This window comes from Marinomonas sp. ABL3_031 (assembly GCF_056161265.1).
Genome location: NZ_JBSWYU010000012.1, coordinates 1 through 57671, shown reverse-complemented (window position 1 = coordinate 57671; position 57671 = coordinate 1). Strand labels below are relative to the sequence as shown.

At 42.0% G+C, this 57671-nt stretch carries 56 protein-coding genes and 6 tRNA genes (1 of these 62 running past the window's edge); 31 read left to right on the top strand and 31 right to left on the bottom strand.

What is annotated here, in order from left to right; genetic code table 11:
• Positions 1-1478, top strand: partial view of a DNA polymerase II gene (locus ACXAH2_RS13415; protein ID WP_475079167.1) — the 3' portion only. The gene continues 853 nt to the left of window position 1, outside the view; only the last 1478 of its 2331 coding nucleotides appear in the window; its start codon lies off the left edge, out of view; its stop codon occupies positions 1476-1478.
• 8 nt (positions 1479-1486) lie between these two features.
• Here the strand turns inward: ACXAH2_RS13415 and ACXAH2_RS13410 are convergent, their stop codons facing one another.
• Positions 1487-2272: a TatD family hydrolase gene (locus ACXAH2_RS13410; RefSeq protein WP_475079166.1), complete on the bottom strand. Its 786-nt coding sequence runs from the start codon at positions 2270-2272 to the stop codon at positions 1487-1489.
• Entirely contained in the window at positions 2269-3456 is a 1188-nt protein-coding gene (locus ACXAH2_RS13405) for an EAL and HDOD domain-containing protein (RefSeq protein ID WP_475079164.1), read from the bottom strand. Before ACXAH2_RS13405 ends, ACXAH2_RS13410 begins: the two co-directional genes overlap by 4 nt.
• Positions 3457-3572: 116 nt before the next feature.
• On the opposite strand from ACXAH2_RS13405, the gene ACXAH2_RS13400 reads away from it, so the two are divergent.
• The 6 genes from ACXAH2_RS13400 (at position 3573) to ACXAH2_RS13375 (ending at position 8198) form a co-directional block, all read left to right on the top strand.
• A complete protein-coding gene (locus tag ACXAH2_RS13400; RefSeq protein ID WP_475079163.1) occupies positions 3573-4508 on the top strand; it encodes a chemotaxis protein CheV in 936 nt (311 codons plus the stop codon).
• An 88-nt stretch (positions 4509-4596) separates the two neighbouring features.
• Complete coding sequence (locus ACXAH2_RS13395) at positions 4597-5418, top strand: hypothetical protein (RefSeq protein ID WP_475079162.1); 822 nt, start codon at positions 4597-4599, stop codon at positions 5416-5418.
• Between the two features lie 102 nt (positions 5419-5520).
• Positions 5521-6510: a ferrochelatase gene (gene hemH / locus ACXAH2_RS13390; RefSeq protein WP_475079161.1), complete on the top strand. Its 990-nt coding sequence runs from the start codon at positions 5521-5523 to the stop codon at positions 6508-6510.
• A gap of 1 nt (position 6511) precedes the next feature.
• Positions 6512-7249 (top strand): HAD family hydrolase, encoded by a 738-nt coding sequence (locus ACXAH2_RS13385; protein ID WP_475079160.1) that lies wholly within the window; start codon positions 6512-6514, stop codon positions 7247-7249.
• A gap of 44 nt (positions 7250-7293) precedes the next feature.
• Complete coding sequence (locus ACXAH2_RS13380; protein WP_475079159.1) at positions 7294-7659, top strand: hypothetical protein; 366 nt, start codon at positions 7294-7296, stop codon at positions 7657-7659.
• A 29-nt stretch (positions 7660-7688) separates the two neighbouring features.
• Positions 7689-8198, top strand: a complete 510-nt coding sequence (locus ACXAH2_RS13375; protein ID WP_475079157.1) for a DNA topoisomerase family protein — start codon at positions 7689-7691, stop codon at positions 8196-8198.
• A gap of 3 nt (positions 8199-8201) precedes the next feature.
• Here ACXAH2_RS13375 and ACXAH2_RS13370 read toward each other — a convergent pair whose 3' ends face one another.
• Complete coding sequence (locus ACXAH2_RS13370; RefSeq protein WP_475079156.1) at positions 8202-9113, bottom strand: TIGR01777 family oxidoreductase; 912 nt, start codon at positions 9111-9113, stop codon at positions 8202-8204.
• A 289-nt stretch (positions 9114-9402) separates the two neighbouring features.
• Here ACXAH2_RS13370 and ACXAH2_RS13365 point away from each other — a divergent pair, with 289 nt between their 5' ends.
• From ACXAH2_RS13365 to ACXAH2_RS13335, 7 genes are read left to right on the top strand one after another with little or no spacing between them, the layout of a single operon-like run.
• Positions 9403-9780 (top strand): sirohydrochlorin chelatase, encoded by a 378-nt coding sequence (locus tag ACXAH2_RS13365; protein ID WP_475079155.1) that lies wholly within the window; start codon positions 9403-9405, stop codon positions 9778-9780.
• A gap of 39 nt (positions 9781-9819) precedes the next feature.
• Positions 9820-11211, top strand: coding sequence for a Wadjet anti-phage system protein JetA family protein (locus tag ACXAH2_RS13360; RefSeq protein WP_475079154.1), 1392 nt, complete (start codon positions 9820-9822; stop codon positions 11209-11211).
• Positions 11211-11858: a DUF4194 domain-containing protein gene (locus ACXAH2_RS13355; protein ID WP_475079153.1), complete on the top strand. Its 648-nt coding sequence runs from the start codon at positions 11211-11213 to the stop codon at positions 11856-11858. The genes ACXAH2_RS13360 and ACXAH2_RS13355 overlap by 1 nt, the downstream gene beginning before the upstream one ends.
• Before the next feature lie 9 nt (positions 11859-11867).
• Complete coding sequence (locus tag ACXAH2_RS13350; protein ID WP_475079152.1) at positions 11868-15284, top strand: SbcC/MukB-like Walker B domain-containing protein; 3417 nt, start codon at positions 11868-11870, stop codon at positions 15282-15284.
• A 10-nt stretch (positions 15285-15294) separates the two neighbouring features.
• The gene (locus ACXAH2_RS13345) at positions 15295-15600 is read left to right on the top strand and encodes a BolA family protein (protein WP_475079151.1); all 306 of its coding nucleotides are present in this window, start codon (positions 15295-15297) and stop codon (positions 15598-15600) included.
• 23 nt (positions 15601-15623) lie between these two features.
• On the top strand, positions 15624-15926 hold the full coding sequence (locus ACXAH2_RS13340) for an STAS domain-containing protein (RefSeq protein WP_475079150.1): 303 nt from the start codon (positions 15624-15626) through the stop codon (positions 15924-15926).
• Positions 15927-15935: 9 nt separating this feature from the next.
• A complete protein-coding gene (locus ACXAH2_RS13335; RefSeq protein ID WP_475079149.1) occupies positions 15936-17075 on the top strand; it encodes a SpoIIE family protein phosphatase in 1140 nt (379 codons plus the stop codon).
• 133 nt (positions 17076-17208) lie between these two features.
• On the opposite strand, the gene ACXAH2_RS13330 is transcribed toward ACXAH2_RS13335, so the two are convergent.
• The gene (locus ACXAH2_RS13330; protein ID WP_475079148.1) at positions 17209-17856 is read right to left on the bottom strand and encodes a UPF0149 family protein; all 648 of its coding nucleotides are present in this window, start codon (positions 17854-17856) and stop codon (positions 17209-17211) included.
• A gap of 94 nt (positions 17857-17950) precedes the next feature.
• Between ACXAH2_RS13330 and ACXAH2_RS13325 the strand changes: the two genes are divergently transcribed.
• The 4 genes from ACXAH2_RS13325 to ACXAH2_RS13310 all read left to right on the top strand — a co-directional run bounded on the left by ACXAH2_RS13325 (position 17951) and on the right by ACXAH2_RS13310 (position 21758).
• Positions 17951-19708, top strand: coding sequence for a RecQ family ATP-dependent DNA helicase (locus tag ACXAH2_RS13325; protein ID WP_475079147.1), 1758 nt, complete (start codon positions 17951-17953; stop codon positions 19706-19708).
• Positions 19705-20214 (top strand): SprT family zinc-dependent metalloprotease, encoded by a 510-nt coding sequence (locus tag ACXAH2_RS13320; protein ID WP_475079146.1) that lies wholly within the window; start codon positions 19705-19707, stop codon positions 20212-20214. The genes ACXAH2_RS13325 and ACXAH2_RS13320 overlap by 4 nt, the downstream gene beginning before the upstream one ends.
• A gap of 121 nt (positions 20215-20335) precedes the next feature.
• Positions 20336-21175, top strand: coding sequence for a tRNA 2-thiocytidine(32) synthetase TtcA (gene ttcA / locus ACXAH2_RS13315; protein WP_475079144.1), 840 nt, complete (start codon positions 20336-20338; stop codon positions 21173-21175).
• A gap of 10 nt (positions 21176-21185) precedes the next feature.
• Entirely contained in the window at positions 21186-21758 is a 573-nt protein-coding gene (locus ACXAH2_RS13310; RefSeq protein ID WP_475079142.1) for a YfaZ family outer membrane protein, read from the top strand.
• A gap of 84 nt (positions 21759-21842) precedes the next feature.
• Here ACXAH2_RS13310 and ACXAH2_RS13305 read toward each other — a convergent pair whose 3' ends face one another.
• The 3 genes from ACXAH2_RS13305 to hemN are packed head-to-tail and all read right to left on the bottom strand — an operon-like array spanning position 21843 to position 24564.
• Positions 21843-22385: an adenine phosphoribosyltransferase gene (locus ACXAH2_RS13305; protein WP_353668446.1), complete on the bottom strand. Its 543-nt coding sequence runs from the start codon at positions 22383-22385 to the stop codon at positions 21843-21845.
• 23 nt (positions 22386-22408) lie between these two features.
• A complete protein-coding gene (fnr, locus tag ACXAH2_RS13300) occupies positions 22409-23170 on the bottom strand; it encodes a fumarate/nitrate reduction transcriptional regulator Fnr (protein WP_475079141.1) in 762 nt (253 codons plus the stop codon).
• Positions 23171-23193: 23 nt separating this feature from the next.
• Positions 23194-24564: an oxygen-independent coproporphyrinogen III oxidase gene (hemN, locus tag ACXAH2_RS13295; protein ID WP_475079139.1), complete on the bottom strand. Its 1371-nt coding sequence runs from the start codon at positions 24562-24564 to the stop codon at positions 23194-23196.
• Between the two features lie 127 nt (positions 24565-24691).
• Here hemN and ACXAH2_RS13290 point away from each other — a divergent pair, with 127 nt between their 5' ends.
• Positions 24692-25276, top strand: coding sequence for an alpha/beta family hydrolase (locus ACXAH2_RS13290; RefSeq protein ID WP_475079137.1), 585 nt, complete (start codon positions 24692-24694; stop codon positions 25274-25276).
• A gap of 23 nt (positions 25277-25299) precedes the next feature.
• Positions 25300-25533 carry a sulfurtransferase TusA gene (gene tusA, locus ACXAH2_RS13285; RefSeq protein ID WP_475079135.1) on the top strand — a complete coding sequence of 78 codons (234 nt, stop codon included), beginning with the start codon at positions 25300-25302 and terminating at the stop codon, positions 25531-25533.
• A gap of 24 nt (positions 25534-25557) precedes the next feature.
• On the opposite strand, the gene ACXAH2_RS13280 is transcribed toward tusA, so the two are convergent.
• Positions 25558-26148, bottom strand: a complete 591-nt coding sequence (locus ACXAH2_RS13280) for a CBS domain-containing protein (protein WP_475079133.1) — start codon at positions 26146-26148, stop codon at positions 25558-25560.
• 36 nt (positions 26149-26184) lie between these two features.
• Positions 26185-26493: a hypothetical protein gene (locus ACXAH2_RS13275; protein ID WP_475079131.1), complete on the bottom strand. Its 309-nt coding sequence runs from the start codon at positions 26491-26493 to the stop codon at positions 26185-26187.
• Between the two features lie 204 nt (positions 26494-26697).
• On the opposite strand from ACXAH2_RS13275, the gene adhP reads away from it, so the two are divergent.
• The 3 genes from adhP to sdhD all read left to right on the top strand — a co-directional run bounded on the left by adhP (position 26698) and on the right by sdhD (position 28720).
• Complete coding sequence (adhP, locus tag ACXAH2_RS13270) at positions 26698-27714, top strand: alcohol dehydrogenase AdhP (RefSeq protein WP_475079265.1); 1017 nt, start codon at positions 26698-26700, stop codon at positions 27712-27714.
• Positions 27715-28004: 290 nt separating this feature from the next.
• On the top strand, positions 28005-28385 hold the full coding sequence (sdhC, locus tag ACXAH2_RS13265; RefSeq protein WP_475079130.1) for a succinate dehydrogenase, cytochrome b556 subunit: 381 nt from the start codon (positions 28005-28007) through the stop codon (positions 28383-28385).
• On the top strand, positions 28376-28720 hold the full coding sequence (sdhD, locus tag ACXAH2_RS13260) for a succinate dehydrogenase, hydrophobic membrane anchor protein (RefSeq protein WP_475079129.1): 345 nt from the start codon (positions 28376-28378) through the stop codon (positions 28718-28720). Before sdhC ends, sdhD begins: the two co-directional genes overlap by 10 nt.
• 86 nt (positions 28721-28806) lie before the next feature.
• Here the strand turns inward: sdhD and ACXAH2_RS13255 are convergent, their stop codons facing one another.
• Positions 28807-29223: a MaoC family dehydratase gene (locus ACXAH2_RS13255; protein WP_475079127.1), complete on the bottom strand. Its 417-nt coding sequence runs from the start codon at positions 29221-29223 to the stop codon at positions 28807-28809.
• 79 nt (positions 29224-29302) lie between these two features.
• On the opposite strand from ACXAH2_RS13255, the gene sppA reads away from it, so the two are divergent.
• The 7 genes from sppA (at position 29303) to ACXAH2_RS13220 (ending at position 38774) form a co-directional block, all read left to right on the top strand.
• Positions 29303-30310, top strand: a complete 1008-nt coding sequence (gene sppA, locus ACXAH2_RS13250; protein ID WP_475079126.1) for a signal peptide peptidase SppA — start codon at positions 29303-29305, stop codon at positions 30308-30310.
• A 187-nt stretch (positions 30311-30497) separates the two neighbouring features.
• A complete protein-coding gene (locus ACXAH2_RS13245; RefSeq protein WP_475079125.1) occupies positions 30498-31268 on the top strand; it encodes a DNA-binding protein in 771 nt (256 codons plus the stop codon).
• Positions 31269-31318: 50 nt separating this feature from the next.
• A complete protein-coding gene (gene prmB / locus ACXAH2_RS13240; protein ID WP_475079124.1) occupies positions 31319-32233 on the top strand; it encodes a 50S ribosomal protein L3 N(5)-glutamine methyltransferase in 915 nt (304 codons plus the stop codon).
• 3 nt (positions 32234-32236) lie between these two features.
• The gene (gene aroC / locus ACXAH2_RS13235) at positions 32237-33334 is read left to right on the top strand and encodes a chorismate synthase (RefSeq protein WP_475079123.1); all 1098 of its coding nucleotides are present in this window, start codon (positions 32237-32239) and stop codon (positions 33332-33334) included.
• A gap of 98 nt (positions 33335-33432) precedes the next feature.
• A complete protein-coding gene (gene yjjX, locus ACXAH2_RS13230) occupies positions 33433-33987 on the top strand; it encodes an inosine/xanthosine triphosphatase (protein ID WP_475079122.1) in 555 nt (184 codons plus the stop codon).
• A 15-nt stretch (positions 33988-34002) separates the two neighbouring features.
• Positions 34003-34689 carry a pyrimidine 5'-nucleotidase gene (gene yjjG, locus ACXAH2_RS13225; RefSeq protein WP_475079121.1) on the top strand — a complete coding sequence of 229 codons (687 nt, stop codon included), beginning with the start codon at positions 34003-34005 and terminating at the stop codon, positions 34687-34689.
• A 755-nt stretch (positions 34690-35444) separates the two neighbouring features.
• On the top strand, positions 35445-38774 hold the full coding sequence (locus tag ACXAH2_RS13220) for a galactose oxidase-like domain-containing protein (protein WP_475079120.1): 3330 nt from the start codon (positions 35445-35447) through the stop codon (positions 38772-38774).
• Positions 38775-38885: 111 nt separating this feature from the next.
• On the opposite strand, the gene ACXAH2_RS13215 is transcribed toward ACXAH2_RS13220, so the two are convergent.
• The 9 genes from ACXAH2_RS13215 to ACXAH2_RS13175 all read right to left on the bottom strand — a co-directional run bounded on the left by ACXAH2_RS13215 (position 38886) and on the right by ACXAH2_RS13175 (position 49593).
• Positions 38886-41435, bottom strand: coding sequence for a heavy metal translocating P-type ATPase (locus tag ACXAH2_RS13215; RefSeq protein WP_475079119.1), 2550 nt, complete (start codon positions 41433-41435; stop codon positions 38886-38888).
• Positions 41419-41871, bottom strand: coding sequence for a MerR family DNA-binding protein (locus ACXAH2_RS13210; RefSeq protein ID WP_475079118.1), 453 nt, complete (start codon positions 41869-41871; stop codon positions 41419-41421). Before ACXAH2_RS13210 ends, ACXAH2_RS13215 begins: the two co-directional genes overlap by 17 nt.
• A 163-nt stretch (positions 41872-42034) precedes the next feature.
• Positions 42035-43324, bottom strand: a complete 1290-nt coding sequence (locus ACXAH2_RS13205; protein ID WP_475079116.1) for an NAD(P)/FAD-dependent oxidoreductase — start codon at positions 43322-43324, stop codon at positions 42035-42037.
• Between the two features lie 83 nt (positions 43325-43407).
• Positions 43408-43860 (bottom strand): YaiI/YqxD family protein, encoded by a 453-nt coding sequence (locus tag ACXAH2_RS13200; RefSeq protein ID WP_475079115.1) that lies wholly within the window; start codon positions 43858-43860, stop codon positions 43408-43410.
• 119 nt (positions 43861-43979) lie between these two features.
• A complete protein-coding gene (locus tag ACXAH2_RS13195) occupies positions 43980-45629 on the bottom strand; it encodes an electron transfer flavoprotein-ubiquinone oxidoreductase (RefSeq protein ID WP_475079113.1) in 1650 nt (549 codons plus the stop codon).
• A 42-nt stretch (positions 45630-45671) separates the two neighbouring features.
• The gene (locus ACXAH2_RS13190) at positions 45672-47441 is read right to left on the bottom strand and encodes an acyl-CoA dehydrogenase (protein ID WP_475079111.1); all 1770 of its coding nucleotides are present in this window, start codon (positions 47439-47441) and stop codon (positions 45672-45674) included.
• Between the two features lie 131 nt (positions 47442-47572).
• Positions 47573-48646 carry an AraC family transcriptional regulator gene (locus ACXAH2_RS13185; protein ID WP_475079109.1) on the bottom strand — a complete coding sequence of 358 codons (1074 nt, stop codon included), beginning with the start codon at positions 48644-48646 and terminating at the stop codon, positions 47573-47575.
• Positions 48647-48754: 108 nt separating this feature from the next.
• On the bottom strand, positions 48755-49102 hold the full coding sequence (locus ACXAH2_RS13180) for a hypothetical protein (protein ID WP_475079108.1): 348 nt from the start codon (positions 49100-49102) through the stop codon (positions 48755-48757).
• A gap of 59 nt (positions 49103-49161) precedes the next feature.
• Positions 49162-49593: a cytochrome b562 gene (locus ACXAH2_RS13175; protein WP_475079107.1), complete on the bottom strand. Its 432-nt coding sequence runs from the start codon at positions 49591-49593 to the stop codon at positions 49162-49164.
• A gap of 245 nt (positions 49594-49838) precedes the next feature.
• On the opposite strand from ACXAH2_RS13175, the gene ACXAH2_RS13170 reads away from it, so the two are divergent.
• Positions 49839-50123, top strand: coding sequence for a hypothetical protein (locus ACXAH2_RS13170; RefSeq protein WP_475079106.1), 285 nt, complete (start codon positions 49839-49841; stop codon positions 50121-50123).
• 4 nt (positions 50124-50127) lie between these two features.
• Here the strand turns inward: ACXAH2_RS13170 and ACXAH2_RS13165 are convergent, their stop codons facing one another.
• The 12 genes from ACXAH2_RS13165 to ACXAH2_RS13110 all read right to left on the bottom strand — a co-directional run bounded on the left by ACXAH2_RS13165 (position 50128) and on the right by ACXAH2_RS13110 (position 57667).
• Entirely contained in the window at positions 50128-52578 is a 2451-nt protein-coding gene (locus ACXAH2_RS13165) for a Lon protease family protein (RefSeq protein WP_475079105.1), read from the bottom strand.
• Between the two features lie 102 nt (positions 52579-52680).
• The gene (locus tag ACXAH2_RS13160; protein WP_475079104.1) at positions 52681-53487 is read right to left on the bottom strand and encodes a TatD family hydrolase; all 807 of its coding nucleotides are present in this window, start codon (positions 53485-53487) and stop codon (positions 52681-52683) included.
• Positions 53488-53494: 7 nt separating this feature from the next.
• Positions 53495-54430 (bottom strand): DNA polymerase III subunit delta', encoded by a 936-nt coding sequence (gene holB, locus ACXAH2_RS13155; protein WP_475079103.1) that lies wholly within the window; start codon positions 54428-54430, stop codon positions 53495-53497.
• Positions 54427-55071 (bottom strand): dTMP kinase, encoded by a 645-nt coding sequence (tmk, locus tag ACXAH2_RS13150; RefSeq protein ID WP_475079102.1) that lies wholly within the window; start codon positions 55069-55071, stop codon positions 54427-54429. Before tmk ends, holB begins: the two co-directional genes overlap by 4 nt.
• An 11-nt stretch (positions 55072-55082) precedes the next feature.
• Positions 55083-56114 (bottom strand): endolytic transglycosylase MltG, encoded by a 1032-nt coding sequence (gene mltG / locus ACXAH2_RS13145; RefSeq protein ID WP_475079101.1) that lies wholly within the window; start codon positions 56112-56114, stop codon positions 55083-55085.
• A complete protein-coding gene (pabC, locus tag ACXAH2_RS13140; RefSeq protein ID WP_475079099.1) occupies positions 56101-56937 on the bottom strand; it encodes an aminodeoxychorismate lyase in 837 nt (278 codons plus the stop codon). The genes mltG and pabC overlap by 14 nt, the downstream gene beginning before the upstream one ends.
• A 49-nt stretch (positions 56938-56986) precedes the next feature.
• Positions 56987-57062, bottom strand: a tRNA-Glu gene (locus ACXAH2_RS13135).
• Positions 57063-57092: 30 nt separating this feature from the next.
• Positions 57093-57167 (bottom strand) — tRNA-Gly (locus ACXAH2_RS13130).
• 34 nt (positions 57168-57201) lie between these two features.
• Positions 57202-57277, bottom strand: a tRNA-Glu gene (locus ACXAH2_RS13125).
• Positions 57278-57341: 64 nt separating this feature from the next.
• Positions 57342-57417: transfer RNA gene (locus ACXAH2_RS13120), tRNA-Glu, on the bottom strand.
• Positions 57418-57445: 28 nt separating this feature from the next.
• A tRNA-Gly gene (locus tag ACXAH2_RS13115) sits at positions 57446-57520 on the bottom strand.
• 71 nt (positions 57521-57591) lie between these two features.
• A tRNA-Glu gene (locus ACXAH2_RS13110) sits at positions 57592-57667 on the bottom strand.
• Positions 57668-57671 lie beyond the last annotated feature (4 nt).

Sequence of the window (57671 nt, the reverse complement as noted above, 5' to 3'; positions counted from 1 at the left end):
CTTATAGTTTAAATAATGTGAGTCAGGAAATACTTGATGATAGCAAATTGTTACATGGCGGCGACCGATGGCAAGAAATTGAGCGCTTACATCAGGAAGATTTAGCCTCTTTTGTGGCGTACAACCTACAAGATTGTGATTTGGTTTGGCGGATTTTCGATAAACTCAAATTGATCGAGCTTCAGCAAACACGAGTTGACCTTACAGGCATTCCTTTAGAGCAAACAGGAGGTTCGGTGGCCGCCTTTGAAAATCTATATCTGCCTCGTCTTCACAAATCGGGATTTGTGGGACCTTCGTGGCGTGATGAAGCTTTTGTTGCCAGTCCTGGTGGGTTTGTAATGAATTCAATTCCAGGCTTGTATAAAAACGTTCTCGTATTTGATTTTAAGAGCCTGTACCCAAGTATTATTCGAACCTTTTACATTGACCCATTAGCCCGTATTAGTGGCCAGCAAAACATTTCTCAAGATCAACATCTGGTACCTGGATATCGAGGCGCTCAGTTCGATGCCAATTTGGCCATTTTACCTGAATTGGTCGGTGAGCTTGCACAAGCTAGGGAGCAAGCCAAAGCGAAGAAAAACGATATACTAAGTTATGCTATAAAAATCATTATGAACTCTTTTTATGGTGTCTTAGGCTCTAATGTGTGTCGTTTTTATCATACCGAATTAGCCAGTTCCATTACCATGCGAGGCCATGAAATACTGCAAAGGACCAAGGATTGGATGGAAGAAACAGGAGCACAGGTGATTTATGGTGATACGGACTCGCTGTTTGTCGTGTTGAACGATGACACACAAGATCCAGAAAGGCTAGGGCACGCTTTATGCCAATCTATTAATAATAAACTTCGCCATTGGTGTCGAGAGTTCGCTCATTTAGATTCCTATTTGGAATTAGAGTTTGAAACCCTTTATCAAGCTTTTTTTATGCCAACCATACGCGGTCAAGAAGAAGGCAGTAAAAAGCGATATGCAGGAAAAACCAAAGATAAGATCGTCTTTAAAGGTCTGGAAGCAGCACGAACAGATTGGACTAAGCTGGCTCGAGAGTTTCAAAAGAATTTATTTGAAATTGTCTTTAATGATGAGCATCCAGCAGATTATATCAAATCGGTTGTCGATGATTTGAGATTAGGCAAGTTTGACTCGTGGCTTATTTACAGCAAGCAGCTTAGCCGTCCTTTGTCTGAATATCACAAAAATAGGCCGCCCCATGTTCGTGCTGCCATGATGATAGATGAAAAACGTGCACAACAAGGTTTACCTTTAGAATATGATAAAGGTCGTAAGCGAGTGTTTTACCTTCATAAAACAACGGGAGTGTATCCATACGAGAGGACAGCGGATTTAACGGATCTCGATTACGAACATTACATAGAAAAACAATTGTTACCCATTGCTGATAGTATTTTACCGGCTTTCAAGACAGATATGGCAAGCTTGTTGTCGCAACAAATTTCCTTACTTTGAGTTAAAAATTAATTTGTATTGGAAACTAATTTAAAGACACGTTGGGTATTGTCCACACTGGCTTTAATAAGAGCGTCCATATCCATATTGCGCAATGCTGCCACCTGTTTTGCAACATAAGGCAAATATTTAGGATGATTTTTTTTCGGTCTTGGACGAATAGTACGAGGTAATAAATAGGGGGCATCCGTTTCCAGCAAAAGCCTATCCAAAGGTATATTCGGGACCGCAGCCTGTAAGTCCGCACCGCGTTGTTCATCACATACCCAGCCTGTGATTCCTATGTGTAAGCCTAGGGACAGATAGTTATCCAGTTCTTTTGTTGAGCCAGTAAAGCAGTGAATAACGGAATGTTTCGCTACATTAGGCCATTGCTGTAAATAGCGAATCATTTCTTGGTGAGCATCGCGTTCATGTAGGTATAAAGGCAACGACCATTCTTCGGCTAATTCAATTTGCTGCTCAAATGCGAACCTTTGCTGCGTTGGGGTAGAGTAATTACGATTAAAATCCAATCCTGTTTCGCCAATTGCCACTGGATTCAGTCGTTCAATCAAGCCTGTTAATATGTGTTTGGAACTGGATTGCCAGGTTTTGGCCTGATGAGGATGGCAGCCTATGGTTTGCCATAGGTTTTGATAGGATTGGCTATATTGTCCCAGTAAACGGCTCTCTTCCAAGTCTGAAGCAATACATATCATGCCAGTGACACCTTCAAGAGACGCTTCATCCAGTGTTTTTTCTAGATGGTTTAAAAACAGTGAGTGATTTAGGTTTACACCAATATCTATCATGCTTGTATCATGTCTTTTGTATTATTGAGGCTGTCTATATAGATGTTTTTCAAGACGTCTTTACTGATTCCTTTGCTGGATAATTGATCAAAAGGGATCTTTTCCCAACGTCCTGATTCATAGGCTTCCACCATTCTTAAAATACCTCCTAAATTGCCTTGGTATTCCAACAATGCCTTTTTAATATTGGCGTCCAGAGGCAGATCTTTTAAAAGATTGTTAAGGTCTTCATCATAAAAACTGGGTAAGTATGAAAATAAGCCTACTAAAAATGCCCCTTCCAATTTAGGGAACAAGGTAGTGCAAAGATTTTGACAGAAATACGCTCTCGAAACTGCCATAGAAAACAAACAATCAGGCTTGCCTGAGACACTATTGAGCATTACCAGTCCTACCCATTTCACCAAATCTCTCACCCCAATAATCTCAACTGCACGTTGTGCATTAGAAACATTAAAATGGCTGTGATATCGCGCTGTATGAGTGAGTTTTATAATACGGTAAGTTAGGATAGGGTCCTGCTCTATGCAATCTGCCAACAACCGCAGAGAGGTTTCGTTGTTGTTAAGATGCTCAAGTAACTCAATCAAAATATCTTTGTAAGCAAATACCCGCTTGCCAGTGATTTTAGTCATTTTACGAATAAATGGTCCACTAAAATTGGCATTTGGTAAAACGGCCTTTAAGACCTCAAAATCATGTGCTTGGTGGATATTATTAATCCACATGTTTTTTGCGGAAATATCGGTTTGCTCAGTAAAACGCAGAATATCATCAAGCCGACATTTCTCTAAATCGTATTCCACATATGAAAAGAGATTGATAAAATTTGATCCATAAGCATTGGAACAGGGATTCATTAATCCCAGTTGATAACCCGAGAAACGTGCATTTGATAAGGCATCATAATACTTGTCTTGATCCAAACCGTGACAATCTATAAACAAAACAATCTGAGTATCCTGTACTTGTGGAAGTGTCGATAATTGTTCTGGGTTGATAACAAAAAAGCCGAGTTTATTCTGAATGATTTCATTCAGGTCCATATCAACAAACAATGCACTTATAAATGTCTTTTCATCTTGGTATAAGTTAGTATCCGGATGTAAAAGCTGATAAGCAATGGTCTGGGACTTTTGATTAACGACAGCTTTTCGGCAGAAAAGTACTTCATCGTGATTCATTTTGTTTCCCTACGTAAAGAAAGACGTCACAAAAAAATACTGTAAGCCTTAGCTTAATGCAATATCATGGTTATGATGGAATAACGCCTTAATTAGAAAATTCTGTGGAGTGATGTATGGCGAGCATGTTAGACGCTGTAGACCAAAGAACTAAACTGGTAGGTGAGAACCGGCTAGAGTTGCTAATGTTCCGACTTGGCGGAATGCAAATGTTTGCAATTAATGTCTTTAAGGTTCAAGAAGTCGTACAGTTACCAAAACTCAACTTGATGCCACATCGTCATCCTTCTGTGGCTGGAGTGACACATTTCCGTAATCGAACCATTCCTGTCATTGATTTGTCTGAATCCATTGGTATGAAACCTATCGAGCGAAATGAATCTTGCAATCTTATTGTTACTGAGTACAACAATACAGTACAAGGTTTTATGGTGGGTGAGGTTGATCGCATTATCAATATGAACTGGAATGAGATTTTGCCACCACCAGATGGAGCAGGTCGTCAGCATTATTTAACTGCTATTACGCGTGTAAACGATCGCATTGTTGAAATCATAGACGTAGAAAAAGTCTTGGCAGAAATTTCACCTTATGACAGTACGGTAAGTGATGAAGTCATTGATGATGATCTTCTTGCTTTGGCTAAAGGCCTAGAAGTCTTAGTAGTCGATGATTCCTCTGTTGGTTTGGCCCAATGTCGTTCAACATTGGATTTTATGGGCATTACTGTGCATACCGCAACAGATGGTAAGCGTGGCCTGGAGAAATTAAAAAAGTGGGCTGACGAAGGTGAGGCTGTCCCAGATAAGCTCTTAATGATGATTACAGACGCTGAGATGCCAGAAATGGATGGTTATCGATTGACCAGGGAAGTTCGTGAAGATGCGCGTCTTAAAGATTTGTACATTGTGCTGCATACCTCCTTAAGCGGTAGCTTCAATAAAGCCATGGTGCAAAAGGTAGGGTGTGATGACTTTTTATCAAAATTCCAACCTGACAAATTGGCGACCTTAATTCAAGACCGTATCCGCAGCGTTGTCTATCGAGAGTAAGATGTCATGATGAGAGGGCTTTTGGCCCTCTCAATCTGTTTAATATGACTTTTACTCTCTTGTCTATCATCTCATTTAGCCTTATTTAATGATCATTAAACTTCTGGTATTGTTTTTTTTGATTGGTGTCATGACGGGCGTTATTAATCGTTACACACCTATCTCACGGTCTATTCTAAGTCTTACTTGTGCTTATTTCTTCTTACCCGCACTCGGCATTAACCTGGCAAGCTTTTATCCCTATTTATTAGCCAGTGTGCTGGTAGCCTGTTTGCCTTTGTGTCTCTATGATTGGTTAAAAACATGGCGCCATGGAGAGCTTCAAACACTGGTTTTTAAATACGCGCCTGGCATTTCCATGGGGGCTGTCGTTGGAGCGCAATTAGTGAGCATATTACCCTACAAGGTACTGATCATGGTTTTGACAGTATTTCTTTTTTCTTTACTCTTGATACGATCCTATATACTAGTTTGTCATCTCAGGGGAAGTGTCAGATTACATTCATCCGTTATGACATGGATTAGGTCAGTAAAACCTCTGCCATTAGGAATGGTATTAGGTACTGGTGCCGTTCTTTCCGCTGATGATTGTCATACTGTCTCGAACAGGGTCCTTGATGAAACTGACTCACATCAGTCAGACAATCAAAATGGACTAAGTGTGTTTATTTGTTTTGCGGCAATGATAGGATTTGTTTTCCCTGCAGTACAACCCATTTTCATTGACGCAAATGTGCCAAAGGATTGGTTTGCAGGCTTAGTGTGTTTGCCTATTTCGATGAGTCTGGCCGTCGGACTTTTTGTTGCAGCTTGTTTACCAGCTTGGACAATTAATAATTTTGAAAAAAAATTCATTTCATTTTGTATCATTCTGTATCTATTTATCTGTTTGATACGTATTTGGTTTTAGCAAGTAGATAAAATTATTTGACTGTAAAATAGCGTGTTTTTACACCTTATAAATTTACTCTTGACCTATAATAAACAAGGATTTTCAAAAGGGTTTGATTCCATGAAAAAAAATAACATTGGCGTTTTAATGATAAACCTTGGTACGCCAGATGCCCCAGAAACAGCGGCGGTAAGGCGCTATTTGAGAGAATTCTTATCTGATCGCCGGGTTGTGGATCTAAGCCCATTACTTTGGAAACCTATCCTAAATCTTGTCATTCTTACCATAAGGCCTCCTAAAGTGTCTAAGGTCTATCAGCAAGTATGGATGGACGATGGGTCGCCTTTATTGGTATTGAGCCAAAGATTAAAAGACAAGCTAAAGATACAGCTAGCAGAAGAATTTCCTATGCCGGTTGCCATTGAATTGGCCATGACTTATGGCAACCCTAGTGTTGAAAAGGCAGCTCAAAACTTGCGTGAACAGGGGGCCAATAAAATTCTAGTACTGCCTATGTATCCACAATTTTCCTCCACGACAACCGCAGCTGCATACGATCGTCTAATGCGTTCATTAAAATCCTGTCCACATTGGCCTGAATTGCATTTGCTGGAAGATTACGCAGATCATCCATTGTATATCACTGCCTTAGCAAATTCGGTGAGAGCGCAATGGGAATTGCAAGGAGAAAGACGTCATCTGGTCTTTTCTTATCATGGAATTCCTAAGCGTTATGTCGGTAAAGGTGACCCTTATCAGCGTCGTTGTGAATTGACCAGTCGTTTAGTTGCTGAAGAATTAGAACTGGACGATCAAGATTGGACCCATGTTTACCAATCACGCTTTGGTCGTGAAGAGTGGTTAAAACCCTATGCTGATGAAACCTTACGAGCCATGCCTGAAATGGACATTAAGAAAATTAATGTTATCAGTCCTGCGTTTTCAATCGATTGCATCGAGACTTTGGAAGAAATCACACTGGAATTGGGAGACGAATTTAAACAGCATGGTGGCATCGCATTTGATTATATTCCAGCGTTGAATGACAGCGCGGATCAAATTGCCTTATATATGAGCTTAATTGAAGAACACATTAAAAATTGGACCTAACATGACTAAAAATCGTCAAGCTTTCAAATTCATAGCTTTTGATGCGGATGACACCTTATGGCGAAATGAAGAAATTTTTATGAATGCGCAAGATGAGTTCATTCATTTGTTGTCACCATATCATGATGAATTTTATGTTCGCGAACACTTGGCTGAAGTACAAGTTAGAAATCTCGAACATTTTGGTTATGGTATTAAAGGCTTTACCTTATCTATGATAGAAACGGCAATAGAGCTGACGGAAGGTCGAATTCTTGGCAGTGAAATCCATGAAATTATTGCCTTAGCCAAATGCATGGTTGCTATGCCGGTTGAAGTGTTACCCAATATTGAAACTGTATTGAAAGCACTAAAGAAAGAGCATAAATTATTTGTCATTACCAAAGGGGATTTATTAGACCAAGAAAGCAAATTAGCACGTTCAGGGATTGTTGAATACTTTGATGCTATAGAAATTGTCAGTGATAAAACGGCTGACACCTATGAATCGATTTTGCTTCGCCATCAGATTAAAAAAGAAGAATTCTTAATGATAGGCAATTCATTAAAATCTGACGTGCTGCCAGTGTTGGATATTGGGTGTCAAGCTATACATATTCCTTATCACAGCACATGGGCTCATGAACAAGTGGATGAAAAAAAGCTTGCTGAATATGACAATTTGATTCAAGTGAAAGATGTTAGAGACATTTTGACTTTTATCAATCAACAAGAATCGATTTCTTTCGCCGCCGTTTAAATGAAATTGGTTGCAGCCTTTTTTCTGTTTACTAGGTAATAATGATGAAAAAAATACTCATAGTCTTATCCTTAATTCTACTTGTAACCTCATCTTTGGCGGCGGCATCCAGTTTTGACCGAACGCAAGAGAGTGCTGCAGAGAAGTGGAATAAAATCCAAAAATCGGCAGAGGAATTCGCGGATGAAGCCTCAAATATCGCGAGTGATATGGGAGATAACATTATTCATCATGGCTCCATGACGCGTGACAAGGCCGCTGATATAGGTTCTAACATTTGGCAGTCCATTAAATTGGTAGGATCAGAGACAGCCGATCTTGCACGTCAAGGAGTGGACAAAGTCCGTAATGTATTTCAAAAGAAAGAAGGGCAGTGCCAGCAAGATTCTGTTCTTTGTTTTAAGGATTAGTTGTTATCAAATTGGTGTAATCGATAAACATGGCTCAAAATAAGGATACAACCCATCCTCCAAATAACCATTGGGAAGAAGAATTTCTGCAGCAAGATGACGCGCACATAACCGCTGCTCAGGTTCGTTACCGTTGTCCGAAGTGTCAAAGCTATCTGCAAAAACGCAATGGATCAAATGGTATATTCTGGGGTTGTGAAGCCTATCCAAGCTGTGATTACACCGCTAATGATGAAGACGGCATACCTGTTAGGGCAAAGCGCTATCTTTGTCCTGCTTGCCAATCCCCGTTACGGCGAAAGCAATTTAAAGACAATGTGTTTTGGGGCTGTTCAAATTACCCAGACTGTAAGGTGACGGTAGAAGATGACAATGGCGTTCCTTCAGTTACTAAAAAGTACCCCTGTCGTGTTTGCGGCCACTATTTGGTTCGTAAAAAAAGTAAGCAGGGGTACTTTTGGGGCTGTATTACCTATCCCAACTGCACCAATACTTTAAACGATGACAAAGGGTTGCCGGTATTACGTAAGAAACGATGAATCTTATTTCACATGAAGCTCTTGCTGGTAGGCATTATGACTTTCCTCAATGTCTTCTAATGCCGGCACTAAATCTGGGTAGGTAAATTCATAGCCTTGTTGCTGTAAGTGAAATGGCAATACCTTTGGGCCTAACGTTAGTAATGTCGACATTTCACCGAAGATCATTTGCAGAACAAATGAAGGAGTCCATAACAGACTGGGTCGATTTAATCCTTTTGCATAATGTCTGGCAAATTCTTCCTGTGTCACATTATTCGGGGCGACCAAGTTATAAACCCCACGGAAGTTTGCGTCTTCTATCGCTTTTAAAATGCACTTTTTCACATCTTCAATATGAACCCAGTTAAACCATTGCTTGCCGCTACCAATCGGTCCCCCTAGACCTAAACGAAATGGCAAACGTAATTTTGCTAATGCTCCACCATCGCCTAGCACCACACCCAGTCTAAGAATAACGAATCGTGTGTCATCATTAGCATGGCTGGTCACTGCTTGCTCCCATAAATCACAAAGTTCATGAGCAAAGCCGGGGTGTGTAGGACTGTTTTCATCTAAGTTCACTTGATTACTTGGCCCGTAATAACCAACAGCAGACATAGATATAATGGTTTTTGGTACATGATGAAGTAAATCAAACACACGATGGGTAAGATTGACACGACTGTTGATTAGAGCTTCTTTACGTTTTCGGGTCCAACGTTTAGCGGCAATGTTTTCCCCTGCCAGATTAATAAAAACATCAAAAGTAAAATCCAATTGAGATAAAGCTGAGAAATCGATCTGCTTTACCTGGTCAGAGAGTTTTTTGGACTTCTTGCGTACTAAAGCATAAATGTTGGCATTCGTTCTAATCAGTTCTTCCAGAAGTGATTGTCCTATGAAACCTGTCGCGCCTGTGATCAGAATATTCATCTTTGCCGCCTTTTCTCTTTGCACATCTTAAAATTTAGTAGAAACGCATCAAAATGGAAACTGGATCATATTAAAACAGAAATGTTTTTGTACCTTTCTAGAGCAAGGCACTTGTTTTACCTCTTTAAACATTCCTTTTCTAATTAAGAAGTTATCTTTTTTTGAGCACAAGTTTAGATGAGCTCATTGCTATCCTTTTTCAGCTTTTTAACGTTTTTTTACGTGGCACCTTCTTTTTCTTGAATAGGATGGCTAAAATGGTCGTTAGTTCGATTTATTAGGTAAGATAATGCAACGCAAAGAATACGATCATATCATTCTTCTTGCACACGGAAGTCCTGACCCTCTTTGGAAAGAACCTTTCGAAACCCTGCATCAACGCGTTACTGCACTGTATGGCGAAGACAATACCAGTTTGGCTTATATGGAATTGACAACGCCGTCTTTAGAAGACGTCGTTCATTCTCTCGCCCCTGAGGTAACATCAGTAGCAGTTCTGCCGTTATTTTTAGCCGTTGGACGTCATTTGCGTTCCGACGTACCTGCACAAATAGACAAGCTTCAATCAGAACAGCGAAATATCGTGTTATTGCCGCCAGTCGGTGACGATGACATAGTAAAACAAGCCATGGAAAGCGTAATAGCTGGATACTTAGGTAAGGAATAAGAATGCAATTGTTTTTAGTGATGACATGGAGCCAATGCCATGCTGTTTAGTCATTTGCCAGATGAAATCTTTCAGGCATTAAGCGGTTCGAATAAGGTTCTTGTCGAGGCGGTACTCACTGATTTAGCGGATGTTTTCTATGATCATGCTGAGGATCCTATTAAAGACAAATCCACTATCATAGAGTCGATAGAAGATACTCTTCATAAATTGGATACTCTGTCATGGCATGAGGATCAAAAAGAGTCCTTTGATTCACCTAAGACAATTCACGACTATGCATTACGCATATACCATCGTTTAGTCAATACCGGCTGGCTAGTAGAAGAGCAAGAACTGTATCGCGTTAGTGTGTTGATGACACCTCAAATCTCCATGCTGTTACGTTCTTTGGTTGAAATCAGCAGTCATGGTAAACGCAATTATGGCGCAACGGTGCTAAGCATCTTAAGCAATCTTGAAGCCGTAGCGAAACATCCTAAAGAACGTGGTGTTACCTTAAGACAATCTGCAGAAGCTGCGCGTGAATTCTCTGCGCACTTGAACCAAATTCTTCTAGGGATACGCAGTTTACAGCGAGAACTGTTTGCTAGCCGAGATCCTAAGGCCATAGTGTCTGGTTTTTTTGAATTATTTGTAGAAGGCATCTTGATTGCCGATTATAAAACCATTAAGACCAGCAACAATCCGTTCCGTTTTCGTCGTCAAATCCTAGAACTTACACAGGACTTCCTCTCTAATCCAACGACGTTGGGGCAAGTAGCCCAATGTTATGTTGATCAACAAGTCATCACTATGGCCGAAGCACAAGTCATGGTTGAGAGAGATTGCCGTGATATTTTGCAAACCTTTAGCAATATTGAACAGCGCCTTGAACGTATTGATGAGTATCGCTATCGACTTGAGAAACGTGCGGCTGATACGGCGCGATATATGGACAGTTCTCGACCTGGTATGGCGACAAAAATCGCGGGGATAATAAGCGATGTGGCTGAATACGATCGTTTGCCTAGCTTAAAACAAGTGATTGGCGCAAAATTTGTTGGCATGTCTTCTGCTGCACAGCCTACCAAGCGTCGAGAGCCACCACCGCCGCGAATAATGACACCCGCTGAAGTGTCAGCGGATGCAATTAAATTCCGCGATCAACAACGTCGTTTTCATGAAGCGCGTCAAGTAACGGTTGCTAAGATGCAAACTTACTTAGAGAAACAAATGGCGTCGGAAAAAGAAAAACATGTTTTGGAATTCACCATTAACTCTGTTGAAGACTTTGTATGCTTTGACCATTTACGCTACATAGGTTCGTTGGGGGTCAACTCAAAGAAACTGGAAGATGTGTTTGAAATTCACTTTACCGATCAATATTTAGATGTTCATGATTTCGTTGAATGCCGAGAGTTCAATGTTGTACGTAGGAGCGAAGCGTAATGCTGAGAGAATTAAAAAAAGTCGTTGAAGAGTCAGGAAAGGATGCGCAAGAATTCCAACAGACTGCTAACTATGTCATTGCTAATCAATTTGCCAGCGCATATAAACATGGACAACGTAAGCATTACTTACTATTGGAGTCTTACCAAGAGTATTTTGATCGTCTATTTGATGCTCTGGGCATGAAACTCTATATCAATGAAAATGAGCGTTTAGCTGGCGTATTACCCATTCAACGAGAAGCCTTTGTACGATTAAAAACAGACGAGACACTGTTTCTACTCGTATTGCGACAAATTTATGAAGAAAAAGTGGAAAACTTTGAAGTTGACAACGGTTTCGTCGCTACCAATACCCACACAATTTTGGATCGCTTTGTTCACCTAGTAAAACGTGAAATTCCCAGTGAAACACGCTTTAAAGATATCTTATCTCTTTTTAGCCGCCATGGTGTGATCATACGCGGAAAGACATACGAAGAAGACAGCAAAAATCAAATTATCAACATCACACCTGTGGTGCGTTTGATTGTAACTGAAGCTTATCTAAGGCAGTTAGAGTCTTTTAATGGAACAGACCCTGATGAGGATGACATGGAAAGCACTGAAAGCGATGTTGAAACCACATCTGAAATCAACCAAGACTAGGGCCTGAAAATGAAAAAGTTAAATCGAATTGTTTTAGTAAATTGGTACCTGCTTGGCGCAGAAGAAATTAGTATTCGTGGTAATACGGCGATTATTGGTCCTACCGGTTCTGGTAAATCTTCCTTGTTAGATGCAATTCAGACCGTGCTAACCGGCGCCAGTAAGCGTCATTTGAACTACAATGCCAGCGCAAATGATGGCAAAGCAAGTGGACGTAGTATTCGTTCCTATATTTTGGGAATGATTGATTCTGGCCAAACCAATGCAAAAATGTTTGGCACAGAACCAAGACAGGATGCAACTTGTTATCTGGCCTTGGTATTTGAGGACAGTGTGACCGGAAAAGAATCTACTGTTGGGTTAACATTAAGTGCTTCATTAGCTTCCCCCGAAGAAGATGTATTGGGCCGTTTTGTATTACCAAACTTCGGCGCGAGAAAAACCGATTTCATTGACCCTATGCAGGGCAAAAGCTATCAAGCCAAACCTTGGATTGAAGTTCGCGAAGCCTTAAAGAAAGTTTGTCTAGACCCATACATAAAATCGGGTAGTGCGTCTGCTACACAATACATTAACCGATATTTAGAAGAGCTTAGCCCAAGTGCGGATCAATTAATTACCATTGATGGTTTCTTGAAAAACTTTAAGAACGCGTTGAAGTTTGTGCCAATTGCCTCGCCAACACGATTTGTGCAGGATTTTGTGTTAGCAGAAGCGCCATTACAAGTTGGTGCATATCAAAAATCTTTGAACGAATATCGCCAGCTTGAAGCAAAAACCCTTGAAGTGTCTAAACGCATTGATGACCTGAAACTGATCCAACAAGATTGTGAGAAAAAACATCAACACGATCAAAATGCCATTAACTATCAATGGATTGCCACAGAAGCGCGTTTTGACGAGCTTGGTAGTAAACAAGATGACATTCAGGATCAGTACGATTTACAAAAAGAGCGTGAAGAAGAAATTGAAGAAGAACTGGCAACCCAGTCCAGTTTGTTAAAACAACTGCAATCTCAGTTGCTTAGACTCGAACAACAATATGAACATTCTGACGTGGGTTTAAAGCTTCAACAACTTGAACAAAATAAAAAGCTGATTGAACTGCAAGGTCAGCAAGATCAAAAATCCATATTACAATTGCGTCAATTAGCCGTTCTGCTAAAAGCCCTAAATAACTTTAGTGAACTGGTATCCAATGACACATTAGAGTTGGCAAAAGAACTCAACCAGTTAGAAGAAATCATCTCGGAAGATGGCCGTATTTCGGGCAGTCTTAAACCTCTAACGCAAAAACTAGCCGCGTTAAACGAAGCGTTAGATAAAGAAAAATCCTTGGTATTTGGACAGCGTTCTGAATTGAACCGTAGTATCCTCAACTTGAAGGACGAGTGCAGGCAATTAGAATCTGATGTGTCATCTTTGAAAGGGGGCATCAGTCCATTATCGCAAAACACCAAGCGTCTAATTGCTTTATTGAAAGAAGCTAATATCACAGCTACACCACTTAGTCACTTAGCAGAGGTAACTGAGCTCAAGTGGCAAGATGCCATTGAAGGGTATTTAGGGGCTCAGCGTGAGGCTCTGATTGTTGAACCCGAAGACGCAGAAGAAGCAATTCGTATTTTTCGAGCCCATCGTCGTCAATTAATGGGCTGTCGTGTTGTGGATACCACTCAGACCCGCCTATGGCTAAACCGAGGTGACCGTAATTCTGCACTAAAATTCATTCGTTGTAATAATGATCATGCTCAAGCCTATTTGAATCGCCGTCTTGGCGGCATTAAGCCGGTAGAAACAGAACGTGAATTGTTACGTGAAGACAGCGCAATGACTGCGGATGGTATGTTAAAGCTTTCTGGTACGATTTCGACCATACGCTCTGTGCCTCATATGATGGTGGGCATCAATACGGAAGGGATGCGCGAGTCCCGTGAACAGCAATTAAGAAGTCTCAGTAATGAATTAGCGGACTTACTTAAGTCAGATCAACGTTTGGAGCAAGCGGACTCTTTGCTAGGTCGAGTCATTGCAAATAACCAATTTGACCTCGATACCTTGGGCAATGCCAGTCACGCGGTTACACGTCTAGGACAAGAACTGGAAAGCGTTAATGCTGAAATCAATCAGTTACAAGAGCATGATGACACTGACTTACAAGAACGCATCGAAGAATTAAAGTCACGTATCACCAATGTCGAGTTAGAACAGAAAAAATTGGATCGTGAACGCCAGCAAATCTCTGAACAATTTGGCGCCTTAAACACCCAAAAAACTCAGTTGAGTACTGCGCTTGCTGCCTTAGATGAAGAACGTACTAAGCTGACATCGAATCCTAAATACGATGCAGAATTTGCCAGTGAACGTTATGCTTTACTCGAAAATAGCATGGTTCATGGTGCGGCAATTTATAAAGAGGCCATCAGTCGTGCTGAAAAGGCCAGTGAAAAAGCACGTAACTTTGATCAAAAAGTGCGTAAAGAAGTGGCTGATCATTATGCCAAATACCATCAAGCAAACTTAGATGATGATAATCAACTCGATTATTTAGAGTCTAAGTTTGAAGAGTTCGAGCACTACGTGTCTTATCAGATTGATGTGTTAAGCGAAACAGAATTGGCTAAGTACGCTAAACGAGCGGAAATTGCACGCCGTGAAGCAGAAGAGACCTTCCGTTCAGATTACGTATCCAAGTTGAAAGACTCGCTGGATCAAGTAGCACACATTATTCGTGAATTAAACCACAGTTTGAAACGCCGCCCGTTTAACCAAGAGATTTACCAGTTCCGTTACTACCCTAACGGTGACATGAAAGACATTCTGGACTTGGTTGAACGCTTTAGCGTACAAGATCAAGCCAATGTTGGAGGCTTATTTGACCCTCAAATGAGCGATGACCCTGAACATGCTCGCGCAATCGAAGCTATTCAAGAGTTGATCTCAGATGAAGAAAAGCAACAAGATTTGGCGGATTACCGTAAATTTTATAACTTTGAAGTCGATATCTTAGATAATGAAGGCAATAAGAAGACGACATTGAGCCAGCGTATCCAAACAGGGTCGGGCGGTGAGCACCAAATCCCGTTTTATTTAGCCATCGCCGCCGCTTTGTCGACTACTTATCGCTTACATGAAACCATGGATGGCGATATTGTAGGGGGCTTCTCATTGGCTATGTTTGATGAAGCTTTCAATAAGATTGATATGGTGAAAACCTCGACTTGTATGGGCTTCATGAAAGACATTGGCTTACAAGTTATTGCCGCAGCACCTGACGACAAACGTGCCGTTATGGCGGCCAATATGGATACCATTATCAGTGTATGGCGTGAAGGGGGTGCGGTGTCAATTGATGTGGCGTATCCTAAAGAAAAGGGCCAAGTTTTGCTTAATGGGCAATCTGAAAATTTATTAACCCTAGCTTAATGAGTAATGCATGAAGATACAGCAACAAATTGAAGGCGTTTTGACTGAGGCGTTTGCTGTTCATCATATGACTTTGCTAAATGAAAGTCATATGCATAATGTGCCGCCGAACAGTGAATCGCATTTTAAGCTAATACTGGTGTCTGATGATTTTGTCGGTAAGAGAGCGGTGCAAAGACATCAAGATATTTACTCGGTGCTGCATGAAGAAATGCAATTAATACACGCTCTCGCACTGCATCCATATACAACAGAAGAATGGCAAAAGCGGAATGAAAATGCGCCGCTATCACCAAAATGTCACGGAGGTGAGTAACGGGCTAGCGTTACTCTAATAAAATGAGTATTAGTGTTATTCAAGACGATAAGACAAAAGTGGTTACCATTAGCCTATTCGGCAGCTTTGATTTTTCATTATTTAATGATTTTCGTGAAGCTTATGCCGACTTGAATGGATCATTTGATCGCTACATAATCGACATGTCTTCGGTCGAGTATTTAGACAGTGCAGCTTTAGGTATGTTGCTCAGTATGCGCAATGCCATCCCTGATCATCAGGAAATTGAATTACAAGGCGCAAACACTTTTATTAAAAACATTTTAATGATTTCTCGCTTTGATAAACGCTTTAAGATCATGTAAAAGGGACGAATGAAACTATTATGCATAGATAGTGAACCTGTTTATCGTGAGGTACTAACTCTCTGCGCGCAGAAAGAGGGCCTCGAGGTAATAACAGTGGGTTCTTATACTGAGGCCATTTCTACCTTCAAAGAATTTTCACCTGATATTGTCACTATGGATGTGATAGTCAAAGGGGGAAATGGTTTGAATTTGGTCAAAGAGCTAAAAAAACTAAGCGGTACACGCTTTGTCCCCATGATTATTTTGGCCTCACACACATCTGAATCGGTTATGGATCAGTGTTTCCATTCTGGCGCTGACGATTTCTTGCCTAAGCCATTTGATGAAATGCTCTTTAGTATACGTCTTAAAACTCATATGCGACATGTTGCATTGGTTAAAGAGATGTATAAGAAAAATAAAGCACTTACTTATTTCCAAGACATGATTGAACGTGAACATGAGATGGCTCATCAAGTTCTCGATCACATTCAAACTCGCAGCGAGAAAAATTCTGACCAAGTTGCCATTACGCGCATTTCGGCCGCCAGCTTCAATGGTGACTTGGCTCTTGTTAAAAAACGATCTGATGGTTCTAGATTGGTCTTCGTCGGTGACTTTACTGGTCATGGTTTACCTGCATCAATAGGGGCATTACCTGTTATGCAAACTTTTTTTGATGCTGTAGATGATCTAACTGAGCTTGGTGAATTAGCCATTCGTATTAATAAAACCCTGCATAGTCTTTTGCCGGATTACATGTTCTGCGCTGGTTATTTATTACTATTAAGTCCTGATGGAAATTTTTGCTATTGGGGAGGTGGTATGCCTCATGCTGTGATACGTCGAAAAAATGGTGAATTGGATTTTATCCAATCTTGTCATATGCCTCTGGGGGTTCAGACGACTTGTGAGTTCGACCCTAGCTTAAAGACCAATCATCTTAATTCAGATGACACCCTAGTGATATTGTCAGATGGGGTTGTGGAATTAAAAAACATCGAAAATCAAATGCTTGGTGATAAGAAAACCAATGAATTAATTAATCTACATTATCAGGACAAGAATCTTGCCGCTGCACAAAATAAGATGGAAAATGATCTAGAAGAATATTTGGGAGAAGCGGTACAACTGGATGATATTACTTTGGTTGCACTGCGACCTTAACAATCGATAGTCCTTTTATAAAACAGAGAGGGCGTTTCTCTGAAAGACCCGAAGGAGCACCTAATGGATGTAAAGCATTAGTGCAACGCAGGAGCAGGTTGCCGTAGTCAGAGGCCTTTTTTTCCTTCCTTAACTATTTTCTCTGATTATTTTTCTTAGAAGATTTGTTTTTATTACCTTTGTGGCGAGCATTTTTTACTACTGACTTTTTCTCTGGTTCAGTACGTAATACCAAAAATAAATCGGTAACCACCTCCGGAATTTGAGCGATACAAGAAATAGTCAGTTTTTCACTAGAGCGTATCTCAATGACTTCATCGTCATCAAAAAGATCGGAGGCAACCATGATGGGAAGTAAAAGCTCAGCGACCACTTCTTCTTTTTCTGATTCAAACCACTGAGTTTCAGTCATGAATACACCTTCCATGAAGCCTGTGGCCCATTCTTGCAATTCACTTAGTTCTTCAGCAGAAGTCCCCATTTCGATAGCACATGGCAACAGAAAGCCTTCTTCTGACTCAAGTTCTTTTTGAATATCAATGAAAAGACGAGATAAATACTGAATAATTTGCTGTTGTTGTTTGTCATTTTCAAATTCTGGAGTTTCTTCAAACACCACTGGCATCCAATTTGATTCGCTTATATTCACGGGGCAAATTGACAATGCTGTCAGAAAGCCGTGTGCCATAACAAAGTTTTGGCATTCTTCATGAACTAGATCAGAATCTAAAAAGTCTTCTAATGTTTCCAGTTCAAGATCATCAAGAGGTTGGTGAGCCATGTGTGAATTCCTAATGTTAATTTAGCTGGGAATTTTAGCGAAATGGCTCTGAAAAATCGATGCAGATTTTTTGCAAATCAGAGATAATGAGCAAATGACTGCAAATAAACAATCTGCCTTGGAGCAACTAGGCTTCTCTGAATATCGTCCCTTGCAAGAAGAAGCAATTGATAGCTTGCTTGATAATAGAGATGTGGTTCTGGCCGCACCTACTGGTGGCGGAAAATCCTTAGTGTATCAAGTGGCTGGTTTGGCAAAAGAAGGGGTTGCTGTTATCGTCAGTCCGTTAATTGCTTTAATGAAACAGCAAGTTGAATTTCTAAATCTTAAAGCAGTACAAGCACGATTTTTAAACTCAACGCTAAACCCTGGAGAGCAAGACGATTTAACTTGGTCTATTCGACATAACCACATTAAATTTCTTTATTTATCACCAGAGAAGCTAATCCAACCATCTGTAATCGGCTTATTGCAAAGCGTTGAGATAGCTCTATTTGCCATAGACGAAGCGCATTGTATCGCTCAATGGGGTGGATATTTTCGTCCAGAATACCGTCAATTAGGGCAAATTAAACGGCTTTTTCCGACCCCTCCTATCATAGCATTGACAGGCAGTGCCGATAAAACCACATTAAATAACATTGATCAATCACTTAATCTGCATAATAGCTTATTGCTAAAAGGCAGTATTGATCGACCAAACATACAGATGCAAGTCGCTCAGAAAAAACAGGCTAAGCAGCAAATTCTATACTTTTTACATCACGAAGTAGCTGGACTTTCAGGCATCATATACTGCCGTTCACGAAATAGCACTGAACAATTATCTCAATGGCTCAACCACCTTGGCTTTAATAGCCTTCATTACCATGCTGCCATGACGGAAGAGGCTAAAAATAAAAGCCATACTATTTTTTCTGAACAACTTGGTACTATCATGGTAGCAACCACTGCCTATGGAATGGGAATTGACCTTCCGCATATCGGTTTTGTGATTCATATGGATTTACCCAGTTCACCCGAATCTTATTATCAAGAAATTGGACGCGCAGGGCGTAACAATCAAATTGCTAAAACTTTATTACTCTATGGCTTGCAGGACATGATAAAAGCCCAGCAATTGATCAACCTAGAGACACAAGAATACCTTACCGAAAGGCAACGGCTACGAGACTTATTTGCCATTATTGAAAGTCGCCACTGTCGCAAACAAAGTTTATTAGCTTATTTTGATGAAGAAATAGAAGAATGCGGCCATTGTGATCGTTGTAAAGCCAAACAAAAAGAACACAATGTGACGATAGCAGCGCAGAAACTACTGTCACTTATTTATCACACTCGTGGAACACAAGCGTTTTCTACTTTGATTCAGGTGTTATTGGGCAAGCGAGTCAAAGTCACAAAAGAAATTCAGGCGGAAAAGCTGTCTTTATTTGGTCAAGGAAAAGAATTGTCTGAAGTCCAATGGAAATCAGTAATTCGCCATCTTTTGGCATTTGAATACATTCAGTTGGAAAATACTCAGGTGTTTTTTGTTCGTCTAACTGAAAAGGCACGACAAGTGCTAAAAGGTGAAGCACAGCTTATTATTGCTAATGATTTCTACTACCCAAGATTAAACGAATTAGAATTGTCTCATGAGCACCTAGCTTGGCATAAGATATCTGCTTGGCGGCATCGCAAATGCGTGCCCTTATCAGATGTGCAATTGCGTAAGATATGCCAACATAAACCTAAAAACGCGGCTTCATTAAGTCGTCTAGTAGGGATTTCTCTTGAGGAGGTTAATCACTTTGCCGAATCACTCTTGGTATTATTACATCAAGACCAGTCGACATCAGTATTGCAATGACTCATCAAAAAAACACAACCTCACTAAATGAACAAGCCTTACTAGAAGCATCGGTTGAACACTGTTTTCAGTGTGCCGATGCTTTTTTTGGCCATACTTTTTTGCGTGCTTCTTGTAACCTAAAGCAAAGAGGCAAGGCTGCCGGCACAGCTCATTTACAAAAAAACGAGATGCGTTTTAACGCCTTTATGTATCGACAGTCACCAGAAAAATTTCTTCGCACAGTTGTGCCACATGAGGTGGCTCATATTATTGTGTATCAAATATACGGTTCTGATGTTCGTCCACATGGTAAAGAGTGGCAAGCTGTAATGAGAAAAGTCTTTGGGCTCTCCCCGGATAGAACACATGACTTTGACGTACCAGCCCCTAAAACACGATTTTTATACGCCTGTCAGTGTCAACAGCATGAATTTACCGCCCGTCGCCATAATAAGGTCGTGCGCGGAACGGAATATCGCTGCAAGGCCTGTCAACAAAGGCTTTTATTTGTTAATCAAATTTAAAGCTATGTTAATTGACTTATAAATCATGAATTTTTATGCACATTTTACTCTGGAGTTGCATTTTTAATGCGATGTTTATGGGCTTATAGTAAAATAAACATGTTTTGTTTTTAGTGTGTGAATGATGGATCTATCAAATCGTCCCAAAGAAAAATTGGAGCTGAATAAGCTTCAAAAACGCCTTAGAAGATTGACCGGCCAAGCCATCGCAGATTTCAATATGATTGAAGAAGGCGATAAGGTCATGGTGTGTTTATCTGGCGGCAAAGACTCTTATACTATGCTTGAGATTTTACGTAATCTTCAAGCCAGTGCACCTATTGATTTTTCAATTGTTGCAGTCAACCTTGATCAAAAACAACCAGGCTTTCCAGAGCATATTTTACCTGCTTATTTGGAAGAAACGGGTGTGGATTTTCATATTTTAGAGCGTGATACCTATAGTATCGTTAAAGAGGTTGTGCCCGAGGGTAAAACAACCTGCGGCTTATGTTCACGCTTACGTCGTGGTTCTTTGTATGGTTTCGCTGAAGAGATAGGTGCGACAAAAATTGCCCTTGGTCATCATCGTGATGACATTTTAGAAACCTTATTTTTGAATATGTTTTTTGGTGGTAAATTAAAATCTATGCCCCCCAAATTGCTAAGTGACGACGGCAAACACCTGGTAATTCGTCCTCTTGCTTATTGTAAAGAAAAAGACATAGAAGCCTTTGCTGAGTTAAAAAAATTCCCTATCATTCCTTGTAATTTGTGTGGTTCACAGGAAAACTTACAAAGACAGGTAGTAAAAGACATGTTACAAAATTGGGAGAGAGAGTACCCCGGTCGTACTGATACCATGTTTACTGCCATGCAAAATGTTGTACCATCCCACTTAGCAGACACAGAATTGTTTAATTTTAAAGAGCTGAAGCAATCTCCCTCAGCTTTTGATCGACTTAATATTATTTCACTATAGGATTTGCGAAATGAATTTAAACCTTAAAGCCCTTTTCCTAACGCTAGGTCTATTAGGCTCATCCATTGCCTCTGCTGCTTCGACAGCTTCCGTTCATTTAACAAATGATACGGTTCAAGGTGATGTGAATTTGGATATGGGTACCTTTGGTATTGGAGCCGGGGTTTCCTATGATAAAGATGAAGATATTACGGCAGGGTACTTGGGGTTCAATGTTCAAGATTCCGAGGGTGGTAATGGTCCTCTGCAAGTGAGTATTGGCACGCGAGTTTACGCCGTTAATGCGGACAGAACGGCTGACGACGACGATATTTATACGGCGGTAGCTCTTGGCGGTTGGTACCGCTATACGTTGCAATCAGCCAATCGCGTTGCTATCTATGGATCCGGTTATTATGCGCCGGAAGTGCTGTCATTTACGAATCTAGATCACATGTATACTTATGAGTTTCGATTAGAATACATGACCATGAGAAATGCGCGCGCTTTTGTACGCTACGGTAATACCGTTATTGTTTTTGAAGACAATAGTCGTGAAGAAGCAAATAAAGGTTTTGCTGTTGGTGCTGAAGTAGAATTTTAATCTAGTATAATCGTTTAAGTATAAAAAAGTGGCTGTTAGCCACTTTTTTATACTGCTCAATTCATCGAAAATAAGACTTAAATCTTATTCACCATCAAAAGCGCACAAGCTGAACACTGGAACTTGTGTATCACGCAATTTCTGACTGCCGCCTAAATCCGGCAAATCTATAATGGCTGCCACTTCTTTAATATTGGCACCTTGAGCTGTTAAAAGCTTGATAGCAGCAAATAGGGTTCCACCAGTCGCTATCAAATCATCAAACAATAGCACTTGATCACCAGAATTAACCGAGCCTTGCTGAATTTCCAATTCAGCTTCACCGTATTCCAATGCGTATTTTTGAGAAATGGTCTTGCCTGGTAATTTGCCTTTTTTACGAACCAGAATAAGAGGCTTTTGTAACTCATAAGCTAACACCGCAGCAATTAAGAAGCCGCGAGCGTCAATGCAAGCTATATGGGTGATATCAGAATCAATGTAGCGATGAATATACGCATCCACAACCATTCTCATGCCTTTAGGATCACTGAAAATAGGGGTGATATCACGAAAACTAATACCTTCCTTTGGCCAGTCTTCTACGGTTCGAATGAGAGATTTAACGTAAAAATCATCGTAAAGCATCTCGAAAATTGCCTCTGTATTATTCAAAAGTGTGCAATTTTATCACAATCAGGCGCTACGCCAATGAGTTTTTGCATCGCTTCGAAATTAACGATCTGAATTTCTTTACCATCAACATGGATCAATTCATTTTTCTGGAAGCGTGTCATGACACGGCTTACTGTCTCAACCGCTAGACCAAGATAATTGCCCATCTCGCCTCTAGACATTGACAGACGAAATGCAGACGCAGAATAGCCACGCTTTTTAAACCTATTAGACAAATTCAATAAAAAAGAGGCGACTTTTTCATCGGCATTCTTTTTACCTAATAACACCATCATGTGTTGATCATCTGAAATTTTTCGGCTCATCAGGCGAAAAATTTGATGCTTTAATGAAGGAATTTGATTGGATAATTCTTCAAGATGCGCAAACGGAATTTCACATACGGTCGTTGTTTCTAATGCTTTTGCAGACACAGGGTAACTGTTTGAGTCAATACCACTTAACCCCAACAATTCACTGGGGCAGTAAAAACCCGTAATCTGCTCTTCGCCAAAAGAGGTGATTTTGTACGTTTTTAATGTGCCTGAGCGAACGGCAAAGAGTGAGTCAAAGGCATCTCCCTGACGGAATAAAAATTCACCTTTTTTAAGCGGACGCTTACGTTCAATAATTTGATCAAGTCGGTTAATGTCTTCATCAGCTAATGCAATAGGAAGGCATAATGCGTTTAGACTGCAATTCTGACATTGTGAAGTAAGCTTACTGCTGAATCTAGGCTGAGCGTGTGTTATAGCCATTGTTGGTTCTCCCTGATACGAATCTAGATAACTTTTGAATACTGTATTGCACCATTAAGATATTTATCGAACACCATACAAACACAACGTATTAGCAATCTGCCTCGTTCGGTCACTTTTATCCCATTTCTGCCTTGAGATGAAAAGTATTGCACCATATTATCTGCGAGAATGGGTTCTAATCTTGCCAGCTCATCAGAGAAATATTCGACAAATTTAATGTTATGTTTTTTCTCAATTAAGTCAAAATTCAGTTGAAAGTGGGACAGTAAGGTCATGATAACATCATGACGAATACGATCATCCTTATTACTGATATATCCCTTTGCGATGGCCAATTGTCCGTTTTCGATACTTTTTTTATAGGCATTCAATTCCAATTGGTTTTGCATGTAAGTTCCATTGATGCTGCTGATACCAGAAACACCAAAGGCGAGTAAATCTGTACCAGAGTGCGTTGTGTAGCCTTGAAAATTACGATGTAACAATCCGCTATCACGAGCTTTAGCGAGTTCATCTTGTGGTTTGGCAAAATGATCCATGCCTATGTATTCATAACCTGCGTCTACCAAGTAATTGATGCTCATCTTGAGTATAGCCAGTTTTTCTTTGGCGGGAGGCAAATGTGCTTCTGGCAAACGTTTTTGAGAGCGAAAACGATTAGGCAAATGCGCATAGTTAAACAAGGATATTCGATCAGGTGATAATCTAATCACATGATCTAATGTTTTCTGAAAACCAGACACGGACTGAAAAGGTAAACCATAAATAAGATCAAAATTAATGGATTGAATACCCAGTTCACGGGCCTTGTTAACTAATACCTTGACCAAATTATAAGACTGAACCCGATGTATACTCTGTTGTACTTTGGGATCGAAATCTTGCACACCTAGACTAATACGATTAATACCAAGTGATACTAATTCCGTAAGCTTATCGCCATCGATTTCTCTAGGGTCAATTTCAATGCTAAAATCCTGACCCCCATCTTGCTGCACATTAAAATTATCGTGCATGTGAGCAAATAAGGTACGAAAATGTTGAGCGTTCAAAAAGGTAGGGGTTCCGCCACCAAAGTGCAATTGTGTTACTTCACGACGATTATCAAGCATCAGACTTCTCAAGCGCATTTCTTCACCCAACAGCTCAACATAATCAGAGCCTTTATCATATTGCTTGGTGACTATTTTATTACAAGCACAGTAGTAGCAAAGGTTTGCACAAAAAGGGATGTGAAAATATAAACTCAATGGGGCGCAAGAAGGCGCCATCATATTGGTAATTAAAGCGACTTTATCAATGTTTGCGTCAAATTGCGGCGCGGTAGGATAGGAAGTATATCGCGGCCCTGATAGGTCATACTTAGCGATTAGAGCATCATCCCAAATCATTACTTGCTCCTATTAAAATTTCTAATAGCAAGTGTACTCTTAGCTTAAAGTCAGTTAGCTGACCTAGATCAATAGACTTAGACCGAAATGAATTAACCCCTTATAATTGAACCTTTTATGGCATTCTATGATAACCAAACTTGTATTAACCCATGGCGCAGGGGCGGGCCACCAAAGCGATTTTCTCAAACAATTAAGAATGGGGTTAAAGGCGGAATTGACATGCTCCGTGGAGCCTATGACCTTTGACTATATGAAAATCCAGGAAAGCAATGCAATTAAACGACCACCACCAAGATTTCCGACCTTGGTGACTGAATTAGAAGCACATATTAAAAACAGTAGTGATTGCGTGTTGGCAGGTAAGTCCATGGGGAGTAGGGTAGCAACGCAGCTAACTGAATTGCCCAATGTAAAAGGCGTTATTTGTTACGGCTTTCCCTTTTACCCACAAGGTAAACCTGAGAAAAATCGTTTATCCTTTTTAGAGAGACTAACCAAACCTTGCCTAATCATCCAAGGCACACGAGATGGACTTGGTAATTATGCTTGGGTGAATCAACAAACACTCAATAGCATGATACAAATGCATTGGATCGAAGGCGCGGACCATGATTTTAAATTGTTAAAAAAATACCAACGCAGCCAACAAGATGTCATTGCCGAATTGACTAAAGTAACACTGGATTGGTTAACACAAATAGAAAATTAGTAAAAAATGAAAAGAGGTTTTGAATGGAACACCAAGCTCTACTTGATGCGAGTGGACTTCTTTGCCCTGAGCCCGTGATGATGCTACATGGGGAAATGCGTAAAATAGCAGATAAAGAAATACTGAAGGTCATAGCAACTGACCCATCGACCACACGTGACATTCCAAAGTTCTGCCAATTTTTAGGTCACAAATTGGTTCAGCAAGAAGAACACGAGGACATCTATTATTATTGGATAGAAAAAAAGGGGGCTTAACGCCCCTATTTCATGTGCAAACCATTAGGCCACTCTGAGTTTTTGATCACTCTTATTACCTTGTACGGCAATGTTATAGATTTGTTGAAAGTTAGAGAATGACACGTCGATATCCAAGCGCAACTCCCTTGCCACATCGTTTGAAGACACTAAGCCTCGAATGGATTTGCTCGCTTCGTCAATAACCAATAAGTGTTGATACTGATTATTACGCTGACTAAACAACAAGGATTCAATATCTGAGTTCGCCAGTGATTTATATGACAAGGCCAGTAAGTTTTCCTTTGGGCGCATTAGATCGGCAACCAATAATTCCGAGCGCTGGTAACCGTCGGCGACTTGTTTAATGAAAATGTCCTCAGAAAGATCCTCCAAACTGATTACACCAATAAAATGATTGTCAGCGTCAACCACCAATTTCATACGTACATGCTCTTTACGCATTAATTTTACCAGTTCGTCTGCTCTTACATTAGATTCAATAACTCTTGGTCCACCCGTTGTAAAATCCGTAAATACGGTAAGAGCGGGTGAGTACAGATTGGTATTATCCGCCATTACAGGCCAAGTTAGTTCATTTACGTCTTTTGTAGATACATAAGTTAGGGTTTTCATAGCCATGCTCCTCGATACAATTAGAGATAAAAATAATTAGATGAGACTATGGCTAGGCGGTGCTCTGGCTTCGGTTAGAGTTAAGTAAGGATGGGGAGGTAAATCTTGCAGACTATTGTAGAGATTAATCTTTCTTACGTATGTTGATGGCAAGAAATTTTGATTTATGCCTATGTCTTTGTCAGAGCTAATGTCCTGATCAGCGACGTTGGTCTCGGTAAAAGCGTGTTCCATGGTAGGCTCTATCCAACGCAATTGACTCACTTCATTGGCATTAGCACGCTGAGACACCGTCAATAATGACGAGAGCAGAACAGCCAATATAATGAGTAATTGTGTTTTCATCCCACACCTACAAAAGTAACAAGACTTTCAATATATGCCTGTTAATCAAAAAAGCACAGTAATTTGGTAAAGATGCTCAAAATTTGCACTCTGTGCATGATTTGAGCTTGTCAATACTTGATCAAATATTGATCTATGTCGCACTTATTGTCTTTTTAATCGCCTACAATCTTAATGGTCGATATCACTTTTAGGAGAAAGATGATGAAAGCGGCAGTTGCAAATCAATTTGGTGACAATTTAAGCATTGAAACATTAGCCAAACCAGAGATTCAATCACATCAAGTGCTGGTGAAAGTCCATGCCTGTGGGGTATGCCACACAGATCTTCATGCTTGTCATGGAGATTGGCCCGTTAAGCCGACACTGCCTTTGATTCCAGGGCACGAAGGCGTTGGTGAAATTGTTGAACTAGGTGCCAGCGTCACACATCTTAACATAGGTGATCGTGTTGGTATTCCTTGGCTATACAGTGCTTGTGGTCATTGCGAATACTGCTTAGCAGGAGATGAAAACCTATGCTTGTCACAGCAAAATGCAGGCTATTCCGTGGCCGGCAGTTATGCCGAGTACTGTGCTGCTCATGCCGATTACGTTGTGAAGATTCCCGACGGTTTGAGCTATCTTGAAGCTGCGCCATTATTTTGCGCGGGAGTAACCACCTATAAGGCATTAAAACTATCGCAGGCCAAGCCCGGTGACTGGATTGCTATATTCGGTATTGGTGGCTTAGGGCATTTAGCCATTCAATACGCTGTAGCTATGGGATTTAGGGTGGTTGCGGTCGACACGGGAGATGCCAAGCGACAATTAGCAGAAAAGTTGGGAGCAGAAAAATTTTACGACTTCAAAATCGACAATGTCGTTGTTGAAATTAATGAATTAACAGGAGGTGTTCATGGCAGTATTTGTACCGCCGTGAGCAAAGTGGGCTTTAGACAAAGTTACGATGTGGTAAGACGTGGAGGTAAGTGCGTTCTGGTAGGATTGCCACCAGAGGAAATGCCATTACCCATATTCAACACTGTCCTCAATGGCGTCAGCGTGGTTGGCTCTATTGTCGGGACCCGCAAAGACCTTGAAGAATGTCTTGAATTTGCCGCCCGAGGTAAGGTGAAAGCCATCATAAAAGAAAAACGTTTGGAAGACATAAATGACATCTTTTCTGATATGGAAAAAGGTGAGATTACCGGGCGCATTGTGATGAGCATCAATTCTTAATTTGTCAGCGTAAAGTCATATTGGGCGCGCAAAGGTGCGCACTCAACTTTCCAAATAAAGATGATTATTCCATTCTAGTAGGCATTTTTGCCGTCTATTCCGAGCATTATTGCTAAATTCGGTCAATACTATGCATTTAGCACTCATGTTCTGCGTCAGTTTGTATTAGAATATGGACGTTTTTTCAATGTCATTACTTAGTGTGGCTTTGTGTAGCGTAAATTTGCCACCCTTAAGTCGACATGAAACAAAGTATCCAACTGCGTATTGATTGATAAAGGAGCTCAATAATGAGCAAAACTCGACCGGTCAACTTAGACATAAAGACCATACGTCTGCCCATTACGGCAATAGCCTCTATTTTGCATCGTATTTCAGCCGTCATCATTTGGGTGGGCTTGGGGATGACCTTGGCTGCTGGCTATTTCTCTCTACAATCAAATGATAATTTTGATGCTGTCTTTGGGTTTATTACTGAAAACTTTATTGGTCAGTTTATTGTATGGGGTTTATTGACGGCGTTTGGCTACTACATAATGGCAACGCTGAAGCACATTATTCAAGACTTTGGTCATTTTGAAGAGCTTGAAAGTGGGTTAATGATCGCCCGAGTTGCGATCGGCCTTGGTATTCTATTAAGCATTTTATCAGGAGTTTGGGTATGGCTATAAGTGCTGCGGACAAAGCAAGAAGCGGAACAAAAGAATGGCTTTTTCAGCGCATAGCAAATGCTTTGATCTGCATCTGGGCTATTGTTAGTGTCATTTTATTGGTTAATCATCAGCCGACAGGTTTGGCTGATTTGTCTGCATTACTTGCACCTATGTGGTTTAAAGTGTTCTCCAGTCTAGTCTTGATTATGGCGGCATTTAACTCTGTATTAGCAGGATGGCAAATCAGTACCGATTACGTTAAAGGCATTTTGATTAATTTGCTTTTTAATTTGTTGGTTCGCTTAGTAAGCCTGGTTTATCTTGTGGCTGGCTTATATTTGCTCTGGAGCTAATAGATAGCTGACGTTACGAATTAAAAACACCTTATAAAAAGGGGGGCTAGTTAACTAGCCCCCCTTTTTTCTGCTGCCAAGCATGATTAAGCAGGCATCATAATAGTCGCTTCACCTGACACAACCACTTTGCCTTCGCATTCGCATACTGTCTTAAGGGTAACGCGGCGGCGACGTTCATTGATATCAATCACGGTGACCTTAGTGACAACTTCTTGTCCAATGAGTACTGGGGCGCGGAACTTTAAGCTTTGCTCAAGATAAATGCAGCCAGGCCCTGGAAGCTGTGTGCCTATGGCTGCTGAAATGAAACCAGCGGTTAGCATGCCATGAGCAATGGGTTGGCCAAAGGATGTGGTTGCGGCATATTCAGCATCCAGGTGGACCGGATTCGTATCACCAGTAACTTGCGCAAACAGGTTAACGTCTTCTTGAGTAACCTTTTTGACCAGTTCAACAGTTTGATCTAGGGTTAATTCTTCAAGCGTATAAGCTTTGTTCATAGGGAATCCTTATTATCAAAATTTGCGCTATGTTACACTTTCAGACATCCAAATAACAAACATTTAAGGTTGACGATCAATGAGCTGGACGGAAGAAGAGGATAAACTGGCGGCACAAAACGCGAAGCGAAATCCTTTGGATATGGAATCTTCACAAGACATAAACCCTAACCAAGAAATTTGGACTCTACTGAAAGAAACTCTGGCCGAAAATGTTGCGGAAAAGCGTCGTGCAAGACGTTGGAAAATATTCTTTCGCTTTGTCAGTTTAGGAATTTTGGTTAGCATCTTAGTGACTTGGTTTTCTCGTATCAATATGGATGACATTGGCATACAGGGAAATACGGTTGCCATTGTTCCTATGCAAGGTGTCATTGGTGCTGAATCGGACATTGAGTCAACAGAAATGGTGTCTCTATTAGACCAAGCGTTTCGTACACCGCAATTACAAGGTGTAGTGATAGAACTAAACAGCCCTGGAGGCAGCCCAGTGCATTCAGGCATCATTTATGATGCCATTCGTAACAAACAAGCTGTGTACCCTGATATCCCTGTCATAGTGGTGGTAGGTGACATGGCGGCTTCAGGCGGCTATTACATTGCCTCAGCGGCGGATGAAATTTATGCTAACCAAGCCAGTCTAGTGGGATCAATCGGAGTGATTTCAGCGGGCTTTGAAGCGAGTGAATTACTTGACAAAATCGGCGTAGAGCGCAGAGTCTTTACTGCAGGTCGCAACAAAGCCTTTCTTGACCCCTTTACCCCAATGACGGATGAAGCGAAACAAAAGTGGCAATCTGTGCTGAACGAAACTCACCAGCAATTTATTCGCGCTGTAAAAGCAGGGCGGGGCGATAAGTTGCACATAACCGACGATGTTTTTTCCGGTATGGTCTTTACCGGCTCGCAGGCTGAGAGAATTGGTTTGATCGATGGGTTGGCCAGCATCAATCAACTTTTAGAGATGCGTTTTCCTGAGGCTAAGCCCATCTTGTTTGAGCCAAAAGAAGAGCCACTTAAAGAACTGGCTAAAGAATTAGGTGTAGAGTTTGCTTTGCAAGCGTTCAAACAAGCGAACATACAGTAGCGGCTTAAAAGCCTATCTTTCAAAAGCGCCATTGAGCGCTTTTTTTATGCCTATCCCATAAGCTTTAAGTCAAACTATGTAAGCGATTTTCTATTCTTGCAATGAATTGGTATGCCGTTCCATCTTATTAAGATAAATATGATATAATTATTACGTTATTTATCTTAAGTGTAAGCTAGGTTCTATCATGGCCAAAAAACCCAATATCTCACCCGAAGAAATACACCAGGCCTGTTGGCAGTTGATTGAACAAAAACAGTATCCAAACATACCTCGCTTAGCCGATTACTTTCTTCGTTTAGACGGTAGAAAGTGCTCTAACACCACATTGTTGAAAGCCATGAACGAATGGCACGAAATGTTTGAGGAACAACAGAAAGCAGACATACAGGATCTCAGTGATATTCTTAAATCACCTTTTGAGCAATTTATGCGTAATAGCGCAAAACAACTCAATCAACTCTTAGCAGAAAAACAACATAGCTTGGACGAAGCGCATAAGATGAAACGCGAATCCATCGATTCAAAACATCTTTCGTTAATGCAGCAAGTGGTCAAGGTAGAAGAAGAGAACGCCCGACTTAAAGAAGCCTTCACTGAGCAAAGAAATGGCATAGAGCAGCTTGAAAACAAACTCATGTACAGCGAACAGCGACTGAAAGAAGTCATGGAATATAATCAAACACTAAAGCATCAAATTGAAGAAAAACAGCAGCATTATGAGTACTTAAGACTCAATAATGCACAACAGGAACTGAATTTAGCCAAACAAGACCATCATATTGTGATGCTGACAAACCAATTAAAGGAAAAATCAGAACAACTTAACAGCATTCAGAAACAACTTCAGCAGCGAGACCATCAAATTCAACAAGCGCAGAAAATGCAACAGCAACTTAATCAATTGCAGCTTGATATGACGCAACTTGTGAAGAGTCATGGAGACAACAAACAATAATCGTTATACTGTGCGCTCACGAAATCATTTAAAGAGTAAACAAGACCTTAATGAACAGCAGACAATCCGCCATTCGCGATTTATCTAACATTAAAGACTTTATCCGCTGGACCTATACGCGCTTTCAAAATGCCGATTTATTCTATGGTCATGGTACAGATAACCCTTGGGATGAAGCCGTTCAATTGGTCATGGGGGTGTTAAAACTGCCATTAGATTTTGATCGTGACATGCTAGATTGCGCCCTCACTCAAAACGAAAAGAAGCAAATAATCAAACTTGTCCATCGTCGCATTAATGATCGTGAACCCTTGCCATACTTGCTGGGGGAGGCATGGTTTATGGGCTTACCATTTTACGTAAGCAAAGACACCTTGATTCCTCGATCACCGATTTTGTCTTTGTTGGAATGCGAATTCTCACCTTGGTTGATGCATTACCCCTTTAACATTTTGGACATGTGCACTGGTTCAGGCTGCCTTGGCATTGCCGCATCCTTGGTGTTTGAAGATGCTAGGGTTGATATAACAGATATCAGCGAAGCCGCCCTCGACATTGCTGAGAAAAATATACAACGCCATCACCTAGAAGATAGGGTACAGAGCATTCATTCTGATATGTTTGCTGCTTTACAAGGCAAGCAATATGAATTGATCATTTGCAATCCTCCATACGTAGACAAAATGGATTTTGATACAGCACCGCAAGAATTTCATAATGAGCCACAATTGGCACTTACCTCTGGGGAGGATGGCTTGGAATTTACTCACAAATTCCTAGGCCAAGCGGCCCATTACCTTAAGGATGATGGTATTCTTGTATACGAAGTTGGCAACACGGAAATCGCTCTACAAGAAGCCTATCCTGACACGCCTTTTATGTGGGTTGAATTAGAGCAAGGTGGCAACGGCGTATTTATCTTAACCAAAGAACAATTAAACGAACTATTACACGAGCAGAATTAATTTATGTCCGGCAATACTTTTGGCACGCTTTTTAAAGTCACTACTTTTGGTGAAAGTCATGGGATGGCCTTAGGCGCCATAGTCGATGGCTGTCCTCCAGGTATTGAGATCAATGAAGCCGATCTACAGCGCGATCTCGATTTGAGAAAACCAGGCACATCAAAGCACACTACGCAACGTCGTGAACCTGATGAAGTTAAAATTTTGTCTGGCGTGTTTGAGGGCAAAACAACAGGTACACCAATCGGCTTATTGATTGAGAACACCGATCAACGCTCAAAAGATTATGGCAACATTGTCAACACTTTCCGCCCAGCCCACGCGGACTACACTTACGACCAGAAATACGGTTTTCGTGACTACCGTGGCGGTGGTCGTTCATCGGCCAGAGAAACCGCAATGCGAGTAGCCGCTGGCGCCATCGCGAAAAAATATCTTAAACAGCAGTTTGGCATCGAAATTCAAGGTTTCCTATCACAACTTGGTCCCATTAAACTGGAAACCAAAGATCTATCGCAAGTGTACGACAACAGCTTTTTCAGCCCAGATCCTGACGCCATTCCACAACTCGAAGAATACATGACGGCGTTGCGTCGTGCAGGGGATTCGGTAGGTGCCAAAATCACCGTCATTGCTCGCAACCTTATACCCGGACTCGGTGCGCCTGTATTTGACCGCTTAGATGCCGACATCGCCAAAGCCATGATGGGCATTAATGCCGTAAAAGGTGTTGAAATCGGTGATGGTTTTGACGTGGTTGAACAAAAAGGCAGTGAACACCGAGATGAAATGACACCAGAAGGCTTTTTAAGCAATCACGCGGGCGGCATTTTAGGTGGCATCTCATCGGGACAAGACATTTTAGTCAACATTGCATTGAAACCCACTTCAAGCATCACTACGCCTGGCAAGAGTATTGACCGCGATGGCAACTCAATTGACGTCATCACCAAAGGCCGTCACGACCCATGTGTCGGCATTCGCGCGACTCCAATTGCTGAAGCCATGCTGGCTTTGACCTTGATGGATCACCTGCTACGCCACCGAGGGCAAAATGCCGATGTAAGCTGTCCAACCCCAATCATAAAGGGGCAAGTCTAAAACCAAATTGATACCAAACAAAGCCGCTTCAGCATGTTGCGGCTTTTTTATTTGATTCACCACACTATAGTCAGGGAATCCAGAAAGAGAGTGTCGTTATGTCATCCGTTATTCGTATACAAGTCGGTTCCACTAATCCAGTAAAGGTCAGTGCAGCAAAAAGGGCTTTTGAACAGATTTTTCCTAATCACATTATTCATTGCGAAGGCATGAAGGCACCCTCTGGTGTAGCAGAACAGCCATTAACAGAAGCAGAAACACGATTGGGCGCACAAAATAGAGCCATCTACTGCCATCAGCATCCCATTGATTCCAACAGGCAATTTTCAGTCGCTATGGAAGGCGGCGTTGATGACTTTCAAGAAGGGCCTGCAACCTTTGCTTATGTAGCGATTATGGATCAACGAGGAAACTTGCATACTGGCCGCACCGCAAATCTGCCCTTACCAACCGCTATTTATCAAAGATTACAACAAAATGAAGAACTTGGCCCCATCATGGATGACGTCTTTAACACAGTGAACATTCGCCAAAAAGGCGGTGCTATTGGTTTATTTACCAACCAAGCTGCAACGCGAGAAAGTGTCTACAGCCAAGCGTTAATATTAGCTCTAGCACCCATTTTGCATCCAGAGCATTTTTCATCACTGTAATAGGAACCAGCCATTATGAAGTACAGATGGGTTATTTTTGATGCCGATGAGACCTTATTTCATTTCGATAATTTTTCAGGCCTCAAACAAATGTTCAAACAACATCAAGTCGATTTTGATCACACTGACTTTGAAGCTTACCAAAAAATCAACAAAACATTGTGGGTGGCCTACCAAAACGGCGCTATTACCGCCACAGAACTTCAAACAGAACGTTTTGATGAATGGTCAAACCGACTCGGCATCAGCTCGCACGAACTAAATCAAAACTTTCTTCATGCCATGGCAGATATCTGCAAACCCCTACCGGGTGCTAAAGAACTGGTAAGTCAACTACAGCAAGCTGGAATCAAAATGGCCATGATGACGAACGGCTTTACCCAGCTGCAAACCATACGTTTAGAACGAACAGACATGCAGCATTTCTTTGACCACCTGATCATTTCAGAACAAGTAGGGCATGCTAAACCCAGTCCGATCATCTTTGATCATGCCTTTGAAAAGATGGGGCAGCCAGCCAAACATCAAGTACTCATGGTAGGAGACACATTAGAATCTGACATTTTAGGAGGCAACCAATACGGTATTGACACATGCTGGTTAAATCATAACAAGCAAACATCCACAAACCTTACTAGCGACATTATCCCCACTAAGTCCGTTGGCAGTCTGATGGAGCTGAACGCCTGGTTATTTAACTAGTCATTAGTGAATCACATTGCTTAGCTATGTATCGAGATACAGATAAAAAAGGATACGAATATAATTCGATTAAACAATTTAGATCACAACGAATAAAGAGAAAGCTGTTAATCGCAATTCGTATAAGCAATAGAAAACTGGCAAACAAAGAGATAGGAATAGAACTTTAAATGATCGTGATTTCACACCTATTATTTCCGATAAATGTTATTATCGGAAATAATAGGCATTAGGAAAATAACTTACAGTTTTGGTTGTACTTTAGCCTTTTCAATTAGTTAAGTGATTTATTAAGTTATGCTGACTTGGTCTGCCGTCTTCTGAGTGTTAACTCTTCTGATGTTTCACGCGCTATTTAAACTACTCCGCATTTATCTCTGTGCTTATTAACAGCAAAACAAAATACGCTGGTTGTCTTATAGCGCGTTAAAACGAGTGAATGTTTGCGACTATGCTGTCATCCATAGCGCCTTAATTTTTTTGAAAACCTAAAGGTAATTCTTGAACGAGGGATTGGCTCATTACTTCTTGGCAAGCCAAAACCAATAAACAACGAAAGCGATAATTAGTATTCCAAATAGATTTATGAGCATGCTCAATACCTTTTATTTCCTTTTTGATGACTTGTCTAAATTCTACGATCATGAGTTCTAAAAATTGAACTTCAAATACACTTCTGATAAATTTTCTGTGGAATGCTTACAATATCATTACATAAATAGAAATAAGTTTATATTTATGGAGGAGTAGATTTTATGAAAGGAAATAAAACTAAACATAAAAGTTTCATTAGGTCGTTATGTTTCTTAACATTAATGACAGTATCATCCATCGCGATATCTCAACAAAATAGCCCCACCCTAGACCCCGAAGGAGATGGACAGTGGGGGGAATTAAAAAGCTGGCCGCTAATTCCATTGCACATGCTTACCCTGCCTGACGGAAAAGTACTGTCATTCGGAACGAATGAATATGGGATGCAAGGCGGCTCTTTCATTTTTGATGTGTATGACCCAGAGAATGATATACACTTCACTTTACCCAATCCATTGCCTACGGACATCTTTTGTTCTCATGTCGCGCTTGATCCTACAACCGGTAAAGTACTTATTTTTGGTGGTGATGCGCGTAAATCTGGACCAGGTAATGCACTCGACGGTGTCAACGCACTGACAATATTTGATCCAAAGACATTTTCTTTAACCGCTTCATCACAGACCATGGAGTATGCTCGCTGGTACCCTACCGTTGTCACCCTGTCTAATGGAGAAATTTTGGTGTTGGGCGGTCGAGACTTGGCACAAAACGGTAGCTATATCCCTGAAGTTTGGAACTCATCAAGCGGGTTTAGAGAGTTAACAAATGCAGGTATTCCAGACTATTTGGGAGATGTAAACGACGCTTTCTCACTGGATGAAGGCTGGTGGTATCCACATGCGTTCCAGCGTTCTAATGGCGATGTGGTCGTTATCGATGCTTATGGTAACGACGTGTACATCATGAATACCAGCGGCACAGGAAGCCTAACGAACGCTGGCACCCTGCCTTTTGATAGCCACAAGATGGATCCATCTATTATGTACGATGTTGATAAAGTCTTAATGGTGGATATTGATGGTGGTCTTTGGTCAGTCGACCTTTCAACAACCACGCCAACCTATACCGAAGTTGCACAAATGCCCGACGGTCGCACAGCGGCTAACATGAATGTTCTCGCAGACGGCTCAATAGTAATAACCGGTGGGACGGACTACGACCAGGCTTTTGCAGGCCAAGGTAGTGACCCCGTCGATTTGGCAAATGCGCAATATGACGCCTTGCGTTATATCCCCCAAACGAATCAGCTTGTCACATTAGAAGCCGAGCAGGTTGCTCGTCTTTATCATTCAGCGGCTGTTCAGCTTGAAGACGGGCGTATCATTTCAGGCGGAGGCGGTGCGCCTGGCCCGCTACAAAACTTAAATGCGCAGTTTTTTACCCCCGATATTTTTTATGAAAGCAATGGCTCACTTGCCACTTTGCCAGTCATTCAATCCATTGACAAAGTCGCCGACAACGGTACTCAGATAACGATTGAAGTAAACGATTCCTCGGTTATCAGCCGTGTTGGTGCGGTTCGTTCGGGCGGTGTGACGCATTCAACCAATTCTGACACTCGTTATCTTAGCCTAAATTTTTCAATCGTCGATTCAACCACCATAGTGGCAGATTTACCTAATGCCAATATCATGATTCCAGGTCACTGGATGCTTGCCGTTGTTAACAATGCTGGTGTCCCATCAACCTATTCATCTATTGGTGTGGGCGTGGCATCTGACTTTTTTGATGGGTTTGGGTCACTTTCTGCTGCAGCAACGCCTTTACGAAAAGACCAGCCCAACATTAATGGTGCATTTAACGTCGATGCTTTAGCGCGCTTTGACGATTTAGATGGCGGAAATTGGCAGCGTATTTTTGATTTTGGTAACGGCCCAGCAGTGAACAATATTTTGCTAGGGCAAGTTGAGAATACCAATACCTTAGTGTTTGAAATTCACAATGGCGATACTTTCGCTACGTTAAATGTACCAAATGCCATCATTGAAGGTGAAACCGCGCTATTTTCAGCTAGCGTTAGCGACACTGGTTTCATGTCAGTTGCTAAAAACGGCATTCCTATTGGGTCAATACAAGGGATAGTTCCGCTAGACGTTGACAGAAACCTTGAACTAGTAGGTTACTCTAATTGGCCGGAAGATAGCCCGCTAATTGGTGAAGTATCGAGCTTGGTGTTTACCGGTAATGTTGATTACCCCGACTCTGCTTATACACCAGTACCAACTGGCTTAGATTTTTTTGCGAAAGCGGTCGTTCACTTCGACAACCTTGGTGGTGGTGCATGGCAACGGGTTTTCGATTATGGTGACGGCCCTGCAACCAACAATATATTACTTACCCAAGTTGTTTCGGGGAATACGCTGCGATTTTCTTTCTGGAAAGACAACGTAGAACACTTTCTTGATATACCTGGCACCATTGTGCAAGGCGAATCAGCAACCTTTATTGCGCAAATCACACAAGACGGACAACTACAACTGTTTAAAAATGGTGCGTTAATCGGCAATTTACAAGCACCAACACGGCCTGATGAGGTCGACAGAACAAACAAACTCATTGCATCATCTAATTGGGTTGCGGATACCCCGTTAATTGGCGGTGTCACCTCTATTTTAATTGATGAAAATGGCAGTAACCCAATCCCGACAGGCTTAGCATTTTTTGCAGAAGCCACCGTTCGCTTTGACGATATTGCCTCAGGTACAGGGCAGCGGGTTTTCGATTATGGAAACAACGACGCCACAAACAATATTACGCTCTCTCAAGTCAACAACACGACAACCCTACGCTTTTCTTTTTTGAAAGATGGTACAGAATATAAGCTTGATGTTTTAGAAGGCATTGAAGAAGGCAAGCAAGTCACGTACAGAGCACAAATTGACACCAACGGTCTCATGTCTTTGTATAAAAATAGTGCCTTGATTGGCGAGTTTGATGCGGCGACAACGCCTGTTCGAGAAGACAGACCCAATAAACTAGTCGGGTCATCTGCATCGACTGGGAATGTCAGTACAACCCCCTTAATTGGTGAACTGATTTCCATCATTGTGGATGAAAATGGCAGTATTCCACTATTGGATAATTTGGTCTTTTTTGCCGAAGCAACCGTTCGTTTTGACGACCTTGGTGGTGGTGCATGGCAACGGGTTTTCGATTATGGTGACGGCCCTGCAACCAACAATATATTACTTACTCAAGTTCTTTCGGGAAATACACTGCGGTTTTCTTTCTGGAAAGACAACGTAGAACACATCCTTGATGTGCCTGACACACTTATATTAGGCGAAACCGCAACCTTTACTGCGCAAATTACCTCAGATGGGCTGATGCAACTGTTCAAAAATGGAGACATTATAGGAGAGTATCAAGCAACAACGCTTCCTGAGAATGTTGAGAGAGTAAACAAACTTGTTGGCGCGTCAAATTGGACTGCAGATACGCCACTAGACGGAGAAGTATTGTTTATTACAGTACTTGATAACCTGTAAAACGAGTATTGTCTTGTATTCCCTGCTTGCAAATCGATGCAAGTAGGGAATGCATTACGCCATCGCAATTGAGAAGGAAATCCTCTATTTACCTACTATGCGCTTTTTCTTTTATGTTCTCTTTAATTCTTTTCTGATGATGTGTCTGAGTCTGTTGGCATTCATCACCACAGTGACCGAAGATAAAGACATGGCGATTCCAGCAATAATTGGGCTAAGTAACCAGCCAGTGATTGGATATAACATTCCGGCAGCGATGGGTATTCCTAAGCTGTTATAGGCAAACGCTCCCCAAAGGTTTTGCTTAATATTGCGAATGCTTGCCTTACTCACAGAAATGACGTCTACCAAAGCGTTAAGGTTGTTATGCAATAAGGTGACGTCCGCACTTTCCATGGCAACATCAGTCCCCTCGCCCATAGCAAAGCCAACATTTGCTTGTGCCAGTGCAGGCGCATCATTAATGCCATCACCTATCATGCCGACAATATACCCCTGACGTTGAAGAGATTGAATCCGTGCCAGTTTATCTTCTGGCATCAATTCCGCATGATATTCATCCAGCGCTAATTGAGTGGCAACCTGCATGGCGTTTATTTTTTGATCACCGGTCAGCATTACCAATTTAATGTCCATGTTTTTTAGTTTTTTCAATGCATTAGGAACACTTTCTTGAAGCGGATCTTGCAATAAGTAGTGGCTTAACAATGTGTCTCTTGTGAATAGATAAACATGACTCCCCGACTCCATGGTATTTACAGAAGCAGGCACTGAAAGCCCTATTTGATTCAACAACTTGTCATTACCAAGGTAATACCAGGTATTTTGATATCGACCACGCACACCCAAGCCGGGCAAATTCTCATATTCTGTTAATAGGAGGCCATCAAGTGAATTCTTGCCCAAGTTTTGATGAGTGCCCTCTTGATCTATATAGTCAAGTAACGCCTGAGACAGAGGGTGATTCACTTTGTTTTCAAGGGCGTTAATCATGGCATGAAGAAAGCCAATTTGAGCACGCTCATCTAGCACGTTTGCTTTTATGACTCTGGGTTTTCCTTGTGTGAGAGTACCGGTTTTATCAAATACTAAACAATCCAGCTTGCTGGCCACCTGCAAAGCGTCACCATTACGAATCAGTCCTCCAACCTCTGCGGCTTTACCGACACCTATCATGGTTGAAATTGGCGTTGCCAAACCAAGTGCGCATGGGCAAGCAATAATCAGCACAGAAACCGCCGTTACTAGCATATAGGAATAATCATGGGCATCTGCAAAGTGGTACCATGCTAACGCGGTCAGTATGGCGATGATGATAACACTTGGCACAAAAACCGCTGACACTTTATCGGCCAACTGGCTAATGGGGGGCTTGGAGTTTTGCGCGCGACTCACCAAGTCGACTGTTTTTGCAAGCTGAGTTTGTTTACCCGTTTTAACAACGTCAATCAAGACACTGCCATTGGTATTGATGGTACCTGCCTTAACTAGATCCCCAATGCCTTTGTGAACTGGATTAGACTCTCCCGTGAGCATGGCTTCATCTAAATAGGACTGCCCTTCTACTACCTTACCATCAACAGGCACGGCATCACCTGAGCGCAATCTAAGTACATCACCCACCTTGACCTGCTCAACCCGCACAGGAACATCCTTACCATCACGAACAAGAATGGTTTGTTTGGGGGCAAGATCTAATAACTTCTGCAACGCTTGATTGGTTTTTCTTCTGGCTTTAACCTCAAGCGCCTGACCCAGGTTAATTAAACCAATGATCATTACCGCCGCTTCAAAGTACAAATGTCGAGTATTGATAGGTAAAAAGTCTGGGAGCAGCACTACCAACATGGAATATAACCAGGCACTGCCCGTACCAATGGCAATTAATACATCCATATTGGCTTGATGCAAACGAACTGCTTTCCATGCGCTTATGAAATAGTGCTTACCCGCGAAATACATGACTAAAGCGCATAATATACCAATAATACCCCACACAATTTGATCAGTGAGCGAGCTCACCATCATACTTCCACCCAATAGACCGTACAACATAAGAGGTATGCCAAGGGAAAGTCCCATTAAGGATGACGTTATTTTGTGACGATATTCTTCGGCATCCTTTGCCATTTTTTGTGCTGCGTTTTGCTGAGCGTCCGCCACCAATTCACCTTGATAACCCGCTTCGCTAATGGCTTCTAATAAGTCTTCAATAGAGGCAGAACTTCGTACTTGTGCAAGATGACTGGCAAAGTTGACATCAACATTTTGTGTCCCTACCACTTTTGTTAAAGCTGACTGGACGCTATTCACACAACCTGCGCAAGTCATGCCTGAAATGGCAATTTGATAATCCGTCGCCTGTGTTGTTTCTCTTTCGGCTTTCTGTTTTTCTACTCCAGCGTCATGACTTAATAACAAGCTGCTGGCTTCATGTTTGAGTGTGTTTTTACTTAAAGCAAATCCGGCTTGTTCAACGGCTTGCTGAATTTTACCCAAGTTTAAATTTGATATAACCTCTAATCGATTCGCTTTTGGCTCACCATTTACGTCAGCTGTTGGACTCATTACTTGAATCTGTTCGCGGATTTTTTGAACGCAAGCTTGGCAACTCATACCATAAACAGACAGAGATACCTTATCTTTATGCGTCACTGTCATGATCGTCCTCCAAAACCTTTTTATGTTGAGAGACGTCTTCCCACTCTTCTATTAAGCAACAAATAGAATGTCCGTTCGGCATTCCATCAGGCATGGATTCCCAAGCAGACAAAGCACTTTCCATTTTGGCAAGATGAGCTTGTAACTGGGCGATTTTAGCCTTTGTCTCAGGAACCTTTTTCTGCAGTAAATCGCGTACTGTAGGACAAGGAGAATCGCCATTATCGGCTTGCTGTAAAATGTCTTCGACTTGTCTAAGACTAAACCCCAGTTCTGTTGCTTGGCGAATAAACTTCAGTCTTTGCAAAGCTGTGTTGTTATACAGCTGATATTGGTTATCAGGATGTCGCTCTGCTGTGATTAGGCCTAAGCGTGTATAGTGCCGAACGGTATCGGGTGTGACTAAAGCTTTCTTTGCTATCTCAATGACGCGCATACAAGCTCCTATTGTCATTTTTGCTGAAAAGGATAATGGATACTGACAGTATAAAACCTATGAGTTACACATAGGTCAAATATTGACACAAAAAAAAACCGACTCGCATTTCTACGAGTCGGTTGGATTTCAAAGTCACCCTTAGGGCTTGTAATGGCAAACCTTAATGTAGCTTTAATTTAGGCTTTACTACCTTACCAATTTTTTGAGCCGCCATAATCACTGTGGCTTTAACCCAGCCGTGAATGGCAATTAAATGCAATCGATACAAAGAAACATACACAAAACGCGCTAAGCGGCCTTCGATAAACATAGAGCGACTGCTCAAGTTGCCCATCAAACTGCCCACGGTACTGTAGCGACTTAGATTGACCAGAGAACCATAATCCTTGTAGACATAATCTTTTTGGCTTTCTCCTAAAAAGGATGACTTAATGTTATCGAATACCAAGGATGCCATTTGATGAGCGGATTGCGCACGTGGTGGCACAAAAGAGCCATCTGCTTGCTTGCAAGCGCAGCAATCACCAATCACATAAACATTGTCAAATTCTGTCGTTTGCAAACTGGGTTTTACCAAAATCTGATTGTTTCTTGTGGTTTCAAAACCTTCAATTTGCGCAATAAAATCAGGCGCTTTTACACCCGCAGCCCAAATCATTAGATTGGCTTCAATAGTGTCTTCATCCGCTGTTTGGAAACCGCCATCAAAGGCGCGGACCACACGCGTTTTTTCGCTGATTTTAACGCCCAAATTAGCAAGTTCTTTGGCTGCCAAGCCAGCAATACGATCTGGCAAAGCTGGCAATATTCGATCACCAGCTTCAATTAACTCAACTTGCACACGCTTACCAGACATTTCTGGCATGCCGTAAGATTTAAGCAATTCTGCCACGTGGAAAAGTTCCGCTGAAAGTTCAACGCCCGTGGCACCACCACCAACAATAGCAAGTTTAAGTTTAGAATCACCGCCCTCTTGGTGAACACGTAAAAACTGTTGCAATAAGGCTTGCTGAAAACGTTCAGCTTGTCGATGAGAATCTAAGAAATAACAGTGCTCGGCAACACCAGGGGTACCAAAGTCGTTACTCACGCTGCCCACTGCCATAACCAAGATGTCGTAACTCAGACTGCGTTCCGGTAGAACCTGATGACCTTTATCGTCGTCAATTGCTGCCAGCGTTAATAATCGCTCTTTGGGTTCAACATTAATCAGGGTACCAAGTTGGAACTGATAGTGGTGTTTAGCAGCATGGGCACGGTAATTTAAACCATCATTGTTGATGTCTAATGAACCTGTCGCCACCTCATGCAGTAAGGGTTTCCAAATATGTGTTTGGCTTCGATCAATCAGAACCACCTCGGCTTGGCGTTTTTTTCCAAACACCTTGCCCAATTTGGTAACTAGCTCTAATCCGCCAGCACCACCACCTACCACCACAATCTTTTTCATATGTGCCACCTAATAAACATTGAATTATCGGGAAAAGATTCCACAAAACCCTTTCCCGATAAAACATTAAGGTCGTTTTATTATCAATGATTCAGTCGTTGTACCAAGAGTTTATCCAGGGTATTCGCAAATGCCATTCTATCTTGTTGACTGAAACTGGCTGGACCACCAGTCTGTACACCAGAAGATCGCATTTGCTCCATGAAATCCCGCATATTTAAACGCTGACGAATATTTTCTTTGGTGTAAAGTTCTCCTCTAGGGTTAATTGCTAGAGCACCTTTATCAATAATTTCAGAAGCCAGTGGTATGTCTGCCGTAACAACAATATCTTCGGCCGCCGCCTCTTCCACTATGTAATTATCTGCCACATCAAAACCAGAGCTCACAACACGACGCTCTACCCATTTAGAAGGTGGAATGGAAATGGCTTGGTTAGCAACAAGAATGCAAGGAATCTGGACACGTTCAGCGGCACGAAACAGAATGTTTTTAATGACATTTGGACAAGCATCCGCATCAACCCATAAACGCATAAAGACTCCTTATTGAATAAGGATTTATTATCATCCAGAGAAATTTTTAAATCCAGTGACAATATAGAAGAAAACAAGGAGGCAATGCCTCCTTGTTGTGTTTAGAAATGACTAGAGAATTACATATTTGGATAGTTTGGACCGCCAGCGCCCTCTGGCGTTACCCAAGTAATATTCTGTGATGGATCTTTGATGTCGCAGGTTTTACAGTGAATACAGTTCTGTGAATTAATTTGGAAACTCGATTCACCCTCTGCCTCAATCACCTCATAAACACCAGCCGGACAATATCGCTGAGCAGGCTCAGCAAATTTTGGTAAGTTGGTATCGATTGGAATATTATCGTCGGCCAAGCGCAAGTGGCATGGCTGATCTTCCTCATGATTGGTATTCGATAAAAATACCGAAGACAATTTATCAAAGCTCAATAAGCCATCCGGTTTTTTATAATCAGGGGCAGTATGTTTATCAGCCGTCTCAAGGCAAGCGTAGTCTGGCGTCATATCATTGAAGGTAAAAGGAAGATTACCTGCAAAGATGTTTTGATCTAACCAGTTATACGCACCGCCCCAGAAAGTACCAAGTTTATGCATCACAGGAACAAAGTTGCGCGCCTGTTGCAATTCCTTACCCAACCAAGACGACGCTAAAACCTCATCGAAATGAGCAAGCTCAGCCACAAAGGTGTCCGCTTGCAAAGCCTCATAAACGGTATCAGCAGCAATCATGCCGCTTTTCATAGCGGTATGCGTTCCTTTGATTTTCGCAGGGTTAAGGGTTCCTGCATCACAACCAATAATCAGCCCACCAGGGAAGCTGAGTTTTGGCAGCGAAGACCAACCACCTTTGGCGATTGCTCGTGCACCATAGGAAACGCGTTTTCCGCCTTCAAGATGTTTAGCAATTAATGGGTGATGCTTGTAACGCTGAAACTCATCATAAGGACTCAAATATGGGTTCTTAAAATTTAAATCGACAATCAATCCAACTACGACCTGATTGTTTTCTAGGTGGTACAAGAAACCACCACCGCCAGCCTCTTTACCTAATGGCCAGCCCGCAGTGTGAATGACTGTACCTGGCTTACTCATTTCTGCTGGCACATCCCACAGCTCTTTAATGCCCAGACCGTAATGCTGCGGCGCTTTACCTTCGTCAAGTTTGTATTGAGCAATAAGCTCTTTACCCAAATGACCTCGACAACCTTCTGAGAAAATGGTGTATTTGGCTTTTAACAACATACCTGGCATGTAGCTGTCTTTTTCTGAGCCATCTGCTCCAATCCCCATGTCGCCAGTGATAATGCCTTCAACATTACCAGCGTCATCATAAGACAACTGTGCCGCTGAAAAGCCAGGGAACACTTCAACGCCTAGATTTTCAGCTTGTTCAGCCAACCAACGTGTAAGATTACCAAGACTGATGATGTAGTTGCCTTCATTGTGCAGTGTTTTTGGCATCATCCAACTGCTTAGCTGACGACCGGCACTTTCTGAGCTCAGCCAATGCAGCTCGTCCACATTTACCTTGGTCTCAAGTGGTGCACCCATTTCCTGCCAATCTGGGAACAACTCAGTTAAGGCTTTTGGGTCAACAACCGCGCCGGATAAAATGTGAGCGCCAATTTCAGACCCTTTTTCAACCAAACAAACGCTAATTTCTTTTTCATCAGCCTGAGCTTTTTGCATGATGCGGCACGCAGTGGAAAGGCCTGCTGGACCACCACCCACAATCACCACATCAAACTCCATCACTTCTCTGTCTATCATACTGCCTCCCAACAACGGCATTATTCTTGTTATGTCGCGATATTAACGCGCAAAACTCGCTTCACTCAACACCTCTACCGACTCACGGCCAGACTCAATGGCCAGATAGAATGCATTTGCTCTTGGTAAAATATGATCGCAATAAAAGATCACCGACTGACGCCAAGATTGTTTTTGCTTAACGTCCATCTGAGTGTCTTGTTGACTGGCAACTAGGGCTTTGATTTGCAACCAAGAGCCAATCACGTAACCCATTAGCATCATATAAGCATAGGCCGAACCTGTGCCCAATGTAGTGTCTTTTTGCATGGCTGATAAACAATGTTCCGTTGCTTGTTGTGCTTGCTCTAAAGCTTGTCCTAGTTTGACCAGTGGTACCTCTATGTCAGAGGCTTTCCACTGCTCTAGATCAGTCGTCATTTCGGACAACAAATCCTGCATAGCGGCGCCTTTATCGGCGTAAAGTTTACGACCTATTAAATCAATTGCTTGAATACCATTGGTGCCTTCATAGATAGGTAAGATTCGAGCATCACGAGCATGTTGTGCGACCCCTGTCTCTTCGATGAAGCCCATACCACCGTGCACCTGAATGGCTAACGAAGTGATTTCTTGAGCCTGCTCAGTAATCCAACCTTTAACAATAGGAGTGTAGAGTGCGGTTCTGGCATCCGCTTTGGCTTTTACTTCACCATCGGCAAGATGAGACAGGTCATTCTCGATAGCAGCGACATAAATCAAAGAGCGCATAGCATCAATTTGCGATTTCATGGTCATCAACATGCGCAATACATCCGGGTGTTCAATGATGAAGGCTTTGCCTGAGCGATCTGCTTTCATGCCTTGCTTGCGCTCTTTGGCATAAGACAGTGCTTGTTGATAAGCACGCTCTGCGATAGCAAGTCCCTGCAAACCAACCCCTTGTCGAGCATTGTTCATCATAGTGAACATGGCTTTTAAGCCCTGATGCTTTTCGCCAACCAAATAACCTAGCGCCCCTTCCTCTTCACCAAAACTCATCACACAAGTTGGCGATGCATGAATCCCCAACTTATGCTCCACAGAAACCACTTGCACATCGTTACGTTGTGAAGGCTCTCCAGCATCGTCCAATAAGAATTTTGGTGCTAGGAATAGCGAAATCCCTTTAACGCCCTCAGGTGCGTCAGGAAGGCGAGCTAATACCAAATGAATAATGTTATCGCTCATTTGATGATCGCCCCATGTAATGTAGATTTTTTGCCCCTTGATGCGATAAGCGTCGCCATCCGGTGTGGCTTTACAAGCAATCGCAGCAAGATCAGAGCCAGCGGAAGGCTCGGTTAGATTCATGGTGCCGGCCCATTCACCGCTGAGCATTTTTGGAAGATATTGCGCCTTTAATGCATCACTGGCGTGATGACTAATGGCTTCGATTGCCCCATGACTTAATAAAGGGCACAGAGAAAAGGCAAGATTTGCCGATTGAACACCTTCATTGACCGCTGTGGCAATGAAAGAAGGTAAGCCTTGACCACCGTATTCAGGGTCACCAGAAAGGCCAACCCAACCGCCTTCCGTGTAGGCTTTAAAAGCTTCTTTAAAACCTTTGGCTTCATACACTTCACCATTTTCAACACGTGAACCTTCGTTGTCGCCGCTGGCATTGATTGGTGCAATGACTTGCTCCGCCAACTTGCCAGCTTCGCCTAGAATGGCTTCTAACAGCGCTTGATCGACTGGCTCTTCAAGGTAAGGGGCCAACTTATTAATATCAGCAACAGAAAGAAGGCTAAACAAAATATCATTAACAGGATATTGATAGTCGCTCATTTTTTATTCTCCGGTATAGTTTATCCGAGCGGATGCATACCCTATAGAATGGAAAAAGAAAGCCAATTCCTCAATAACATTTCTAACCTATATTTCTAACAATTCCATTCAAACAGGCTTGCAACAGCATCTTAGTGCCTGTTATCTGGGTGCTTCATCTCTTTGCCAAACTTTAAGTATTCCTCACTTTTTCGGTATTCACCGGGAGTCATTCCAGTCCATTTTTTAAATGAACGGAAAAATGCACTTGGTTCATCAAAGCCCATTAATGCCGCAATATCATTAATACTGAGCTGTGGCGCATTCATATAAGTGATGGCTGCTTCTTTACGGCACTCATCTTTAATCTGTTGATACGAGGTCTGCTCGTCATTCAAACGACGACGCAAAGTAGACACGCTCATATTCAGCGCACTGGCCACTTCATCTGCACTGGGCATTTCACGGGAAAAGTCTTTACCTAGCATAGCCATCACTTGCGACTTCAAACTGTTATCATTTTCTACCATCACCAATAACTGATAAGGCGCGGTTTTTAAAAAGCCGCGTAGACTGTCCTCTGTTTGTACAATTGGCATGTCTAAATAACTGGCGGGAAAGACTAATGCATTGGCATGCTGATTAAACTTCACTTCCGATTGGAAAAGGGTTTTGTAATATTCCACATCATCCGGTCTTTCATTGGTAAAATACGCTGCCTTTAGGTGCAAACGACGGCCAATTAACCAGCAAATAAAGTGATGCCACATAGACAAGGTGGTTCTTAGCTGCTCATTGGACTCGGGCGTCACTAAGTGTTCAATGTTTTGGTCAGACGAACTCAATGGACCAAAAGTCACCAAGGCAAAACGCCCTTTTTTGATCAACACAGGTTTTATGGTAGGGCCGCGACAAATCTCATAAAAGTCGCTGCAACGATACAAGGCATGAGCCAAACTACGAGCATGAATAATGGATAAGCACATCATCCGAAATGCGCCATTTGGAATTTTACCGCCGCTGAGCATGCCAAATGATTCGTCCTGCATTAGCCACATGAGTTTTTGATATAACATGCCAAATCGGTAAGCAGAAAATGTATCGTTTTGCTTTAATTCATCCGGCGTTATTTCTAGACTTTCTAAAACCGCGTCCTGATCAAGCCCTTGCTTCTCTACTGCTTTTAAAAGATAGCGGACACTCGACATAGGAACAGAAGCTTTCAATCTTATCACCTTAGTTTTTGTAAACAGTAGTCGGTAAGTTGTTAAGTATACGGACAAAACATAAAAAAAGGCTGCATTTGCAGCCTTTCTCATTTTACATGCTTTTGCTTAATTTTCTTCTGTAAATGCAGATAGCAACTCATCAACTGATAAATCTTCACTGTCAGTGATGATTGCGGCATTAGACGTTTTGTCGTCTTGCGGCTTTTCACTATCCGGCTTAACGAAAACAAAACGACGAGGACGAACAGCTTGTACGGCCTCTTCTTTCTCTGGCAAAAGCCCTAAACGCTCTAATTTTTTATGCGCTTGATCTTTACGCTGTTTTGCTTTTTTAGCGGCAAATCGGCGCAGAGATGATGCTTTACGAGCTTTATTTTGCTCCTTCATCATCTCTTTTGAACCCGTTTTACCCAGTTTTCCACGCATGGAGCGTGACTTTTTCACTCGAGCCATAATTTCCTCTCTTTAACGCGCGCATTGTAACAGCGAATAAAGCTTAGGTCATCTGTGGCTTAACAACTTCCTTTAAAGGCTCTATGGCCTGCCTTACGATGCTGCCCCATTTCGCCCAATAACTGACGAATTGAAGAGGTATCGTTTGCCGCTAAGGCCACGCTCAAATCGTCTAAGGTTTTAAGGGTTTCATCAATCAAAGTAACATATTCTTGCGATGCATCTTGAAGAGCTTGACCTTTAAGACCTTCCATTTCAAATTGATGAGGTCGCACATCACGTGATTTTTCAAAGGCCGCAATCAAACCATCAAGATATTGTAAGGCAGCTTGATTATCACCCGCCTTCACTTCGCTCGACAAACCACGTAAATCGCTTTTTATGTCCTGCATATAACCATGTAATGCCGTATCATCACAGCTGCCATGCGCGAAAGTCGCTGAAGACAGAAAAACAGTAAAAAGTGCACCGGCCAGCAAACTTTTTTTCATGATAAATACCCTTTTATTCACCCGTTGATTGATAATATAGTTTAGCAAGGTGCGAATACACTCACTGATTTCACTCACTGATTTCAGTGTAAAGATTGATGCGCACCTTCCTTAGATTCCCACATTGACTAACATAGCATTGATTCATTGATAGACACTAGTATTTCTATCGAGTTCAATAATGTGTCTACCGATGAGTCAGAACACATATCGAGATAAGCGCAAGCGAGAGGGAGAGTGGAAGGTTGAAAATATTACTTGGCTGGCTGGTTATTTTAAGCAGCTCATTAAGTTTGGCGGAATGCCCAGATCAAGATGCAAAAGCGGCCTCAGATGAAGTCGCTCAAAAATACGTTGCCGGAAAAACCTTCAAGCGCGCCATGGTACTTAAAAGACATTTACCCAGCAAACGCAAAGAAGTCGCCAGTTACCTTTACGTAAAATCTGACGACCTCTATTACACTGTTTTTTCACTGGTGAATTCTAAATGTGAAGCTCAAATCATTAAACGTACCAATGGTAAGCATTAATATATTATGCTTTTTCTAATAATGGCTTCTTGCTGTCACTTTCTGGCTTAGCGTCTTCTTCCTGATCTTCTTCGTCTTCGTCATCACCTAATTTGGATATTTCTTCCAACCGTTCGATTACCCTATAAGATAAAGTCTCTTCAGGGTAATCGCCATTTTCGTCTGCCACACCGGGTTCAATTCCCGTCAGCAAATGCAAGGCCTGATCAGCGGTTTCAATGGCATAAATATGAAACAACCCCTGTTTTACAGCGTCAATAATGTCGTCATTTAACATGAGATTATTTGCGTTAGATTTAGGGATAATCACCCCTTGTTGGCCAGTCAATTTACGGGCTCGACAGACATTGAAAAAACCTTCAATTTTTTCGTTTACGCCACCAATGGCTTGTATTTCACCATACTGATTGAGCGAGCCAGTAATGGCCAAATCTTGACGTAAAGGCACTTGAATTAAGGCAGACAGTAAGCAACATAATTCGGCGGTAGACGCACTGTCACCATCCACATAACCATAACTTTGCTCCATGGCAATAGAAGCCGAAATGTCTAAAGGGAAACGTTGCGCGTATTTGTTGCCTAGATAACCAGATAAGATCAGCACGCCTTTTGAGTGAATGTTTTGACCTAGATTCGACTCCCGCTCAATATCGATAATGCCTTTTCCACCAGGATACACAGTAGTGGAAATACGCGCCGGTGCACCAAAACTACTGTCACCAATTTGCATAACGGTCAAACCATTAATCTTACCCACGGCATAACCATCACTTTCCAACAAGACAGTACCTTCGATAATCTCTTCAATGATTTTTTCACTGACTCGACCGGTACGATGCTTTTTCGCTTTCAGAGCACGTTGCACGTGTTCTGCGGTGATGATGTCATCCTTCGCCATTTGACGAACAAAATCGGCCTCACCCAGCAATTCAAACACATCCCCTATTTTGGCAGCCATTTCACGTTGATGTTCTGCCAACCGGCTGCTGTATTCAATCAGAGCCGCCACCCCATCGCGGGTAACATTTGCGTATTCTTCTTTTTCAATTCGATCTTTCATCAGGCGCGCAAAGGCCAGTTCGGAATCTTTATTGCGCTTTAAACTGTCATCAAAATCAACTAACACCCGAAACATCTCTTGGAAATCAGGGTCCGCATCTTGTAGCAAATAATAAATATCCCGCGAGCCAATCAACACCACTTTCACCTGTAATGGCAAGTCTTGTGGTGACAAAGTAGTGGTGTTCATCAAGCCAATATCCGAATAAGGGTGCTCGATTTTTAGGGTTTTACTTTTTAAAGCTCGCTTCAAGGCTTCCCATAAATAATGGTCTGTAAGTAATTTCTCCGCATCCAGTATCAAGTAACCACCGTTTGCAGCATGCAAACTGCCGGAACGAATCAAGCGGTAGCTGGTAATCAACATGCCTTGATCGCTACTGTGTTCCACCTGACCAAACAAATTACGATAGGTAGGATGCGACTCATAAATTACAGGCTGACCGCCATCGACTTTATGGGTGACCGCAATATTAGGCAGATACAAATCTTCGTACATCTGACGTCGCCCTACCTCATCACGATTGTCCGTCACTTTGTCGTCAGTCACTTGATCTATGATGACTTTATCCAAATCCGCACGTAACGCCGTCAAATATTCTGTGACGGCCTCATTTTGTTGGTATTTGTCCAACAAAGGTTGCAACAATGGATCAAGCGCTTCTTTTACCGTATCCAGATTCAATTGACGCAATAAATCATAGGTTTCACGCTTCCATTGAGGAAGGCCGAGCAGTTCTTCGTTTAATAAGCCTTCTAAGGTGGAAACCCCTTCCTGAAAAGCATCACGCTCTTCATCGGTCAAGGCTGCAAATTCATTTTCTTCCAATGCCTTGCCATCCTTCATGGGCGCGAAGCTGACAGATGAGGCATCACGGAACATGGCGACACCAATCTTACCAGACACCCGCTCTACTCGGTTGATAGCCGCTTCGTATCTGTCATTGAACGCACGATCGATGACACTTTTTTGCTGCTGATACGATGGGTTTTCAAATGCGGCAGGAAAAGTTGCCATCAAACCATCGATTAAGCCCCGTATTTCTTTTTCAAACTCGGATGCCATACCGGGCTCAAATTCAATGGCTTTGGGACGATGGCTTTCGGTAAAATTATTTATATAGGCCCATTCGCTAGGTGCTGAGCGTCGTTTCGCTTCACTTTTCAAATAGCTCATAACATAGGACGAACGCCCTGTGCCAGAATCCCCCATGGCATAAATATTGTAACCGGGACGCTGCATCGCAACGCCGAATTGGATAGCCTCCACTGCTCGCTCTTGACCCAAAATACCACTTAGGGGATCGATATCTTGTAACGTGTTAAACGCTAGATGATCAGCAGGTACTTTTGCTGCTAAAGCTTCATACGGTAAAGCAGTAACCAGGTTTGACATGAAGGAGTATCCTTATCAGAAAACAAGCATTGATCAGCTTGCCAGACATTAAGTCTGTTGGTAATCAATAATTTACACTAATATTTGAGCGTTCAATCAACATTATGCACTAAGCTGCAACTGATTATCGACTGATGTTCGCTTAAAGACTCGGTGAAAGTTAGCGGCCGTTGCTTCGAGCAAAGCTTCATAACGAATGCCTTTTAGATCAGCCACATATTGAGCCACTTCAGAAACGTATTTTGGTTCATTTTTCTTACCGCGATACGGCACAGGGGCCAAATAAGGGGAGTCCGTTTCCACAATCAAAGACTCAAGAGGCAGTTTTCGAACTGTGTCTTTTAGATCTTGTGCGGTTTTGAAGGTCACTATTCCAGAAATGGAAATCAGGTAGTTTTCATCTACAGCGGCCTTTGCCATCTCATAGTCTTCGGTAAAACAATGCAACACCCCTGCGGATGTTGGATTGCCATGTTGACGAATCAACGACAAAGTATCCTGCTTGGCTTCACGGGTATGAATTATCACAGGTAAGTCCAGCTCACCAGCCGCTATGAGATGATGCTTGAAGCTTTCCTGCTGAGCCAAATGAATGGCCTCAGATTTTTCATAGAAGTAATCTAAACCGGTTTCTCCTAAGGCAATCACCTTAGGGTGTTGAGCAAGCTCAATGAGTTGTGTTTTATCACTCAGTAACCCATCTGTTTGCAACGGATGCACACCACAACTTGCATAAACTCCAGCACGCTTGGTAAAGGCCAGAATAGTGTCTATTTTTTTCAAATCCACTGAGATACTCAGCATTTGTCGCACACCTTGTTGATGTGCGGCATCCATTGCGCCATCTAGATTATTATCGTATGGCGTTAGATCCAACATATCCAAGTGACAATGAGTGTCGATCAACATAGTTCGCCTACCACTGATTTAATTCTTTTGTTAATTGCATACTGGGGTTTAAATTGGTTTTTTGAAGGTCTGCCTTTAAATTTTGTAGAGCTTGATATCGCGCTATTAAAGGGCGAATCCCCATTCTCAACAGCAAATGGCCATATATTTCTTGCAAGGCAGGGTGCAATGGCGCCCCCGCTGAATGACATAAACATTGGTGTAATATAGCAGCCAAGCCATTGCAATAATCCATTATGTTTTGCGCATCAACACCTTTTAGAATCTCTGAAATAGACGAACCTTGTTGCAGTAAGGACACCAGTTTTTGAGGCAATTCTGCATAAAGCTCGGTCTTACCTTGCTTATCAATCGCTAATAACCGAAATGGTTGAGTCGTCAACCAAAATAATTCGTTTAAAGTTTGCTTATCAGGCTGCTGACTCAACCAAGCTTCAACAGTTTGCTGATTGGGAGTCGGCACACTGACTAATAAACAACGACTACGAATCGTTGCTAGTAAGCTAGTAGATTGTGAACTGGTTAGTAAAAAATAGGTGTTATCGGCAGGTTCTTCAAGAGCTTTTAACAGGGCATTAGCGGCATTTATATTCATTGCTTGAGCATGACGGATAAGCACCACTTTAGTTTGTCCCACTTGTGGCTTTTGGGTGATTTTTTGGATCAAACTGCGAATTTGATCTACTTTAATCACCCCTTCTTCTCCGTCTAGTACACGAAAATCAGGATGGGTTTCCGCCGCCATCAAGTGACAAGAGTGACATTGGCCACAAGCGCTGGCTTGCTGGCTTTCACACATAAAATCCTTTGCCATAGCATAGGCCAAAGGCTCTTGACCAACACCCTCGGCACCAGTAATTAACAATGCATGGGACAAGCTGCCTGAGAGCTTTAACTGCTGAACCTGTTGAAGATTATCCACTAACCAAGGAGCAATGATCATAGAGTAGATCCTACTTGCCATGTTATGGCAAGTTGATCAAGCTGAGCAGCAATATCATTTTTAACAGCGTTTATGGACTGACTGGCATCTATCACTTTGACTCGGTTAGGTTCTAATTTAGCTCGCGACAAAAAACCTTGGCGCACTTTTTCATGAAAGGCCAAAGACTCTTTATCCAATCTGTCTTGTTGCTGACGTTGTGCCACGCGCTGCTGACCAACCTCCACTGGCACATCCAACAGCAAGGTAACATCAGGCTGGCTTTCTGCAACCACCCATGACGCCAAAGTGTCTATCATGCTTTTATCTCCGCCGCGGGCATCACCTTGATAGACATAAGACGAATCCAAAAAACGATCACTGATGACCCACACACCATTTGCTAAAGCAGGCTGTATTTTTTCTGCTATATGTTGAGCACGCGCAGCAAAGACAAGAAGTAATTCTGTCAGGTCACTCACTTTTTCCTCACGGCTTTGCAAAATCAATTGACGAATGTCTTCTGCCAATGGCGTACCACCTGGTTCACGAGTCATTATGAAAGAAATGTTGCGCGCATCCAACCAATCTTGAATGGATTCTATGGCAGTTGATTTACCGCTGCCTTCGCCACCTTCTAACGTTATAAATCTGCCTTTCATTGTATCGCCTTTTACTCTATTTCTTGCGGTGTGGAACGGTAATCTTCACGACGTTTAAATTGGTATTGACGTACTGCCCGATTATGTTCTTTTAAGGTATTTGAAAAGGCGTGAGAACCATCCCCCTTAGCCACAAAATACAAAGCCTTAGTCTGACCGGGTTGCAAAGCCGCTGAAATGGCTTCGCGGCCAACATTAGCGATAGGTGTCGGCGGTAAACCAAACACTCGATAGGTATTGTAGGGTGAAAAAGATTTAAGATCCTGTCGCGTGATATTGCCATCGTATTCATCGCCTAAGCCATAAATTACCGTAGGATCGGTTTGTAAACGCATACGCTTTTGTAGGCGACTGATAAACACCCTTGCTATTAAGGGGCGCTCGGCTGGAACCGCCGTTTCTTTCTCTATGATGGATGCCATTATCAAGGCTTCATATGGAGTCTTATAAGGCAAACCTTCTGCTTTAGATTGCCACAACATATCCAAGGTATTTACCAATAACTCATTGGCATGTTTTAGTATGCTGACATCCGTATCACCATCATGATAACGATAGGTATTGGCGAAAAATTGCCCTTCTGGGTGAGAAACAGGCAAATTCAATTTTTGTGCGATCTCTTCGTTCGACAAGCCAAGTAACGTCATTTCGATATTACCTTTTTCACTCATTACCTGAAGGTAATCTCGCATTGTTTTCCCTTCCAGTAATGTGATGTCATAAAAAATCGACTCACCAGAATCAAATAGCGCCATCACATCCATCAAAGAGGAACCAGGCTTAATGGCATATTCACCTACTTTAGGCACCCATTCAGATTGCAGCTTTGCTGCAATTCTGGTCCAGTATGCTTCAGGTATGATATCAGCTTGCGCAAGTCTTTGCCCCAAACTGTATGCATTATCACCCTTAACGACTTCAAATTTCGTTTCTGACTCTATATTGACAGGAGTCGTCACCCCTGAATACAGATAAACAGCAGCAACGGCTAATAGAGTAACCGTTAAAAAAGCCACTCTATATAACCACTTAACGTACGTCATGCATTTCCTTAGCTTGCAATAATCTTTGTAAATTCAATGTGTTATTTCCAATGGAAAATGTTTTCTGATCAACTCTCACAACAGGCACGATTTTCATCAAACTATTGCAAATAAAAATCTCTTCTGCCCCCAGAAGATCCTCTAATCCAAAGTTATTTTGCTGAACAGTATGAAGATTCTGGCCATTGACAATATCCAATATGACTTGTCTTAAGGTTCCTTTTACACCACTTTGGTCTAATACTGGTGTAAAGAGTTGCCCATTCTTAAACCAAAATACATTACTTTGAATGGCCTCAATAACTTTACCATTAGCATTTAACATCAAAGCCTCAAAATAATCGCTACTAAGATGTTGTTTTGCTAACACTTGTTCAAGTCGATTCAGATGCTTTATGCCAGCCAAATAAACATTTTCACTTAAAGGGACTGGCGAAACGGTAATGGCGACGCCATGATTCTGTATGGTTTGGTAATCCGGAAAGTCCATTATCCCAATAACCACTGTATGTGTCGCTTGCTCAGGCGGCAAATAACCACGACCACCCGCACCTCTTGATACCAGTATCTTTAATACCTGATCTTGTTTTATGAGAGGTAAAATTTGCTCTTGAAGAAAACCTTCTAAACGCGTTTTATCATAACTATTAAACGCCATACCGAGTCGTTCTAAGCCTAGATATAAGCGTGTTAAATGATTAGATAGGTTGTAAAAACAGTTAGGCTTGGCATGAATGGTTTCAAACACACCATCACCGTAGGCCAGACCGCGGTCTGCTGGCAAAATGGACATATCAGATGTGTAATTTATAAACCAAGTCATGGCTAATTAGCTCAATAATAAAAGTCAGCTATGATAGCGCAAAAATAGATGGCGTCCCATAGGGGGTTCGAACCCCTGTTACCGCCGTGAAAGGGCGGTGTCCTAGGCCTCTAGACGAATGGGACACAATGCACTTTTATGAAAAAGTGACGAAATGGAGCGGGAAACGAGGCTCGAACTCGCGACCCCAACCTTGGCAAGGTTGTGCTCTACCACTGAGCTATTCCCGCAAATTAAAAGTCAATCAATTGACACTTGATAAAGTGGCGTCCCATAGGGGGTTCGAACCCCTGTTACCGCCGTGAAAGGGCGGTGTCCTAGGCCTCTAGACGAATGGGACACATCAGTAAATCAACACCCTCCTCATTGGAGGATATTACAGATTAACTCTATAAAAAAGTAAGTGGCGTCCCATAGGGGGTTCGAACCCCTGTTACCGCCGTGAAAGGGCGGTGTCCTAGGCCTCTAGACGAATGGGACACAATACACTTTTACTAAAGTGTGAAAATGGAGCGGGAAACGAGGCTCGAACTCGCGACCCCAACCTTGGCAAGGTTGTGCTCTACCACTGAGCTATTCCCGCCTATCGATTGCATTTCAACAATCTCCGCCCTGCCCTAATGGCATTGCAGATTAACTCTACAAAAAAGTAAGTGGCGTCCCATAGGGGGTTCGAACCCCTGTTACCGCCGTGAAAGGGCGGTGTCCTAGGCCTCTAGACGAATGGGACACAA

What these genes read in the sequence shown, in the direction of transcription:
- ACXAH2_RS13410 (WP_475079166.1), bottom strand. Translation starts at nt 2,272, where the DNA reads ATGATAGATATTGGTGTAAACCTAAATCACTCACTGTTTTTAAACCAT.
- ACXAH2_RS13405 (WP_475079164.1), bottom strand. Translation starts at nt 3,456, where the DNA reads ATGAATCACGATGAAGTACTTTTCTGCCGAAAAGCTGTCGTTAATCAA.
- ACXAH2_RS13400 (WP_475079163.1), top strand. Translation starts at nt 3,573, where the DNA reads ATGGCGAGCATGTTAGACGCTGTAGACCAAAGAACTAAACTGGTAGGT.
- ACXAH2_RS13395 (WP_475079162.1), top strand. Translation starts at nt 4,597, where the DNA reads ATGATCATTAAACTTCTGGTATTGTTTTTTTTGATTGGTGTCATGACG.
- hemH (WP_475079161.1), top strand. Translation starts at nt 5,521, where the DNA reads ATGAAAAAAAATAACATTGGCGTTTTAATGATAAACCTTGGTACGCCA.
- ACXAH2_RS13385 (WP_475079160.1), top strand. Translation starts at nt 6,512, where the DNA reads ATGACTAAAAATCGTCAAGCTTTCAAATTCATAGCTTTTGATGCGGAT.
- ACXAH2_RS13380 (WP_475079159.1), top strand. Translation starts at nt 7,294, where the DNA reads ATGAAAAAAATACTCATAGTCTTATCCTTAATTCTACTTGTAACCTCA.
- ACXAH2_RS13375 (WP_475079157.1), top strand. Translation starts at nt 7,689, where the DNA reads ATGGCTCAAAATAAGGATACAACCCATCCTCCAAATAACCATTGGGAA.
- ACXAH2_RS13370 (WP_475079156.1), bottom strand. Translation starts at nt 9,113, where the DNA reads ATGAATATTCTGATCACAGGCGCGACAGGTTTCATAGGACAATCACTT.
- ACXAH2_RS13365 (WP_475079155.1), top strand. Translation starts at nt 9,403, where the DNA reads ATGCAACGCAAAGAATACGATCATATCATTCTTCTTGCACACGGAAGT.
- ACXAH2_RS13360 (WP_475079154.1), top strand. Translation starts at nt 9,820, where the DNA reads ATGCTGTTTAGTCATTTGCCAGATGAAATCTTTCAGGCATTAAGCGGT.
- ACXAH2_RS13355 (WP_475079153.1), top strand. Translation starts at nt 11,211, where the DNA reads ATGCTGAGAGAATTAAAAAAAGTCGTTGAAGAGTCAGGAAAGGATGCG.
- ACXAH2_RS13350 (WP_475079152.1), top strand. Translation starts at nt 11,868, where the DNA reads ATGAAAAAGTTAAATCGAATTGTTTTAGTAAATTGGTACCTGCTTGGC.
- ACXAH2_RS13345 (WP_475079151.1), top strand. Translation starts at nt 15,295, where the DNA reads ATGAAGATACAGCAACAAATTGAAGGCGTTTTGACTGAGGCGTTTGCT.
- ACXAH2_RS13340 (WP_475079150.1), top strand. Translation starts at nt 15,624, where the DNA reads ATGAGTATTAGTGTTATTCAAGACGATAAGACAAAAGTGGTTACCATT.
- ACXAH2_RS13335 (WP_475079149.1), top strand. Translation starts at nt 15,936, where the DNA reads ATGAAACTATTATGCATAGATAGTGAACCTGTTTATCGTGAGGTACTA.
- ACXAH2_RS13330 (WP_475079148.1), bottom strand. Translation starts at nt 17,856, where the DNA reads ATGGCTCACCAACCTCTTGATGATCTTGAACTGGAAACATTAGAAGAC.
- ACXAH2_RS13325 (WP_475079147.1), top strand. Translation starts at nt 17,951, where the DNA reads ATGACTGCAAATAAACAATCTGCCTTGGAGCAACTAGGCTTCTCTGAA.
- ACXAH2_RS13320 (WP_475079146.1), top strand. Translation starts at nt 19,705, where the DNA reads ATGACTCATCAAAAAAACACAACCTCACTAAATGAACAAGCCTTACTA.
- ttcA (WP_475079144.1), top strand. Translation starts at nt 20,336, where the DNA reads ATGATGGATCTATCAAATCGTCCCAAAGAAAAATTGGAGCTGAATAAG.
- ACXAH2_RS13310 (WP_475079142.1), top strand. Translation starts at nt 21,186, where the DNA reads ATGAATTTAAACCTTAAAGCCCTTTTCCTAACGCTAGGTCTATTAGGC.
- ACXAH2_RS13305 (WP_353668446.1), bottom strand. Translation starts at nt 22,385, where the DNA reads ATGCTTTACGATGATTTTTACGTTAAATCTCTCATTCGAACCGTAGAA.
- fnr (WP_475079141.1), bottom strand. Translation starts at nt 23,170, where the DNA reads ATGGCTATAACACACGCTCAGCCTAGATTCAGCAGTAAGCTTACTTCA.
- hemN (WP_475079139.1), bottom strand. Translation starts at nt 24,564, where the DNA reads ATGATTTGGGATGATGCTCTAATCGCTAAGTATGACCTATCAGGGCCG.
- ACXAH2_RS13290 (WP_475079137.1), top strand. Translation starts at nt 24,692, where the DNA reads ATGATAACCAAACTTGTATTAACCCATGGCGCAGGGGCGGGCCACCAA.
- tusA (WP_475079135.1), top strand. Translation starts at nt 25,300, where the DNA reads ATGGAACACCAAGCTCTACTTGATGCGAGTGGACTTCTTTGCCCTGAG.
- ACXAH2_RS13280 (WP_475079133.1), bottom strand. Translation starts at nt 26,148, where the DNA reads ATGAAAACCCTAACTTATGTATCTACAAAAGACGTAAATGAACTAACT.
- ACXAH2_RS13275 (WP_475079131.1), bottom strand. Translation starts at nt 26,493, where the DNA reads ATGAAAACACAATTACTCATTATATTGGCTGTTCTGCTCTCGTCATTA.
- adhP (WP_475079265.1), top strand. Translation starts at nt 26,698, where the DNA reads ATGAAAGCGGCAGTTGCAAATCAATTTGGTGACAATTTAAGCATTGAA.
- sdhC (WP_475079130.1), top strand. Translation starts at nt 28,005, where the DNA reads ATGAGCAAAACTCGACCGGTCAACTTAGACATAAAGACCATACGTCTG.
- sdhD (WP_475079129.1), top strand. Translation starts at nt 28,376, where the DNA reads ATGGCTATAAGTGCTGCGGACAAAGCAAGAAGCGGAACAAAAGAATGG.
- ACXAH2_RS13255 (WP_475079127.1), bottom strand. Translation starts at nt 29,223, where the DNA reads ATGAACAAAGCTTATACGCTTGAAGAATTAACCCTAGATCAAACTGTT.
- sppA (WP_475079126.1), top strand. Translation starts at nt 29,303, where the DNA reads ATGAGCTGGACGGAAGAAGAGGATAAACTGGCGGCACAAAACGCGAAG.
- ACXAH2_RS13245 (WP_475079125.1), top strand. Translation starts at nt 30,498, where the DNA reads ATGGCCAAAAAACCCAATATCTCACCCGAAGAAATACACCAGGCCTGT.
- prmB (WP_475079124.1), top strand. Translation starts at nt 31,319, where the DNA reads ATGAACAGCAGACAATCCGCCATTCGCGATTTATCTAACATTAAAGAC.
- aroC (WP_475079123.1), top strand. Translation starts at nt 32,237, where the DNA reads ATGTCCGGCAATACTTTTGGCACGCTTTTTAAAGTCACTACTTTTGGT.
- yjjX (WP_475079122.1), top strand. Translation starts at nt 33,433, where the DNA reads ATGTCATCCGTTATTCGTATACAAGTCGGTTCCACTAATCCAGTAAAG.
- yjjG (WP_475079121.1), top strand. Translation starts at nt 34,003, where the DNA reads ATGAAGTACAGATGGGTTATTTTTGATGCCGATGAGACCTTATTTCAT.
- ACXAH2_RS13220 (WP_475079120.1), top strand. Translation starts at nt 35,445, where the DNA reads ATGAAAGGAAATAAAACTAAACATAAAAGTTTCATTAGGTCGTTATGT.
- ACXAH2_RS13215 (WP_475079119.1), bottom strand. Translation starts at nt 41,435, where the DNA reads ATGACAGTGACGCATAAAGATAAGGTATCTCTGTCTGTTTATGGTATG.
- ACXAH2_RS13210 (WP_475079118.1), bottom strand. Translation starts at nt 41,871, where the DNA reads ATGCGCGTCATTGAGATAGCAAAGAAAGCTTTAGTCACACCCGATACC.
- ACXAH2_RS13205 (WP_475079116.1), bottom strand. Translation starts at nt 43,324, where the DNA reads ATGAAAAAGATTGTGGTGGTAGGTGGTGGTGCTGGCGGATTAGAGCTA.
- ACXAH2_RS13200 (WP_475079115.1), bottom strand. Translation starts at nt 43,860, where the DNA reads ATGCGTTTATGGGTTGATGCGGATGCTTGTCCAAATGTCATTAAAAAC.
- ACXAH2_RS13195 (WP_475079113.1), bottom strand. Translation starts at nt 45,629, where the DNA reads ATGATAGACAGAGAAGTGATGGAGTTTGATGTGGTGATTGTGGGTGGT.
- ACXAH2_RS13190 (WP_475079111.1), bottom strand. Translation starts at nt 47,441, where the DNA reads ATGAGCGACTATCAATATCCTGTTAATGATATTTTGTTTAGCCTTCTT.
- ACXAH2_RS13180 (WP_475079108.1), bottom strand. Translation starts at nt 49,102, where the DNA reads ATGGCTCGAGTGAAAAAGTCACGCTCCATGCGTGGAAAACTGGGTAAA.
- ACXAH2_RS13175 (WP_475079107.1), bottom strand. Translation starts at nt 49,593, where the DNA reads ATGAAAAAAAGTTTGCTGGCCGGTGCACTTTTTACTGTTTTTCTGTCT.
- ACXAH2_RS13165 (WP_475079105.1), bottom strand. Translation starts at nt 52,578, where the DNA reads ATGTCAAACCTGGTTACTGCTTTACCGTATGAAGCTTTAGCAGCAAAA.
- ACXAH2_RS13160 (WP_475079104.1), bottom strand. Translation starts at nt 53,487, where the DNA reads ATGTTGATCGACACTCATTGTCACTTGGATATGTTGGATCTAACGCCA.
- holB (WP_475079103.1), bottom strand. Translation starts at nt 54,430, where the DNA reads ATGATCATTGCTCCTTGGTTAGTGGATAATCTTCAACAGGTTCAGCAG.
- tmk (WP_475079102.1), bottom strand. Translation starts at nt 55,071, where the DNA reads ATGAAAGGCAGATTTATAACGTTAGAAGGTGGCGAAGGCAGCGGTAAA.
- mltG (WP_475079101.1), bottom strand. Translation starts at nt 56,114, where the DNA reads ATGACGTACGTTAAGTGGTTATATAGAGTGGCTTTTTTAACGGTTACT.
- pabC (WP_475079099.1), bottom strand. Translation starts at nt 56,937, where the DNA reads ATGACTTGGTTTATAAATTACACATCTGATATGTCCATTTTGCCAGCA.